Origin of the sequence: Methyloceanibacter sp., assembly GCF_050999895.1 — a bacterium.
In the GTDB taxonomy this organism is placed as follows: Bacteria; Pseudomonadota; Alphaproteobacteria; order Rhizobiales; family Methyloligellaceae; genus Methyloceanibacter.
Map to the genome: position 1 here is coordinate 1 of NZ_JBPCOU010000077.1, position 48,840 is coordinate 48,840.

The 48,840-nt window shown below is 64.3% G+C and carries 56 protein-coding genes; 26 read left to right on the forward strand and 30 right to left on the reverse strand.

Annotated features, from left to right (window positions below; translation table 11 throughout):
* The 3 genes from ACR2J1_RS08620 to ACR2J1_RS08630 all read left to right on the forward strand — a co-directional run.
* Positions 1 to 400: hypothetical protein (locus ACR2J1_RS08620; protein WP_434018919.1), on the forward strand; the 400-nt coding region annotated here is incomplete at its 5' end.
* Positions 401 to 902: 502 nt separating this feature from the next.
* Positions 903 to 2,120, forward strand: a complete 1,218-nt coding sequence (locus ACR2J1_RS08625) for an argininosuccinate synthase (protein ID WP_434018920.1) — start codon at positions 903 to 905, stop codon at positions 2,118 to 2,120.
* Positions 2,121 to 2,124: 4 nt separating this feature from the next.
* Positions 2,125 to 3,189 (forward strand): NAD(P)H-dependent flavin oxidoreductase, encoded by a 1,065-nt coding sequence (locus tag ACR2J1_RS08630; protein ID WP_434018921.1) that lies wholly within the window; start codon positions 2,125 to 2,127, stop codon positions 3,187 to 3,189.
* Positions 3,190 to 3,251: 62 nt separating this feature from the next.
* Here ACR2J1_RS08630 and ACR2J1_RS08635 read toward each other — a convergent pair whose 3' ends face one another.
* From ACR2J1_RS08635 to ACR2J1_RS08655, 5 genes are all read right to left on the reverse strand, one after another.
* Positions 3,252 to 4,418, reverse strand: coding sequence for an asparagine synthetase B family protein (locus tag ACR2J1_RS08635; protein ID WP_434018970.1), 1,167 nt, complete (start codon positions 4,416 to 4,418; stop codon positions 3,252 to 3,254).
* Positions 4,415 to 5,194 (reverse strand): asparagine synthetase B family protein, encoded by a 780-nt coding sequence (locus ACR2J1_RS08640; protein ID WP_434018922.1) that lies wholly within the window; start codon positions 5,192 to 5,194, stop codon positions 4,415 to 4,417. The genes ACR2J1_RS08635 and ACR2J1_RS08640 overlap by 4 nt, the downstream gene beginning before the upstream one ends.
* Positions 5,195 to 5,396: 202 nt before the next feature.
* Complete coding sequence (locus ACR2J1_RS08645) at positions 5,397 to 5,801, reverse strand: cupin domain-containing protein (protein WP_434018971.1); 405 nt, start codon at positions 5,799 to 5,801, stop codon at positions 5,397 to 5,399.
* Between the two features lie 167 nt (positions 5,802 to 5,968).
* Entirely contained in the window at positions 5,969 to 6,475 is a 507-nt protein-coding gene (locus tag ACR2J1_RS08650; protein ID WP_434018923.1) for a cupin domain-containing protein, read from the reverse strand.
* A gap of 256 nt (positions 6,476 to 6,731) precedes the next feature.
* Entirely contained in the window at positions 6,732 to 7,226 is a 495-nt protein-coding gene (locus tag ACR2J1_RS08655) for a pyridoxamine 5'-phosphate oxidase family protein (protein WP_434018924.1), read from the reverse strand.
* A gap of 160 nt (positions 7,227 to 7,386) precedes the next feature.
* Between ACR2J1_RS08655 and typA the strand changes: the two genes are divergently transcribed.
* From typA to ACR2J1_RS08690, 7 genes are all read left to right on the forward strand, one after another.
* Positions 7,387 to 9,216 carry a translational GTPase TypA gene (typA, locus tag ACR2J1_RS08660; protein ID WP_434018925.1) on the forward strand — a complete coding sequence of 610 codons (1,830 nt, stop codon included), beginning with the start codon at positions 7,387 to 7,389 and terminating at the stop codon, positions 9,214 to 9,216.
* A gap of 85 nt (positions 9,217 to 9,301) precedes the next feature.
* Complete coding sequence (locus ACR2J1_RS08665) at positions 9,302 to 9,808, forward strand: N-acetyltransferase family protein (protein WP_434018926.1); 507 nt, start codon at positions 9,302 to 9,304, stop codon at positions 9,806 to 9,808.
* 171 nt (positions 9,809 to 9,979) lie between these two features.
* Positions 9,980 to 10,126, forward strand: a complete 147-nt coding sequence (locus ACR2J1_RS08670; RefSeq protein ID WP_434018972.1) for a diguanylate cyclase domain-containing protein — start codon at positions 9,980 to 9,982, stop codon at positions 10,124 to 10,126.
* On the forward strand, positions 10,123 to 11,067 hold the full coding sequence (locus tag ACR2J1_RS08675) for a putative bifunctional diguanylate cyclase/phosphodiesterase (protein WP_434018973.1): 945 nt from the start codon (positions 10,123 to 10,125) through the stop codon (positions 11,065 to 11,067). The genes ACR2J1_RS08670 and ACR2J1_RS08675 overlap by 4 nt, the downstream gene beginning before the upstream one ends.
* 122 nt (positions 11,068 to 11,189) lie before the next feature.
* The gene (gene dapB, locus ACR2J1_RS08680) at positions 11,190 to 11,996 is read left to right on the forward strand and encodes a 4-hydroxy-tetrahydrodipicolinate reductase (RefSeq protein ID WP_434018974.1); all 807 of its coding nucleotides are present in this window, start codon (positions 11,190 to 11,192) and stop codon (positions 11,994 to 11,996) included.
* A gap of 229 nt (positions 11,997 to 12,225) precedes the next feature.
* Positions 12,226 to 12,846, forward strand: coding sequence for a 2,3-bisphosphoglycerate-dependent phosphoglycerate mutase (locus ACR2J1_RS08685; RefSeq protein ID WP_434018927.1), 621 nt, complete (start codon positions 12,226 to 12,228; stop codon positions 12,844 to 12,846).
* 311 nt (positions 12,847 to 13,157) lie between these two features.
* Entirely contained in the window at positions 13,158 to 13,559 is a 402-nt protein-coding gene (locus ACR2J1_RS08690) for a hypothetical protein (protein WP_434018928.1), read from the forward strand.
* A gap of 131 nt (positions 13,560 to 13,690) precedes the next feature.
* On the opposite strand, the gene ACR2J1_RS08695 is transcribed toward ACR2J1_RS08690, so the two are convergent.
* A complete protein-coding gene (locus ACR2J1_RS08695) occupies positions 13,691 to 14,188 on the reverse strand; it encodes a DUF2244 domain-containing protein (protein ID WP_434018929.1) in 498 nt (165 codons plus the stop codon).
* Positions 14,189 to 14,226: 38 nt separating this feature from the next.
* Between ACR2J1_RS08695 and nth the strand changes: the two genes are divergently transcribed.
* A complete protein-coding gene (nth, locus tag ACR2J1_RS08700) occupies positions 14,227 to 14,946 on the forward strand; it encodes an endonuclease III (protein WP_434018930.1) in 720 nt (239 codons plus the stop codon).
* On the opposite strand, the gene ACR2J1_RS08705 is transcribed toward nth, so the two are convergent.
* Positions 14,943 to 15,632, reverse strand: coding sequence for a sulfate transporter family protein (locus tag ACR2J1_RS08705; RefSeq protein WP_434018931.1), 690 nt, complete (start codon positions 15,630 to 15,632; stop codon positions 14,943 to 14,945). The genes nth and ACR2J1_RS08705 overlap by 4 nt on opposite strands.
* Before the next feature lie 86 nt (positions 15,633 to 15,718).
* Between ACR2J1_RS08705 and ACR2J1_RS08710 the strand changes: the two genes are divergently transcribed.
* The gene (locus tag ACR2J1_RS08710) at positions 15,719 to 16,717 is read left to right on the forward strand and encodes an adenosine kinase (RefSeq protein WP_434018932.1); all 999 of its coding nucleotides are present in this window, start codon (positions 15,719 to 15,721) and stop codon (positions 16,715 to 16,717) included.
* A 124-nt stretch (positions 16,718 to 16,841) separates the two neighbouring features.
* A complete protein-coding gene (locus ACR2J1_RS08715) occupies positions 16,842 to 17,885 on the forward strand; it encodes a hypothetical protein (protein WP_434018933.1) in 1,044 nt (347 codons plus the stop codon).
* A gap of 3 nt (positions 17,886 to 17,888) precedes the next feature.
* Here ACR2J1_RS08715 and coaA read toward each other — a convergent pair whose 3' ends face one another.
* The 3 genes from coaA to hisF form a co-directional block, all read right to left on the reverse strand.
* Complete coding sequence (gene coaA / locus ACR2J1_RS08720) at positions 17,889 to 18,842, reverse strand: type I pantothenate kinase (protein ID WP_434018934.1); 954 nt, start codon at positions 18,840 to 18,842, stop codon at positions 17,889 to 17,891.
* Between the two features lie 21 nt (positions 18,843 to 18,863).
* Complete coding sequence (locus ACR2J1_RS08725) at positions 18,864 to 19,190, reverse strand: phosphoribosyl-ATP diphosphatase (RefSeq protein WP_434018935.1); 327 nt, start codon at positions 19,188 to 19,190, stop codon at positions 18,864 to 18,866.
* 98 nt (positions 19,191 to 19,288) lie between these two features.
* Positions 19,289 to 20,065, reverse strand: coding sequence for an imidazole glycerol phosphate synthase subunit HisF (gene hisF, locus ACR2J1_RS08730; RefSeq protein ID WP_434018936.1), 777 nt, complete (start codon positions 20,063 to 20,065; stop codon positions 19,289 to 19,291).
* Between the two features lie 54 nt (positions 20,066 to 20,119).
* On the opposite strand from hisF, the gene ACR2J1_RS08735 reads away from it, so the two are divergent.
* The gene (locus ACR2J1_RS08735) at positions 20,120 to 20,467 is read left to right on the forward strand and encodes a hypothetical protein (protein WP_434018937.1); all 348 of its coding nucleotides are present in this window, start codon (positions 20,120 to 20,122) and stop codon (positions 20,465 to 20,467) included.
* Here ACR2J1_RS08735 and hisA read toward each other — a convergent pair.
* From hisA to hisB, 4 genes are read right to left on the reverse strand one after another with little or no spacing between them, the layout of a single operon-like run.
* A complete protein-coding gene (gene hisA, locus ACR2J1_RS08740) occupies positions 20,410 to 21,141 on the reverse strand; it encodes a 1-(5-phosphoribosyl)-5-[(5-phosphoribosylamino)methylideneamino]imidazole-4-carboxamide isomerase (RefSeq protein WP_434018938.1) in 732 nt (243 codons plus the stop codon). The two genes, ACR2J1_RS08735 and hisA, sit on opposite strands and share 58 nt — an antisense overlap.
* A gap of 16 nt (positions 21,142 to 21,157) precedes the next feature.
* On the reverse strand, positions 21,158 to 21,808 hold the full coding sequence (gene hisH / locus ACR2J1_RS08745) for an imidazole glycerol phosphate synthase subunit HisH (RefSeq protein ID WP_434018939.1): 651 nt from the start codon (positions 21,806 to 21,808) through the stop codon (positions 21,158 to 21,160).
* A gap of 5 nt (positions 21,809 to 21,813) precedes the next feature.
* Positions 21,814 to 22,314: a DUF2628 domain-containing protein gene (locus tag ACR2J1_RS08750; RefSeq protein ID WP_434018940.1), complete on the reverse strand. Its 501-nt coding sequence runs from the start codon at positions 22,312 to 22,314 to the stop codon at positions 21,814 to 21,816.
* Positions 22,315 to 22,352: 38 nt separating this feature from the next.
* Positions 22,353 to 22,961: an imidazoleglycerol-phosphate dehydratase HisB gene (gene hisB, locus ACR2J1_RS08755; RefSeq protein ID WP_434018941.1), complete on the reverse strand. Its 609-nt coding sequence runs from the start codon at positions 22,959 to 22,961 to the stop codon at positions 22,353 to 22,355.
* A gap of 139 nt (positions 22,962 to 23,100) precedes the next feature.
* On the opposite strand from hisB, the gene hslV reads away from it, so the two are divergent.
* Positions 23,101 to 23,664, forward strand: a complete 564-nt coding sequence (hslV, locus tag ACR2J1_RS08760) for an ATP-dependent protease subunit HslV (RefSeq protein ID WP_434018942.1) — start codon at positions 23,101 to 23,103, stop codon at positions 23,662 to 23,664.
* 20 nt (positions 23,665 to 23,684) lie between these two features.
* Here the strand turns inward: hslV and ACR2J1_RS08765 are convergent, their stop codons facing one another.
* On the reverse strand, positions 23,685 to 23,927 hold the full coding sequence (locus ACR2J1_RS08765) for a hypothetical protein (RefSeq protein ID WP_434018943.1): 243 nt from the start codon (positions 23,925 to 23,927) through the stop codon (positions 23,685 to 23,687).
* A 170-nt stretch (positions 23,928 to 24,097) separates the two neighbouring features.
* On the opposite strand from ACR2J1_RS08765, the gene hslU reads away from it, so the two are divergent.
* The gene (gene hslU, locus ACR2J1_RS08770) at positions 24,098 to 25,402 is read left to right on the forward strand and encodes an ATP-dependent protease ATPase subunit HslU (protein WP_434018944.1); all 1,305 of its coding nucleotides are present in this window, start codon (positions 24,098 to 24,100) and stop codon (positions 25,400 to 25,402) included.
* Between the two features lie 339 nt (positions 25,403 to 25,741).
* On the opposite strand, the gene ACR2J1_RS08775 is transcribed toward hslU, so the two are convergent.
* The 3 genes from ACR2J1_RS08775 to ACR2J1_RS08785 are packed head-to-tail and all read right to left on the reverse strand — an operon-like array spanning position 25,742 to position 28,201.
* A complete protein-coding gene (locus ACR2J1_RS08775; protein ID WP_434018945.1) occupies positions 25,742 to 26,320 on the reverse strand; it encodes a Smr/MutS family protein in 579 nt (192 codons plus the stop codon).
* Between the two features lie 25 nt (positions 26,321 to 26,345).
* Positions 26,346 to 27,476 carry a murein transglycosylase A gene (gene mltA, locus ACR2J1_RS08780; RefSeq protein ID WP_434018946.1) on the reverse strand — a complete coding sequence of 377 codons (1,131 nt, stop codon included), beginning with the start codon at positions 27,474 to 27,476 and terminating at the stop codon, positions 26,346 to 26,348.
* Positions 27,473 to 28,201 carry a Tim44/TimA family putative adaptor protein gene (locus ACR2J1_RS08785; RefSeq protein ID WP_434018947.1) on the reverse strand — a complete coding sequence of 243 codons (729 nt, stop codon included), beginning with the start codon at positions 28,199 to 28,201 and terminating at the stop codon, positions 27,473 to 27,475. The genes mltA and ACR2J1_RS08785 overlap by 4 nt, the downstream gene beginning before the upstream one ends.
* A 297-nt stretch (positions 28,202 to 28,498) precedes the next feature.
* Here ACR2J1_RS08785 and ACR2J1_RS08790 point away from each other — a divergent pair, with 297 nt between their 5' ends.
* Together ACR2J1_RS08790 and ACR2J1_RS08795 are read left to right on the forward strand one after the other, a co-directional pair.
* Entirely contained in the window at positions 28,499 to 28,738 is a 240-nt protein-coding gene (locus tag ACR2J1_RS08790; protein WP_434018948.1) for a protein-export chaperone SecB, read from the forward strand.
* Entirely contained in the window at positions 28,735 to 29,064 is a 330-nt protein-coding gene (locus ACR2J1_RS08795) for a protein-export chaperone SecB (protein WP_434018949.1), read from the forward strand. The genes ACR2J1_RS08790 and ACR2J1_RS08795 overlap by 4 nt, the downstream gene beginning before the upstream one ends.
* A gap of 23 nt (positions 29,065 to 29,087) precedes the next feature.
* Here the strand turns inward: ACR2J1_RS08795 and dnaQ are convergent, their stop codons facing one another.
* From dnaQ to ACR2J1_RS08820, 5 genes are read right to left on the reverse strand one after another with little or no spacing between them, the layout of a single operon-like run.
* On the reverse strand, positions 29,088 to 29,813 hold the full coding sequence (gene dnaQ, locus ACR2J1_RS08800) for a DNA polymerase III subunit epsilon (RefSeq protein WP_434018950.1): 726 nt from the start codon (positions 29,811 to 29,813) through the stop codon (positions 29,088 to 29,090).
* 18 nt (positions 29,814 to 29,831) lie between these two features.
* Positions 29,832 to 30,458, reverse strand: a complete 627-nt coding sequence (coaE, locus tag ACR2J1_RS08805; protein WP_434018951.1) for a dephospho-CoA kinase — start codon at positions 30,456 to 30,458, stop codon at positions 29,832 to 29,834.
* A complete protein-coding gene (locus ACR2J1_RS08810; protein ID WP_434018952.1) occupies positions 30,459 to 31,292 on the reverse strand; it encodes a shikimate dehydrogenase in 834 nt (277 codons plus the stop codon).
* Between the two features lie 12 nt (positions 31,293 to 31,304).
* Positions 31,305 to 31,928, reverse strand: coding sequence for a Maf family protein (locus ACR2J1_RS08815; protein WP_434018953.1), 624 nt, complete (start codon positions 31,926 to 31,928; stop codon positions 31,305 to 31,307).
* On the reverse strand, positions 31,925 to 32,758 hold the full coding sequence (locus ACR2J1_RS08820; protein WP_434018954.1) for a pyruvate, water dikinase regulatory protein: 834 nt from the start codon (positions 32,756 to 32,758) through the stop codon (positions 31,925 to 31,927). Before ACR2J1_RS08820 ends, ACR2J1_RS08815 begins: the two co-directional genes overlap by 4 nt.
* Positions 32,759 to 33,183: 425 nt before the next feature.
* Here ACR2J1_RS08820 and hemE point away from each other — a divergent pair, with 425 nt between their 5' ends.
* The 3 genes from hemE (at position 33,184) to rho (ending at position 36,232) form a co-directional block, all read left to right on the forward strand.
* On the forward strand, positions 33,184 to 34,227 hold the full coding sequence (gene hemE, locus ACR2J1_RS08825) for a uroporphyrinogen decarboxylase (RefSeq protein WP_434018955.1): 1,044 nt from the start codon (positions 33,184 to 33,186) through the stop codon (positions 34,225 to 34,227).
* 56 nt (positions 34,228 to 34,283) lie between these two features.
* Positions 34,284 to 34,715 (forward strand): protoporphyrinogen oxidase HemJ, encoded by a 432-nt coding sequence (gene hemJ, locus ACR2J1_RS08830; RefSeq protein WP_434018956.1) that lies wholly within the window; start codon positions 34,284 to 34,286, stop codon positions 34,713 to 34,715.
* A 251-nt stretch (positions 34,716 to 34,966) separates the two neighbouring features.
* Entirely contained in the window at positions 34,967 to 36,232 is a 1,266-nt protein-coding gene (gene rho, locus ACR2J1_RS08835) for a transcription termination factor Rho (RefSeq protein WP_434018957.1), read from the forward strand.
* A 560-nt stretch (positions 36,233 to 36,792) separates the two neighbouring features.
* Here the strand turns inward: rho and ACR2J1_RS08840 are convergent.
* The 3 genes from ACR2J1_RS08840 to ACR2J1_RS08850 all read right to left on the reverse strand — a co-directional run bounded on the left by ACR2J1_RS08840 (position 36,793) and on the right by ACR2J1_RS08850 (position 40,432).
* The gene (locus ACR2J1_RS08840; protein ID WP_434018958.1) at positions 36,793 to 37,017 is read right to left on the reverse strand and encodes a hypothetical protein; all 225 of its coding nucleotides are present in this window, start codon (positions 37,015 to 37,017) and stop codon (positions 36,793 to 36,795) included.
* Positions 37,007 to 37,864, reverse strand: a complete 858-nt coding sequence (locus ACR2J1_RS08845) for a hypothetical protein (protein WP_434018959.1) — start codon at positions 37,862 to 37,864, stop codon at positions 37,007 to 37,009. Before ACR2J1_RS08845 ends, ACR2J1_RS08840 begins: the two co-directional genes overlap by 11 nt.
* A gap of 522 nt (positions 37,865 to 38,386) precedes the next feature.
* Entirely contained in the window at positions 38,387 to 40,432 is a 2,046-nt protein-coding gene (locus ACR2J1_RS08850) for a thioredoxin domain-containing protein (protein WP_434018960.1), read from the reverse strand.
* Between the two features lie 145 nt (positions 40,433 to 40,577).
* On the opposite strand from ACR2J1_RS08850, the gene mnmE reads away from it, so the two are divergent.
* From mnmE to ACR2J1_RS08875, 5 genes are all read left to right on the forward strand, one after another.
* A complete protein-coding gene (gene mnmE, locus ACR2J1_RS08855; RefSeq protein ID WP_434018961.1) occupies positions 40,578 to 41,891 on the forward strand; it encodes a tRNA uridine-5-carboxymethylaminomethyl(34) synthesis GTPase MnmE in 1,314 nt (437 codons plus the stop codon).
* 174 nt (positions 41,892 to 42,065) lie between these two features.
* Positions 42,066 to 43,934, forward strand: coding sequence for a tRNA uridine-5-carboxymethylaminomethyl(34) synthesis enzyme MnmG (gene mnmG / locus ACR2J1_RS08860; RefSeq protein ID WP_434018962.1), 1,869 nt, complete (start codon positions 42,066 to 42,068; stop codon positions 43,932 to 43,934).
* Positions 43,935 to 43,948: 14 nt separating this feature from the next.
* Positions 43,949 to 44,620 (forward strand): 16S rRNA (guanine(527)-N(7))-methyltransferase RsmG, encoded by a 672-nt coding sequence (gene rsmG, locus ACR2J1_RS08865; RefSeq protein ID WP_434018963.1) that lies wholly within the window; start codon positions 43,949 to 43,951, stop codon positions 44,618 to 44,620.
* On the forward strand, positions 44,617 to 45,429 hold the full coding sequence (locus ACR2J1_RS08870) for a ParA family protein (protein ID WP_434018964.1): 813 nt from the start codon (positions 44,617 to 44,619) through the stop codon (positions 45,427 to 45,429). The genes rsmG and ACR2J1_RS08870 overlap by 4 nt, the downstream gene beginning before the upstream one ends.
* A 37-nt stretch (positions 45,430 to 45,466) precedes the next feature.
* Entirely contained in the window at positions 45,467 to 46,342 is an 876-nt protein-coding gene (locus tag ACR2J1_RS08875) for a ParB/RepB/Spo0J family partition protein (protein ID WP_434018965.1), read from the forward strand.
* On the opposite strand, the gene pyrE is transcribed toward ACR2J1_RS08875, so the two are convergent.
* The 4 genes from pyrE to ACR2J1_RS08895 form a co-directional block, all read right to left on the reverse strand.
* Entirely contained in the window at positions 46,339 to 46,893 is a 555-nt protein-coding gene (gene pyrE / locus ACR2J1_RS08880) for an orotate phosphoribosyltransferase (protein ID WP_434018966.1), read from the reverse strand. The two genes, ACR2J1_RS08875 and pyrE, sit on opposite strands and share 4 nt — an antisense overlap.
* A gap of 55 nt (positions 46,894 to 46,948) precedes the next feature.
* The gene (gene holA, locus ACR2J1_RS08885) at positions 46,949 to 47,959 is read right to left on the reverse strand and encodes a DNA polymerase III subunit delta (protein ID WP_434018967.1); all 1,011 of its coding nucleotides are present in this window, start codon (positions 47,957 to 47,959) and stop codon (positions 46,949 to 46,951) included.
* A 40-nt stretch (positions 47,960 to 47,999) separates the two neighbouring features.
* Entirely contained in the window at positions 48,000 to 48,524 is a 525-nt protein-coding gene (locus tag ACR2J1_RS08890) for a hypothetical protein (protein ID WP_434018968.1), read from the reverse strand.
* On the reverse strand, positions 48,511 to 48,840 hold a 330-nt coding region (locus ACR2J1_RS08895), incomplete at its 5' end, for a class I tRNA ligase family protein (RefSeq protein ID WP_434018969.1). The genes ACR2J1_RS08895 and ACR2J1_RS08890, both read right to left, overlap by 14 nt.

Here is a 48,840-nt window from a genome sequence, read left to right on the forward strand (position 1 = left end):
GGTGGCGCTCGCCTTCTGCATCGCCGTCGGCGTGGGCCTCGCAGTGCTGTTTGCCCTTGGCGCCTATTGGGTCGGCGATGAGCTCCGTGCGGCAGCGCCTAACGACCCGTTGCTGGAGCAAGGCGCGCCAGTTTTCGGCGTGATCCTCTTCACCACCGTCGCGCCCGCCCTCACGCTCTTGCCGGCTCTCCTCGCCGTGATCGTCGGCGAGGTGCTGCGGCTTCGCTCCTGGATTTATTATGTTGTGGCGGGCGGCGCGGCGGGCACCGCCATTCCGTTGCTTGCGATGCCGACAGGAGAGATTGCCTCGCTCCCGCAGGGGCAATGGCTTGGCATCTTCGCCGTTGCCGGTTTTGCCGGCGGTTTAATGTATTGGCTGCTTGCAGGCGCGCGGGCGTAACCCGCCATCACGATACGATGGGTTCTGAAAAGTCTTACGCGCCCGTGCGGGACAGCATGCGGCTCCCGGCCGGCATGCCGTAGCGATGCAGCGCCATTGACTGGCGCGCCGTTGGCCAGGGCTCGGGCCGGTAATGCGTCACTGTCTTCCACCAAGCGACATCGGACCGACCGTGCTGCCGCTTCGCAAAACCCCGGCTCAGCAACCCCGCGAGCCGCTGTTTCGCGCTACGCTCTGTTCCTTGGACTGCCATTCCTCGCCACCCTTATTGTATGTCTTGACCGACCTGAGCATTGAAACGTTGCAGCCGCATGTCGGTTCCGCGTCGGAGCCATGATCTCAAAGTCTATCGGTCGGCCTCTCTGCCTTGATCGGCATCAATGGAACGGACTGATAGCCAGGCAAGCGCCCGCCGGAAGCGCCGCGTCCGGCACTTGCACAAGCCCATCGCCTGCCTATAGTCGCGCCGATCTCATTCCCCACGGCCGGCAAGGCGCTTCCCATGGCAAAAGACGTGAAGAAGGTGGTGCTCGCTTATTCCGGCGGGCTCGACACCTCCATCATCCTGAAATGGCTTCAGGAGACCTACGACTGCGAGGTCGTGACCTTCACCGCCGATCTCGGCCAGGGCGAGGAGCTCGCGCCTGCTCGGCAGAAGGCGGAGCAGCTCGGCATCAAGGAGATCTTCGTCGAGGGTCTGCGCGAGGAGTTCGTGCGCGATTTCGTGTTCCCGATGTTCCGCGCCAACGCCCTTTATGAAGGCGTCTATCTCCTCGGCACCTCCATCGCCCGCCCCCTGATCGCCAAGCGCCAGATCGAGATCGCGCGCGAAACGGGCGCCGACGCCGTCTGTCATGGCGCGACCGGCAAGGGCAACGACCAGGTGCGCTTCGAGCTCACGTATTATGCGCTCAATCCCGACATCAAGGTGATCGCGCCTTGGCGCGAATGGGACTTCACCTCGCGTAGCGATCTCATCGCGTTCGCCGAGCAGCATCAGATCCCCGTCGCCAAGGACAAGCGCGGCGAGGCGCCGTTCTCCGTGGATGCGAACCTCCTGCACTCTTCGTCCGAAGGAAAGGTGCTGGAGGACCCTGCCGTCGAGCCGCCGCCTTACGTCTATCAGCGCACCGTGTCGCCGGAAGACGCGCCCGACAAAGCAACCATCGTCACCATCGGTTTTGAGAAAGGCGATCCGGTCTCCATCGACGGCAAGAAGCTCACGCCGGCAGCCCTTCTGACGCGGCTCAACGAGCTTGGCGGTGCGAACGGCATCGGCCGCGTCGATCTCGTCGAGAACCGCTATGTCGGCATGAAGTCGCGCGGCATCTACGAGACGCCGGGCGGGACGATCCTCCATGTCGCGCATCGCGCGATGGAGTCGCTCACGCTCGACCGCGAGGCGATGCATCTGAAGGACCAGCTGATGCCGCGCTACGCGGAGCTCGTCTATTACGGCTTCTGGTTCGCGCCGGAGCGCGAGATGCTGCAAGCTTTGATCGACAAGAGCCAGGAGCATGTCGAGGGTGAAGTCACGCTCAAGCTATACAAGGGCAACGTGATCGTCACCGGCCGTTCGAGCCCGAAATCGCTTTACTCCGACACGATCGTCACCTTCGAGGATGACGCCGGCGCCTACGACCAAAAGGACGCGGAAGGCTTCATTAAGCTCAATGCGCTCCGCCTGCGTCTCCTCGGCAGACGCCGCGACGATAACTAAGGCCATGCCCTGGCCTGACACACGGCTCCTCGACCTGTTCGGCATCGAGCTTCCCATCGTGCAGGCGCCGATGGCGAACTTCGCCGGCGTCGAGATGGGAATTGCCGTTGCGGAAGCGGGCGGGCTCGGCGCGCTGCCCTGTGCGGCGCTCGACCCGGATCACATCCGGAGCGGTGTCGCGGCGTTCAGGGCGCACACGCAGAAGCCCATCAACTGCAACTTCTTCTGCCACATTGAGACGCCGCCCGATCTCTCAAAGGACCGGGCGTGGCTTGAGCGCATCGCGCCTTATTTTGCCGAGCTTGGCGTCGAGGCCCCGCCCCTTCCGCTGCCCCAAGGCAACCCGCCCTTCGGCGAACGGGACTGCGCCGCCGTAGAGGCGCTTCGCCCTGAGATCGTGAGCTTTCATTTCGGCCTGCCGCCGGCACCGCTCCGTGCGCGGGTAAAAGCGACGGGGTGTAAAATCCTTAGCACGGCAACGTCTGTCCGGGAGGCGCGCGATCTCGCCGCGCGCGGAGTCGATGCTGTCATTGCTCAGGGCGCGGAAGCCGGCGGCCATCGCGGCATGTTTCTCGAAACGGATGTCGCCACGCAGACCGGCACCGTCGCGCTTGTGCGCGGTATTTGCGCGGCGGTGCGGATCCCTGTGATCGCCGCGGGCGGCATCGGGGACGGGCGCGCCATCGCCGCCGCGTTCGCGCTTGGGGCATCTGCGGTGCAGATCGGCACGGCCTATCTGCTCTGCCCCGAGGCCAAGGCTTCCGCCTTGCACAAGGAGGCTCTCGCCGCCCCGGGCCGCGAGACCGCCATCACCAATGTGCTGACCGGCCGCCCTGCGCGCGGGATCGTCAACCGTTTTATGCGCGAGCAAGGGCCCATCGATGCGGCAGCACCTGCCTTCCCGCTCGCAAGACCCGCGATTGCCCCATTGCGGACCAAGGCCGAGGCAGCAGGTTCGACGGATTTCTCGCCGCTCTGGTCCGGCCAGGGCCCCGCGCCGAGCGCGCGCGTAAGCGCCGGAGATCTCACGCACCGCCTCGCCGGAGACGCGCTGGCCCTGCTCGGCTGACCTCCGCCTTACGTCACAGCCGCTTACGCGACGGCCGGAACGGCCTGCGGCGCATGAGCGAGCTAGGGCAGTTCGCACAGGCCGCCGCCGAGATAAAGGTGATGCCAGAGCTGGGTGGCGACCACGCCGCCAAGCCCCAGATTGCCGAACGTACCGAGACTGTCGCCTTCACCGCGCGCCACCGCCGCGCAGTCCTGCTCGACGGCGGCGGCATCGAAATAGCCGGTCCGCGCCAAGCTCTCCTTGCTTATCAAATCGCGCACGAAGGCAGGCGGGTTGACTAGGAAGGTCTCGGCCGTCGGCGCCCGGAACATGGCCTTGGGCCGCCAAGCCACGTCGTGCGGCAGGCGGCGTTCCGCCGCGCGTCTCAGCAAATATTTGTCCTTGAGGAGGCGGCGCAGCTTCCAGCGCGGATGCAGGCGGGCGGCGAGCGCGATCACATTCTCGTCGAGAAAGGGGTAGCGCGTCTCCACGCTGTTGGCCATGGCGACGCGATCGCCTTTCTGGCTCAGCAGCAGAACCGGGAGATGCACCTTGTAGCCGAGATAGAGCGACCGGTTCAGAGGATGCCACCGCGCCATGCGCTCGGTGTCGAGGTCGAGGTCTTCATAGGCCACATGCGTCCCGAGCTCTTCCTTCAGTCCGGCGCTGTAATAGCGGCCGCGCGAGCGCGCCACGAGATTGTAAATCACGGACTGCGCGTGCGGCCCGCCGATCATGGTGTCGATCCGCGAGAACTCGGCGAAGGTCAGATCGCGCGCAGCCCATTTGCGCGCGGCACGGCTGATCGCCGTGCTGGGCCGGAAGACCTCGCCGATGTCGAGACCGCGCGCGATTTCCCGGATCTTGAACCACACATAGCCGGCGAAGCCCTCGTCGGCGCCCTCGCCGGTGAGCACCACCTTGAAGCCTTGTGCGTGGACCTCGCGAGATAGCGCCAACAGCGCCGCGCACGATGTGTCGAGCACCGGACATTCCGTTGCCGTGGTGAGCGTCGCATAGCGGTCGGTGATGATGTCCGCACCGGCATCGACCACGGTCGGATACGAGCCGATGGCGCGCGCGGCTTGCAGCGCGTTGTTGGTCTCGTCGAGGCGGGGATCCGGCACGCGCAAGGTGAAGCTCGGCAGCGCCTGTCCTGCCACGCGCGCGGCGGTCGCCATGACATAGGCCGAGTCCACCCCGCCGCTGAGATAGCCCACGACCGGCACGTCGGCGCGAAGTCTCACTTCGACGGCCCGGTCGAACGCCTCTTCGAACGCATCGAGCGCCGCCGCTTCGCTCGCCGGGTTCTCTTCGTCCCCCCAATCGGGAAAATCGAAGTCCCAGTATTTGCATTCGACCGGGCGACCACTCCGTCGTCGCCGCGCCACGCGACCTTCAAATAGTGTCCCGGCGCGACCGCTTGCACGCCTTGAAACATCGTGCGGCGCGACCCCAACGCGAAGAAGGTGAAGAGATGATCGAGCCCCCGCACATCTGCTTTCGGCGTTACCGAGCCCGAGGCGATCAGCGCCTTGATCTCGGAGCCGAAATACAGGAAATCGCCCTGCCGCGACCACAAAAGGGGGCAGATGCCGACGCGATCGCGCGCCAGCAGCACCATCCGCCGCTTGAAGTCGACCAGCACGAAGGCGAACTGACCGTTCAGATGCTGAAAGAGCTCCTCGAGGTGCTCCTCGTAGAGATGGACGATGATCTCGCTGTCGGTGTGGGTCCGGAACACATGACCCTTTGCCTCCAGCTCTTGCCGCCGCTCGGGGAAATCGAACAGTTCGCCGTTGCAGACCACGGCCACGCTTTCGTCCTCGTTGAAGATGGGCTGCCGCCCGTCGCTCAGACCGACAATGCTGAGCCGCCGGTTGGCAAGGCCTATGCCGGGCGCAACGAGAAATCCGTCATCGTCTGGCCCCCGATGCAGCAGCGCGTCCGCCATGCGTTGCAGCATGGCCGGATCGGGTCGTCGCCGTCCTTCGAGGTCGATTACACCCGCGATGCCGCACATGAGCCCTCCTTCGCGATAAATGCCAGTTTCGAGCTAGCAGTGGACGCCGCTTTTTGTGGCGACGGAATGATGGGCGCTTTGGGGGCAACCTGGGGAAAGCGCGAAACGCGGAAATCACGCTGGATCTGGCCGAGCACATGCCCGGATTGCGTTGAGCTTTATCAAGTCAACGCGTCAGGGTCAAAACGGCCCTATTTGGGGATTACCACAGCGTCTTTCGGGAATTTGGCGAACACGCTTTCCGGCACCTTGAAATTCGTGCCGAGCAGAAGGTCGGGATTGGCGGCAATCCAGGCGGTAATCGACACGGACTCGTAGGTGCCGTTGTTGAGCACGAGCACGACCTCCATGTCGTCGTCGCCGGTGTTCTCGATGTAATGCCCGTAGCCTGCGGCACGTAGCCGACATCGTGCGCGGCAAACTCGTCGGTGCGTGCGCGGCTGTGACTGCCGAACACCGTCATGCGCGCGCTGCCCTTCAGATAGAACTGCCACTCGGCGGCATGCGGATGCCAATGCAGCTCGCGCAAGGCCCCGGGCTTGATGGTGAGGAGCGCACCGCTCATCGTTGCCGAGATGGGAAACTCGCGCTCGGACACGGTACACATCGTGCCGCCTGCGAACGGGTCGGGCTTGTACGCGAGCAGCTGGTAACGATGGTTGAGCGGCGGCGCGTCGAGCGAGCCTTGCGCAGGGTCCGCCGGCAGCGGCGGAGGCACCGGCCCGATGGCGATATAGACTTCCTTCTTTGGAAAATCGGCGAAGGTGGATTCAGTCAGGCCAAATTCTTGGCGAGCATGTCCGGCGGCGTGTGGCCGAGCCAGTCGCTGATCGAGAAGGTGCCGAACTCCGAGAAATAGCCGTTGTCGAACACGAGCACGAAGGTGCAAGTGCCGGGCCCGATGCCCTGAATCGAATGGTCATGCCCGCGCGGGAAGTACCAGACATCGCCCGGACCGAAATCGACGATCTCGCACTGGTTGTTCGGGTCGATCGTGGTGACGCGGCAGCGTCCGGCGATGACATAGGCCCATTCCGCCGCATTGGCGTGCCAGTGCAACTCACGCAGAGCACCGGGTTCGAGGGTCATGTAGACGCCGGCGAGTTTTTCCGAGACCGGAAGAACTGCACGACGGTCCGCCTCTTTGGCGGTGCCGCCGTCGAACTGATACGTCGGCTGCGCGCCTAGCGGAAAACGGAAGGACGGCAGCTCCGGCCCGTCGAGCTTGGGGAGGCGCAGGGCCGAAAGGCGGCTGCATGGTCTCGGCCGCTCCGGCGGCATTCACGACAAGTCCGCTCATCGCCACCCCTCCGATCAGCTCACGGCGCGATAGTCCCGTCATCTCTTGGCCCTCCGTTTATCCGGAGAGGTTTCCGGATTCTTAGGGACGCGGCAACGATTACCTGGGCGCAGCACACACATCATTATCGTCCGCGCGAGCCCCGTCCACCACCGCTCATGGGCAGCCAGCGGGGAGGGGTGACGGAATCGTCCGGTCTAGCCAGGGCTCGAGAGGAAAGAACTGAGACAAGCGCACCTAGCCGAGGTGGACGGTGACTTTCCGCTTCTCGCCGAGATTGGGCTTCTTGCCCGTGACACGCGCCTTGGCGAATTCGAAGGCGGCGACGGCCGAACTCGCCGGGCCGTCCCACATCTCGGCGCGATGCGGCTCGACGCGCACCACCCGCACATTGGGGTCCTCGGGCCCTCCCGGCCACCAGGCCTGCTGGTGTTCGTTCCAGAGTTCGCGCGCCTTCTCGGTGTCGGTGGTGATGACCGCTTCGCCGCTGACGGAGAGATACACCTTCTCCTTTGCATAGGTGAAGGCGAGGCACACATCCGTGTCGGACTCGATCTCGTCGTCCTTGAGACCGCGTATGTCGGTGAGGAAGAAGATCGCGCCCCCGTCGTTATCGGGTCGCGCCTCCATCGGCCGCGCGCGCAAGCCGTCGGAGAAATGCGTGGTCATCATGCAGATGCCTGCTTTTGCGATGATCTCCCACACGCGCTCTTCGTGATTGTCCTGTTTCATACGCCTTCAACGTCCGAAGCGCTACGTGCGTTGCATTCGCCGACCCTTTTCGAGCCTTGGTTGGCGCCGCAGCTACCCATTGTGATCGCAAGATAAATCGCTATATTGCGCCGCACCATCACAAGCCGCCCCCCAGGGCGTCCAACAGAACCTTTCCCTCATGAAGCTTCGCAATATCGCAATCATTGCCCATGTCGATCATGGCAAGACGACCCTGGTCGATCGGCTGCTCCAGCAATCCGGCTCTTTCCGCGAGAATCAGCGGGTCGCCGAGCGCGCCATGGATTCCAACGATCTGGAGCGCGAGCGGGGCATTACGATCCTCGCCAAGGTGACGTCGATCACCTGGAACGACATCCGCATCAATATCGTCGACACGCCGGGCCATGCCGATTTCGGCGGTGAGGTCGAGCGCATCCTGCACATGGTGGATGGCGCCTTGGTGTTGGTCGATGCCGCCGAGGGCCCGCTGCCCCAGACCAAATTCGTCGTCTCCAAGGCCTTGAAGATGGGTCTCAAGCCCATCGTCGTCATCAACAAGGTCGACCGTCCCGATGCGCGGCCCACCGAGGTGGTCAACGAGGTGTTCGACCTTTTCGCCGCACTGGACGCGAACGACGCGCAGCTCGACTTCCCGATCCTCTATGGCTCCGCCAAGGAAGGCTGGATGGCGGCAAGCCCCGACGGCCCCAAGGACGCGGGCATGCAGCCTTTGTTCGACCTCGTCCTCAACCATGTGCCGGCGCCGACCATCGAGGAAGGTCCGTTCCGCCTGCTCGGCACGATCCTCGAAGCCAATGCCTATCTCGGCCGCATCGTCACCGGCCGCATCACCTCGGGCTCCGTCACGCCCAATCAGGGGGTGAAGGTGCTCGACCATGACGGCAAGCTCGTCGAGCAGGGCCGCGTCTCCAAGGTGCTCGCCTTCCGTGGCCTTGAGCGTGTCGCTCTCGACGAAGCAAGCGACGGCGACATCGTTTCGCTCGCCGGGCTCCCCAATGCCACGGTTGCGCAGACCATCTGCGCGCCGGAAGTGATGGTGCCGCTGCCCGCGCAGCCGATCGACCCGCCCACACTGTCGATGACCTTCCGCGTCAACGACTCGCCGCTTGCCGGCACCGAGGGCGACAAGGTCACGAGCCGCATGATCCGCGACCGCCTCTTGCGCGAGGGTGAAGGCAACGTGGCGTTGCGCGTCACCGAGTCGGAAGAAAAAGATTCCATGGAGGTTGCCGGGCGCGGCGAGTTGCAGCTCGGCATTCTTATCGAGACCATGCGCCGCGAAGGATTCGAGCTTAGCGTGTCGCGGCCCCGCGTCCTCTTGAAGCGCGAGCCGAACGGCGTCCTGCTGGAGCCGATCGAAGAGGTCGTCATCGATCTTGACGAGGAGCATTCCGGAGTCGTGGTGCAGAAGCTGTCGGAGCGCAAGGCGGAGCTCGTCGAGATGCGCCCCTCCGGCGGCGGCCGCCAGCGCCTCGTCTTCTACGCGCCGACGCGAGGGCTGATCGGCTATCAGGGGGAGCTTCTCACCGATACGCGCGGCACCGGCATCATGAACCGGCTCTTCCACGGCTACGCGCCGCATAAGGGCACGATTCAAGGCCGCCGCAACGGCGTCCTCATCTCGACCGATGCGGGCGAGGCGGTGGCCTATGCGCTTTGGAATCTGGAAGATCGCGGGCCGATGATGATCGACCCCGGCACCCGCGTCTATCGCGGCATGATCGTAGGCGAGCACACCCGCGACAACGATCTTGAGGTCAACGTGCTCAAGGGCAAGAAGCTGACCAATATCCGCACCACCTCGAAGGACGAGGCCGTGCGCCTCACCCCGCCGCTGCGCATGGTGCTGGAGCGCGCGCTCGCCTACATCCAAGATGACGAGCTCGTGGAGATCACGCCGAAATCGATCCGCCTGCGCAAGCGCCATCTCGATCCCAACGAGCGCAAGCGGGCCGATCGCCAGCGCGTCGAGGCGGAAGTCGCCTAGACCACGCCGGCAAACCCGCAACGACCGCTGAATAAAACCGAGACCCCTCTGGCCCTTCGCATTACCTCTGCGCTAGGCTGGTCTCATGACCGTCGACGTCGTTCAGATCAGACCGCCGCGGACGAAGGATGCGGAAGCTCTCGCCGCCGTCTACGAGGAGGCCTGGCAGGGCGTCTATCAGGGCATCATCCCGCATCTGTCATTGCAGCGTATGCTTGCCCGCCGCGGTCTCCGCTGGTGGGATGCGACCTTACGCAAACGCGGACCGCTGCTGGTGCTCGATTTCGACGGACAGGTCGCGGGCTACGTCACCTATGGCCGCAGCCGCTTCGGCCGTTCGCCGTTCCAGGGTGAAATTTTCGAGCTCTATCTGCACCCGATATACCAAGGCTTGGGGCTGGGCGAGATCCTGTTCAAGGCCGCACGCGGCCGCCTCGCAGATCTTAGGCTGAAAGGCCTGCTGGTCTGGGCTCTCATCGACAACGAAGCGGCCTGCAACTTCTATGCACGGCTCGGCGGCAAGCCCGTCGCGGAGGGCGCGGAGGCGTTCGGCGAGGTCACCTTGCGCAAGGTTGCCTTCGCTTGGTCCTAGCAGCTTAACAGGCTGTTTACCGCTTACGTTGGCGCTGCCTTAACGTCGCTTCCCTATAAAAAGCTCCCTCGATCTTCGGGCTACTGGAGCCATGCATGAGTGAAATCGGCGCGCGCGACCGGCTGGTGATGGCCGGTCTAATGGTCCTTGGGCTGCTCACCGTCGTTGCGGGTGTCGTCTCGGGCCGGTCGGCACGCCTCAAGGAGGAATGTCCGCGAAGCCGACGTGGTCGGCCGTCTCGGCGGTGACGAGTTCGCCGTCGTTGCCGAGGAACTCGATTCGCCTGAGGCCGCCATGCGCTTGGCGCGCCGACTCTGACCGCGCTCGCCGGCGGTTACCAGGTCAACGGCCACGAGGTGATTACGTCGGCGAGCATCGGCATCGCGCTCGGCCCCATCGACGGCGCGCCCGTCGAGACCTTGATGAAGAATGCCGATCTCGCGCTCTATCGGGCCAAGGAAGACGGCCGTAATACGTTCCGCTTCTTCGAACCCGCCATGGACGCCGCGTTGCAGAAGCGCCGCCGTCTGGAGGCGGATCTGCGCATCGACCAGCCTCAGTTCGGTCTCGAATCCGGCAAGCTCAGCGGCTACGAGGCGCTGGTGCGCTGGTGGCACCCGACCGAGGGCGAGATTCCGCCAACGACCTTTATCCCGATCGCCGAGGAGACCGGCCTCATCGCCGCGCTGGGGGAGTGGATCCTGCGCACCGCCTGCGCCTATGCCACCACGTGGCCGGAGGACACCTCGCTTGCGGTCAATCTCTCGCCGGCCCAGTTCAAGACGCAGGACGTCGTGGCGCTGGTGCGCAAGGTCCTGAACGAGACAGGCCTCGATGCAAGGCGGCTCGAGCTCGAACTCACCGAAGGCGTCCTCCTCCAGAACACCGACGCCGTCGTCGAGACCCTGACGCGGCTCGATCAGATGGGCGTCTCCATCGTCATGGACGATTTTGGCACCGGCTATTCGAGCTTGAGCTATCTCACCCGCTTCCCGGTCCGGAAGATCAAGATCGACCGCTCCTTCATCGATACGCTCGGAACGAGCCCGCAGACCAGCGGCATCGTCTCCAGCATTGTCGGCCTCGGCCAGTCCCTGAACGTGACCATCACCGCCGAGGGCGTGGAAACCGAAGGCCAGGCCGCCATGCTCAAAAAATGGGGATGCGACCAGGTCCAGGGCTTCTATTTCGGCAAGCCCTCGACGGAAATATCCGAGGACGAGGCGCGCAAGGCCATCGAGCGCCCGCTCGTGGCCTAGCCCTAAACCTGTCGCCGTTGACGCCGCGGCCCTTGTGACCGCGTCGGCCCCGTCTTAGAAGGGTCAGCTTGATCGTCGCGGATTTCAATCCGCCTGGATCGCATCGTGTCGTGGTTGCCAAGATGAGTGACATGAAGATCGCCGTGCTCGGTGCCGGAGGCCGCATGGGCCAGACCCTGACGCGCGTGCTCGCCGAGACTGAAGGCTGCAGCATCGCCGGCGCCCTCGAGGTCAAAGGCTCGCCGAGCGTCGGGCGCGATATCGGCGAGGCTGCGGGTTTCGCGCCGGTCGGCATAGCCATCACCGACGATCCCCTGCCGCTCTTCGCAGCGGTTGATGCCGTGCTCGATTTCACCACGCCGCAAGCGACGGTCGGCTACGCGGCTCTCTCGGCCCAGGCGCGCATCGTGCATATTATCGGCACGACGGGCTTTGCCGGCGACGATCTTGCCAAGATTGAGGCGGCCGCCCGGCATGCGACTATCGTCAAGGCTGGCAATATGAGTCTCGGCGTCAATTTGCTGGCGGCGCTCACCGCGCGCGTCGCCTCGATCCTCGGCTCCGAATTCGATATCGAGATTTTGGAGCTGCACCATCGTCACAAGCGCGATGCGCCGTCAGGCACGGCCCTCATGCTCGGCGAGGCGGCAGCCTCGGGCCGCGAGATCAATCTCAAGGAGCGCGGCGTTCACGTGCGTGACGGCGAGACCGGCCCACGGCGCGAAGGCGATATCGGCTTTGCCGCCTTGCGCGGCGGCGATGTCGTGGGCGAGCACCGCGTCATCTTCGCCGGCCCCGGCGAGCGCCTCGAGCTTGGCCACATCGCGACCGATCGCGGCATTTTCGCCCGGGGCGCCGTGGCCGCCGCTCTGTGGGCGCGCGGCCGCCAGCCGGGACTTTATTCCATGGCCGATGTGCTTGGATTTTGATAGGCTTGAATTCCTAGTGCAAAGCGCCCTTAGCCATATTTGCTCCACGCTTCAGGGGCTAAGCGCCGCCCTTGCCAGATCAGAGGACCTTGCGAAAAACCCCGGAAAATCGCTATTACGTAAACTAAACATCACTCTCATGCGTTATTCGTATCTCAGGTGGCCGGCTCCGCACCTGAAACCTGTCCCAACGCAATGACGCAACGCCCCGAGCGACGGCCGCAGTCCCATGAATAATGTTCTCGTTCTCGTGCGCCACGGCGAAAGCGAGTGGAACCGCCTCAACCGCTTCACCGGCTGGGAGGACGTCAATCTGAGCGAAGAGGGCATGGCCGAGGCGCATCGTGCCGGCGAGCGTCTTGCCGCCGAAGGGCGCACCTTCGACATCGCCTTCACGAGCAATCTGAAGCGCGCCCACAACACGCTCGACATCATTCTCGGCGAGCTCAATCAGCAAAATCTCAAAACGGTCAAGGACGCCGCGCTGAACGAGCGCGACTACGGCGATCTCGTCGGCATCAGCAAGGACGATGCGCGTAAGCGCTGGGGCGCGCACCAGGTCCATCTCTGGCAGCGCTCCTACGACATCGCGCCGCCGGGCGGCGAAAGCCTGAAGGACACCGCCTCCCGGGTGCTCCCTTGTTTCGAAAAATGCATCGCTCCGGAGCTTCGCGCGGCCAAGAACGTCATCGTCGTTGCCCACGGCAACTCGCTGCGCGCCCTCATCATGCAGCTTGATCGCCTCAGCCCCGAGGATGTGATCAATCTGGAGCTCGCCACCGGCGCGCCTCAGATCTACCGGCTAAACACCGATGGCAGCGTGGCGGAGAAACGCGACCTCGCCGCCTGAGTGCCATCCACTCCTATCCGCTGACGCGCAAATCCGGTTTTCTCAACGAGAACGGGCATGGATGATGATGAGCGCTGAAATGATTACGCAAATCACAGACCGTCGCGAGATTTGCCCGTTCAGCTTCAAGACAATATTGAATTAGGGGGTTTCTTCCCAGCCGCTCGCGTTCTATAGGGGCGGTCGCTTTCGCGTCTCTCAGCGCACGGCAACGACAAAAAAAGAGGCCCCGGGGGACCTGATCTGCGCGTGAGTGGCTACCCGATTGATGTCGATGACCATGTGCCCCGTCGCCTCGCTAACTTCGTGCGGTGGCTCTTTGCGAACTTGTGTTTCTGGGTCGGGCTCGGGTTCCGTGGTTTGTCAGCGCCGCCGTTGCTCTCATCGCCGTGCATCTGTGGCGCTTTCTTCCCAATATCCAGGCCGTCACGATGCTCGCCGCGCTGGTGGCGGCTTTCCTTCTCCTCAGGCTAAACCCGGCGCCAAGTACGGCTCGCATCGATCGCCGCCTCGGCGATCTGTCCTATGCCCTCTATCTCAACCAATATGCCGTTTTGGTGGTATTCTCTTCCCTGTCGATGGCCACAGGGGCGCCCGTGTTCGTGGCCTTGATCGTGCGCGGCCTCGCGGTGTCGCTTGCGATGGACGTTCTTATCGAGGCGCCGCTCGGGCAGATCCGCTCGAGGATCAGACTGGCGGCCCAGAGCCGGTAGGCGCCGCGACGGCAGAGCGCCAGTTTCGAAGGCCGGCATCTTGGGCACGACAATCCCTGATCTGCCGGTCGATCGCCGGCAGTCGCCGGTCAAGCCGGCAATGCAAGCAAAGGGTTGTTTTTCGGAGCGGCTCAAGCCGCGCTGGGGCTTCTTGCCTCCGACAGCGCCGCCTCCAGCGCCTGCGCAAATTCCTCACGCTCGCCGTCGGTGAGGAAACTTCCGAACACCAGCCGCTTGCCGTGTGAGTCGATCGCGAGTTCCGTGCTGCGTCCGACCCGGGGCTGAATGCTGAGCCGCACCCAATAGGGATTGAAGCTCCAGGAGCTGGGTTCGCCCGACGGCGGCACGCGCGTGACGGTGAGTTCCTCCGGCGTGAGGTCCACCGTCTCGTAAACTTTGAGCGCGCGGAAATTGAGCTGAAAGGCAACATAGATGAGGGCCACGTCAAGGCCCAGGAATCCCATCACCGGCCAAGCGCCGAGCACGTAGAACATGAGGCCCGTGCCGAAGCTGACGGCGCCCACAAGCGTCATCAGCACCGTGAACCCCTTGGGCCCGAGCGAGCGGTGGGGCGTCAGCACGGCGCTGAAGCGCGAGGGGTCTTGTTTGGTGGCGATCGGCTCTGTCATACAAGGGGCGGTCCCTAAATAGAGGTAGACAACCGGCCGTGGCGGTTCAACCGAAAAGGGCAAAAAAGCCCAAAAAGCTGCGCGGCACGGCCCCTGGATCGCTACTCACCGAGGCGCAGATTGCCGAGATTTTCCGACGCTTTCGCAAGGCCGATCCGGATCCCAAGACCGAGCTTCGCTACCTCGATCCTTTCACCCTTCTCGTCGCCGTCGTGCTCTCCGCGCAGGCGACCGACGCTTCCGTGAATCTTGCCACGCCTGAACTGTTCCGCGTCGCGGACACGCCGCAAAAGCTGCTCGCGCTTGGCGAGGCGGAAGTCATCGACAAGATCAAGACCATCGGCATCTATCGCAGCAAGGCGCGGAACCTGATCGCGCTCGCGCAGAAGCTCGTCGTGGAGCATGGCGGCGAAGTCCCGTCCACCCGCGAGGGGCTGGAGTCCCTGCCCGGCGTCGGCCGCAAGACCGCCAATGTCGTGCTCAACGTCGCCTTCGGTCAGCCCACCATCGGCGTCGACACGCATCTGTTTCGCGTCGCGAACCGTACCGGGCTCGCGCCCGGCAAGACGCCGCTCGATGTCGGGCTCACTCTCGATGCCGTCGTGCCGGACCGCTACAAGCACAACGCGCATCACTGGCTAATTCTGCATGGCCGCTATGTGTGCAAGGCGCGCAAGCCCGAATGCTGGCGCTGCATCATCGCCGACATCTGCCTCTACGAGCCGAAGACCCCACCGCCCGAGATCGCGAAGGCTTAAGCGAGGCGCGCGTCGCCGGCGCGATAGCCCGAGCGCGTGCTGAGCTGCTTATAGATCCGCACCATGAAGGACGTCGCGAACAGCGGCGTCAGCAGGTTGAGGATTGGCACCGAGGCGAGCACCGCGATCACGAACCCGCACATCAGGATATAGCCGCGATTGGCGACGCGAAGCTGCTTCGCTTCCGCTTGCGGCATGTGCCGCATCGCGGCGAGCTCGAAATATTCCCGCCCCAGCAGATAGCCGTTGCCGAGATAGAAAGCGACGAGATTGACGCCAGGAATGAGCAGCAGAAAAAGCGCGAGCAGGTTCACCGCGAGCACGACGAAGAAGAACTTCACCGCGAGAAAGATCGACTGCGCCGTCGGCAGCTCGCGGCCCGGCGGTTCGGACGGATAATGCGTTCGCTCCACGACTTCGGCGATGTCGTCGAGATAGAGACCCGCGATCAGCGACGTAACCGGCGGAATGAGGAAGATCGAGGCGGCCACGAGCGCGAGCCCGCCGAGCCAGGCGATCGTCGCCTCGATCCATCCCGGCCATTCCACGAAAGTTGTGAACACCCACTCGACCGCAACGACGAGCCCGACGAGGAGCGCGAGCGTAAAGCCCACGCATTTCCACAGCACCGAGCGAAAAGGCGGCGTGAAGAGATCCTGGAAGGCTTGACCCGCGGCGATCAGCATGACTGTGTCCGTTCCTTTGCGGGGCCGAATATAGTTGCGTCTGCGGCCCGCGCCAGGGCGAAGCGGTCTTTAGGAGAAGAGGCAGTATGGTTGAACGGACTTATGACGTGGTTGGGATTGGCAACGCCATTGTCGACATCATCGCGCGCTGCGACGACGCCTTCCTCTCCAAGCACGACCTCACCAAAGGCTTCATGCGCCTGATCGACGCGGGCGAAGCCGATCATCTCTATGCCGCCATGGGCCCCGCCGTGGAGCGCTCGGGAGGGTCCGCTGCCAATACCATCGCCGGCCTTGCGTCGTTCGGCGCGAAAGGCGGCTTTATCGGCCGCGTCGCCGCCGATCAGTTTGGCGGCATCTTCCGCCACGATATCCGCTCGCTCGGCGTGACCTACGAGACCGCGCCCGCCGATGACGGCGCGCCCACGGCCCGCTGCCTTGTCCTCGTCACCCCCGACGGCGAGCGCACCAGGAACGCGTTTCTCGGCGCGAGCGTGGGTTTCAAGCCCTCCGATCTTGACGCCTTCATGATCGAGAGCGCCAAGATCGTCTATCTCGAGGGTTATCTATTCGACCGCGACGAGGCGAAGGCCGCCTTCCGCGAGGCGGCGCGGCTCGCCAAATCCTCCGGCGCCAAGGTCGCCCTGAGCCTGTCGGACGCTTTTTGCGTCAATCGCCATCGCGAGGATTTCCGCAAGCTCGTGCGTGAGGACGCCCATATCGTCTTCGCCAACGAGAAGGAAATCACCGCCCTTTACGAGGTGAACAGCTTCGAGGAGGCCGTTTCAGAGGTGCACCGCGATTGCGAGCTTGCGGTGCTGACCCGCTCCGAACATGGCTCCGTCATCGTGGCGCCGAACGAGGTCATCGCGGTCGAGGCCGCACCCGTCGCCCGCGTGGTGGATGTGACGGGAGCCGGCGACCTTTATTCGTCAGGCTTCCTCTACGGGCTGACCCAAGGCCTCTGGCTGAATGCCTGCGGCATGCTCGGCAGTCTGGCGGCGTCCGAAATCATCGGCCATCTCGGCGCGCGTCCCGAGCGGTCGCTGCATGGCCTCGCCAAGGCGGCGGGACTGCTCGACTGAGCACACGCTTGTGGCATTTCCATCACGCCGAATCAAAATCGCGTTGCGCGCAAGAGAGTTAGCACCTGGCAAGCGCCTTCCCTGTTATCTTAGGCGGCGCGTGGAACGTACCGGGGGGCCTTCCGTGAATAGATCACTTTATCTCGTCGTTGCTGCCGGGCTTGGAGGCTTGCTCGCGAGCCAGCCCGCTCTGGCGCAAGACATGACCTCTATGACATTCAACGGCACCACGGTCACTCTCGGCGGCGGCTTTCAATATCTCAGTCTCCCGGACATTCGCTTCGTGGGCAGGGGCACGCCGGGCAGCTTTACCCGCCAGAACAACAGCGATTTTGGCGAATATGGCGGCGCTGCCGGCGGCGGCATCGAGACCGCACTCGGCTATATGGGCGGCTATCGCGTGAGCGGGCAGATCAAGGGTTTCTTCTCCAATGTCAGCAACGACGAGCGCTCCGCCTGCCGCGGCACGGCATGCACCGTCGTCGATCCGACCGGCGCGGATGTGATCTCCGGCCCCGCGCCTCTGCTGACCAAGACCGATCGGGACGCCGACTATTGGGGCGGCGCGGTCGAATTCAAATTCGCGGGCGGCGAGCCCGTGCAGGTCAAACCCAATCTTTACCGCAACGACTATTTCATCATCGGCGCCGATGTCCGCGGCATCGATCAGGACAACCGGCTTCGCGGCCGCTTCGATGGCGACCCCATTTACTTCTATAAAGAGACGCTCGATACCACCTATACCGGCGCCTATATCGGCCTTGGCGGCGAATACAGCTTGGGCTTCCTGCCGACCGGCGGCATGATGGACCGGCTTGGCCTCCGTACCTTTTTGTCCGCCCGCGCCGGCCTTTACAACGCCGACACCGACTATCGCGGCGCCTATAGCGACTTGACCGGCTTCAGCTCCCTGCTCTCGCAGTCAAACGACGATCTGGCCTTTATCGGCAGCGTGGCGCTAGAGACCCGCAAGCGGATCGGCACCCGCACGAGCCTCTCTCTCTGGACGGACTATGAATACATCTCGTCGGTCCCTGAGATGCGCTATGCGAACGGCACAGGCCGCCCCACCAGGATCGAAGACGATTCCGCGTTCCTGACGCGCACGATGCTGCGGCTGAATATCGGCCTCGGCTCTGCCGGCCTCTATCCCGACACGGTGAAATAGCTCTCAGAGCTTCCTGAGCGCCACCGTCTCCACCGCATGATCTGCGCCCTTCTTCAGGATCAGGTCCGCGCGCTGCCGCGTCGGCAGGATGTTCTTGCGCAAGTTCAGGAGATTGATCGAGCGCCAGATCGAGAGGCCCGTCGCATTGGCCTCCTCCTCCGATAGCGTCGCGAAGCGGTGGAAATAGGAGGCGGGGTCGCGGAACGCGGTCTGCCGCAAGCGCAGAAAGCGCTCCACATACCAGCTCTCGATCAGCTCCTCTGCCGCGTCGATATAGACGGAGAAATCGAAGAAGTCCGAGACGAACGGGATCACCGCGCCGTCCTTCGGCAGCTTCGCTGGCTGCAGCACGTTCAGGCCCTCGACGATGACGATGTCCGGCCGCTCGATCACGATCTCCTGGTCGGGCAGTACGTCATAGATGAGATGCGAATAGACCGGCGCCACGATACGCTCCTTGCCCGACTTCACCTCGGCAAGGAAAATCAGCAGCCGCGTCAGGTCGTAGCTTTCCGGAAAGCCCTTGCGGTTCATCAGCCCACGCTCTTCCAGGAGCGCGTTGGGAAACAGAAAGCCGTCGGTGGGCACGAGCTCGACATTGGGATGGCTCGGCCAGCGCGCGAGCAGGGCCTGCAGCACGCGGCCCGTAGTGCTCTTGCCGACCGCCACGCTTCCCGCAAGCCCGATGATGAACGGCATCTTGCCGTTGCCCTTGCGCAGGAAACCCTCGGTTGCGCCGTGCAGCCCTTGCGCCGCCTCGACATAGAGATTGAGCAGGCGGCTGAGCGGAAGATAGATCTCCACCACCTCTTGCGAGGAGACGCGCTCCGTCAAGCTGCTCAGATTGTCGAGCTCAGCCTCGCCCAGCGGCATGGGCGTGTCGGCGCGAAGCCCGGCCCACTCCTCGCGCGAGTACAGGGCATAGGGTGAGAACGCGACGGCAGGGCGCGGATTCATGGCAAGGACAACGCGTAGGCGCTAGCGCGACGCGGCTTTCCGCTTTTCCTGGTTGAGGGCCGTTACTTCCATGCGCCGCTGCAGCTCCGCGAACACGTCATCGAGGGGGACCTGGCGGGATTCCAGGAGGACGAGGAAATGATACAGCATGTCCGCGGCCTCGCCGATCAGCGCCTTGTCGTCCTGCACCAGCGCCGCGATCGCGACCTCCACCGCCTCCTCGCCCAGCTTCTTCGCCGGCTTCAGAGGACCGTCGTCGAGGAGCCGCCGCGTATGGGAATCTTCGGGCCTCGCGTTGCGGCGATCCTTGATCGTCGCGGCAAGCCTGAAAAGGACATCGTTGCTCATGTTTGGCTCATACACCGCCGCAAGCCGCATTGGAATAGGCGCGGGCGCGTAATCCTTACCAAAAGGCGGGACGCTCACCGTTTTGACCGCTCGAAGGCCTAGCGGTCCAGCCGGATCGGCAGCCCGGCGTCCGCCATGTAGCGCTTCGCCTCGCCGATGGAATATTCGCCATAGTGGAAGATCGAGGCCGCGAGCACGGCGGAGGCGTGGCCGTCGCGCACGCCCTCCACCAGATGGTCAAGGGTCCCCACCCCGCCGCTCGCGATCACCGGGACATGCACCGCGTCGGCGATGGCCCGGGTCAGCGCGAGGTCGAAGCCAGAGCGCGTGCCGTCACGATCCATCGAGGTGAGCAGGATCTCACCCGCGCCGAGCGACACCACCTCACGGGCGTAGTCGATCGCATCGATGTCGGTCTGCTCGCGCCCACCATGAGTAAAAATTTCCCAGCGCAGATCCTTGCCGTTCACCGCGACGCGTTTGGCGTCGATCGCAACGACAATGCATTGCGCGCCGAATTTCTCCGCCGCGTGGCGCACCAGATCGCGATCCTGCACCGCCGCGGTATTGATGGAGACCTTGTCGGCGCCGGCTTCTAGCAGCTTGCGCACGTCCTCGACGCTGCGCACGCCGCCGCCGACCGTGAGCGGCATGAGGCAGCGTTCCGCGGTGCGTTGCACCACATCGAGAATGGTGCCGCGCTTCTCGTGGCTTGCGGTGATGTCTAGAAAGCAAAGCTCGTCGGCGCCGGCCTCGTCATACGCGGACGCGGCCTCCACCGGATCGCCCGCGTCTTGCAGATCGAGGAAGCGCACGCCCTTGACGACGCGGCCTTCCTTCACGTCGAGGCAGGGGATGACGCGAACCTTCAGCATGGATGTCGCTTCTGCCATTTACAGTGTGGTTGCGCGCGCGCGGCGCCGGCGCAGATGCACGACGAGAACGATCAGCGCCGCCACGGCCCAGAGCGCAAACAGGGCAGCGCCTGCCGGCAGCGACAGATACGAATACCAGATCGCGAAGCCGAGATTGTAGAACGTCTCGCCATAGTCCTTGCCGTTGATGACACAGGGAATGACGCGGTTGAGATCGACCTGGCAGCCGAACCCTTCCGCGATGTGGACTGGCTGCTAAGTGCGATCAGGGCCGGACCGAACGCGATCAGCGCGATCAGGATCAGGAGAATGATGATGATGGAGCGCGCACGCATCGTGTTCTCCTACGCCCGGCCTGCCATCAGCGCCAGCGCCTCTGCCGCATCGAGCCTCCCGTCATAGAGCGCGCGGCCCGTGATGGCGCCTTCGAGCATGGCATAGCGCGGCTCGAGCAGCTTTCGCACGTCCTCGATGCCGGCGAGCCCTCCGCTCGCGATCACGGGAATCGCGACCGCCTTCGCGAGCTCCGCGGTCGTGTCCAGATTCAATCCCTCGAGCACGCCGTCGCGCGCGATATCGGTATAGATGATGGCTGCGACCCCGGCGTCTTCGAAGCGCCGCGCCATGTCGAGCGCGGTCACTTCGCTCGTCTGCGCCCAGCCTTCGACCGCGACCTTGCCCTCGCGCGCGTCGATGCCGACCGCGATGCAGCCGGGAAAATCGCGCGCCGCCTCGCGCACGAGCGCCGGATCGCGCAAGGCGACCGTGCCGAGGATCACGCGGTCGATGCCCTTGTTGAGCCAGGTGACGATGGTGTCGAGATCGCGGATGCCGCCGCCGAGCTGGATTGGAACGTGCACGGCGGCGAAGATCGCTTCCACCGCGGTCTCGTTCACCGGCTTGCCTTCAAACGCGCCGTTGAGATCGATGACATGCAGCCACTCGAAGCCTTGGCTCTCGAAGTCGCGCGCCTGTGCCGCGGGGTCGGTATTGAACACCGTCGCCGCCTCCATATCGCCCTGGCGCAGCCGCACGCACGCGCCGTCCTTGAGATCGATGGCGGGAAACAGAATCATAGCTGACGATAGAGCGTCACGGCCACCACCTTAGAAAATTGCCGAGCAGCGCGAGCCCGAGTTTCTGGCTCTTCTCTGGGTGGAACTGGCTGCCGGCCATGTTGTCCTTGGCGATGAAGGCTGTGATCTCGCCGCCATAGTCGGTGCCGGCGACAAGAGCGTCCCTGTCCTCCGGCACGAGATGATAGGAATGCACGAAATACGCATGCAGGCCATCGTCGCCAGTCGGGATCCCGGCGAAGAGCGCGTGCTCGTGCTGCAGGCGCAGCGTGTTCCACCCCATATGCGGGATCTTCAGCGCGGCGTCGCTGGGCTCGATCGGCCGTACCTCGCCCTTGATCCAGTCGAGCCCCGGCGTGTCACCGTGCTCCACTCCCCGGGTCGCCATGAGTTGCAACCCGACGCAGATGCCGAGAAACGGCTTGCCCTCGTCCCGCACCGCGCCCTCCAGCGCCTCGATCATGCCCGGAATATTGGCGAGGCCTTGGCGGCAATCGGCGAACGCACCGACGCCGGGCAGCACGATGCGCTCGGCGCTACGCACCTCCTCGGGCTCCACCGTCACCTTGATCTCGAGTTTGGAGCCCTGCTCGCGCGCGGCGCGCTCGAAGGCCTTGGCTGCCGAGTGCAGATTGCCGGAGCCGTAATCGATGATCGCGACGTGCATTGGCTTCAAGTATTCGGGAACAGCCCGATGACCTCATCGCCCTGATTGCGCAGGAGCGGCCTCGGCGTCTCGCTGACGGGCGGCTGGTGTTGGGCGCGGTCCGTCTCCACTGAACGCTCTTGTTTTGGCAGCCAAGAGCGGAAGAAGGACAGCTCCGCCGACCCGCGATCGGGGCCGATGGCGACCCCGGCAAGCCGATAGCCGCGTCGCTTCAAAGCGGCGCCGCGCAGATCGTTGGCCTCGAGCGCGAACAGCACCGTCAATCCGAGCATGGCCAGGCTGGTGAGACTTTGGGCCTGCTTGTTTGTGGCCAAAAGCCACTCCAGTCCGCCGAACACCGCGATGTAGAGGATGAGCTCGATCCACATGCGGTGATAGAGCAGCCAAAACGCGCCGAAGATCAGCGCCGCCCAGGCAAAGCCTTCCTTCACGAAGGCGAGCCTGTCGGCGCGCACGGCGAGGTCGGTCGCCTCGTCCTCTGGCTCATAAACGGAATAATACTGCACTGCAGCTCACGCTGGTTCAAAAGGCCGAAAGCGCTGGCTTAGAGCTGGCCTTTGGTGGAGGGCACGCGCCCGCACTGCCGCTCGTCGATGGCGATCGCCTGTCTGAGCGCGCGGGCCAGCGCCTTATAGCAGGTCTCCGCAATATGGTGGCTGTTTTCGCCGTAAAACGTCTCCACATGCAGCGTCAGCCCGGCATGCTGGGCAAACGCCTGGAACCACTCGCGGAACAGCTCGGTATCCATCTCGCCGATCTTGGTGCGGGTGAAATCGACATTCCACACGAGGAAGGGCCGGCCCGAAACGTCCAGCGCGACACGGGTCAGGGTCTCGTCCATGGGGAGATAGCTAAAGCCGTAGCGCGCGATGCCCTGCTTTTCGCCGAGCGCGCATGCGAGCGCCTGGCCGAGCACGATGCCTGAATCCTCGGTCGTGTGGTGCTGATCGATATGCAGATCGCCCTCGGCCTTCAGCGTGATGTCGATCAGGGAGTGCCGCGCCAGCTGCTCGATCATGTGGTCGAGGAAGCCGACCCCGGTCGACACGTCATAGGCCCCCGTCCCGTCGAGATCGACGGTCGCTACGATGGCGGTTTCCTTGGTCTTGCGCTCGACCGTTGCTGACCGGGCGCTTCTGTTGGGTTTCTGCATGGCGTGAAATTAACGCAAGGGCCTTAGCAATTCGCTTCTTTATGCCGCTCTCTATAGTCCCGGCAGGCCGCAAACGCTATCGATCGGTTAACGCCGCGGCTTGACGAAGGGAGCCGCCGCCCCGATATCGCGGTCCATCATGGGTTCTCCCGCGTCCTCCCCCGATACCTGGCATGGCACGACGATCCTGACCGTCCGCAAGGGCGGCAAGGTCGTGATCGCCGGCGACGGCCAAGTCACACTCGGCCAGACCATCATCAAGGGCACCGCGAAAAAGGTGCGCCGCGTCGGCTCCGGCAACGTCATCGCGGGCTTTGCCGGCTCGACCGCCGATGCCTTTACCCTGTTCGAGCGCTTGGAATCGAAGCTCGAGCGCTTTCCCGATCAGCTCAAGCGCGCCTGTGTCGAGCTTGCCAAGGATTGGCGCACCGACCGCTATCTCCGCCGGCTCGAGGCCATGATGATCGTCGCAGATGCCGATGAGAGCCTGGTCTTGACCGGAACCGGCGACGTGCTTGAGCCCGATGATGCCGTGATGGGCATCGGCTCCGGCGGCTCCTATGCGCTTGCGGCCGCGCGTGCGCTGCTGGACACCGATCTCGACGCCGAGACCATCGCGCGCAAGGCCATGAACATCGCAGCCAAGATCTGCGTTTACACCAACGACCAGATTGTCGTCGAAAGCCTCGACGCGATCAAATGAGGCCTGCCCCGCGCGCTAAGCTAGTGTCTCACGCAGCTGATATATTTTTTCTTCGTCTTGTCTTTGATCTTCTGATCCGTGGTCGCGTTGTGTTGATCGAGAAATGGTTGGCATTTCGCCTCTTTCTGCGGGCTGACCGGCGCGCCGTCGTTGTGCGACGGCACCCCGTCATAATCGCCGCAAGGCAGCTTCTTGTTTCCGGCATCCGCGGCGCCGACGACAAGACACATTGCACTGGCGAGAACCGTGATTGATCTCCACATAGCAGGGCTGCCTTTTGGCTGGCTTCGGCGCCTGTTATGGCAAGCGCTGGCGGGGCGTGTTGACTCTTCAGAAGGACTGAAAGTAGCAGCAAAGCTTCGCCCAAGGCAGCAAGAGGGCGGTTGCCAAAGAATGCAGGCTGCAACTGTGGGCCCGGCCCGATTGGTGTGACATGACAGATTTCTCCCCCCGCGAGATCGTATCCGAGCTCGACCGCTACATCATCGGTCAGCGCGACGCGAAGCGCGCCGTCGCCATTGCCTTGCGCAACCGCTGGCGCCGGCAGCAGCTCGAAGGCGAGATGCGCGAGGAGGTTCTGCCCAAGAACATCCTGATGATCGGCCCGACCGGCGTCGGCAAGACCGAGATTTCGCGCCGCCTCGCCAAGCTCGCCAATGCGCCCTTCCTCAAGGTCGAGGCCACCAAATTCACCGAGGTCGGCTATGTCGGCCGCGACGTCGACCAGATCATCCGCGATCTGCTCGAGGTCAGCATCGGGCTCGTGCGTGACCTGAAGCGCAAGGAGGTCGAGGCCAAGGCCCATCTCAACGCCGAGGAGCGCGTCATCGATGCGCTGGTCGGAGCCAACGCCGCGGTTTCCACGCGCGACGCGTTCCGCAAGCGTTTGCGCACGGGCGAGCTCGACGACAAGGAGATCGAGATTCAAGTCGCCGACACGCCGTCGATGCCGTCCTTCGAGATTCCCGGCATGCCCGGCAGCCAAGTCGGCATGATCAATCTCTCCGACATGCTCGGCAAGGCGCTCGGGAGCCGCACCAAGCCACGCCGCTTCAATGTGCGCGAAAGCTTCGACATCCTGATGGGCGACGAGTCCGACAAGCTGATCGACAACGACACCATCGTTCAGGAAGCGATCCGCACGGTGGAGAATAACGGCATCGTCTTTCTCGACGAGATCGATAAGATTTGCGCGCGCTCGGAGCGTGTCGGCGCCGATGTCAGCCGCGAAGGCGTGCAGCGCGACCTCTTGCCGCTGATCGAAGGCACCACCGTCGGCACCAAGCACGGGCCGGTGAAGACCGACCACATCCTCTTCATCGCCTCAGGCGCGTTTCATATCGCCAAGCCCTCGGACCTGTTGCCGGAGCTGCAAGGCCGCCTCCCCATCCGCGTCGAGTTGCGCGCGCTGACCCGCGACGATTTCGTGCGCATCCTAACCGAGCCGAAATCGAGCCTCATCAAGCAATATATCGCGCTGCTGAAAACCGAAGGCGTCACGCTCGAATATACCGAAGACGCCATCGACGCGATCGCCGACATTGCGGTGGAGGTGAACACATCGGTCGAGAATATCGGCGCCCGCCGCCTCTCGACGGTGATGGAGCGCGTTCTCGATGAGCTGTCCTTCGAGGCCTCCGACAAGCCCGGCGAGACATACGTCATCGACGCGGCCTATGTCCGCGAACATATCGGCGACCTCGCAAAGAACGCCGACCTGTCGAAGTTTATTTTGTAGGAGCTAAAGTCGGCGTGCGGCTTTGACTCTAGCAAGCGCTTATCTTATAGAGACGACCGAAAGAATCGTTGAGCACAAATTCGGGGCGCCCGGCGTGATCGGTAGGCTAAGGGACTTCGGGTTCGAACCTGGATTCCATAGTAAGGTCGTCGTGAGTTGGGGCTGGACAGACGAGGCGAAGTCGGCCGCTGACGCCGCGAACATCCACCTGTGGGACTTTCGGCAAATCATGCGAGACATTTCGGATTCAATTCGCGGCCAGCGCAGCTATTTCTCGGACGATGCGCCACGCACGATAAACCTCTTCGTTCGTGCCCTGGAGGACGACAAACGAGGCGTCTAAGTCCGCCCCCGCCGCACGCGCACATAGAGCGCGCCTTCGCCGCCGAGCCGGCGCGGCGCTTGCGCATAACTGATGACGAGATCGGCGAACTCCGCGCCCGAGAGCCATTGCGGCACCGCCTGCCGCAACACGCCGCGCTCGTCCTCTTCGTAGAAGCTCTTGGCTTCCTCCCGCGTCCCCTTGCCGGTGATGACGAGCACGTTGCGATAGCCTTGGGCTTGCGCGGATTTGAGGAAGCGCCGCAGCGCCGCATGCGCCTCGCGCTGCCGCATGCCGTGCAGGTCGAGCCGCGCCTCCACCGCCACGCGTCCCGTCTCCAGCTTTCGCGCGGTGATGCGGTCGAGGCTTGTGCCGCGTGGGATCGGCGCGGGCTTCGGCCGCACGGGGATCTGCTGTGTCTTGCGGACGGCTTTCTCGCCCGCTGCCTCTTTATGGCTCGGCGCGTCCGCCACGGGCTTGGGCTTGACGTGCGGGGGCTTCGCCACGGCGCGGCCCTTATGCAGCGGGCGCGCGGTCTCTGCCACCCGCGCCCAAAGCTCGGCGTCGTGATCCTTATCGTCGCCGCGTTTGCCCATTGCTTTGAGCCTAGCGCAACCCGCCTTAATTCTTCGGCTTGAGGATAAAAAATTGCGCGTCATGGCGGGTGGAGCCGGCGATCGCGCCCGCCGCCTCGCCCGTGCCCCAGAAAATATCGCCGCGCTCGGGCCCTCTGATCGCCGAGCCCACGTCCTGCGCGATCATCAGCCGCCGGAACGGCGCGGCGTCGGCGTCGTCAAGCTCCGGCGCGGCCACGAAGATTGGCAGACCGAGGGAGTGATAGGACGCGTCCACCGCGAGGCTTCGCCCCGGCGTCAGCGCCACCCCCTGCGCGCCGACGGGTCCGTCCTTGCCCTCCTCGCCGTCGAGTTCGCGAAAGAAGACATAGGACTTATTCTCGTTCATCAGCGCACGGCCCCGTGCGGGGTCGGCGCGGAGCCACGCCTTGAGTCCGTCCATGCCAAGACTCTTAGGGCTCCCCTCGCCGCGCGCGACCAGCAGCTTGCCGATGGACGTATAAGGATGCCCGTTCTTGCCCCCATATCCGAGGCGAAGGCTGGTGCCGTCAGTGAGGCGCACCCGGCCCGATCCCTGCACCTGTAAAAAGAACAGCTCGACCGGGTCTTCGAGATGGAGCAGCTCGAGCCCGCGCCCTTTGAGTGCGCCGTCCGCGATCTCCGCCCGCGTGTAATAGGGCACGAGCGCATCGCCGTCGCGCCGCGCGCCGGTGATTTGATCGTTGAAGCGGGCGCGCTCGATTTCGGACGCTGACGTGACGAGATCGTCGGGGCGCCGATAGACCGGGACCTTGAAGCGTGCGTCGGGCAGGCGCGAGCCCTCGATCTCCGGCTCGTAATAACCGGTGACGAAGCCCGGCTGTGACCCGCCTTCGATACGTTGCGGCTGAAAATGCGTCTCGAAGAACACCCGCGCCGCCGCGCGGTCGATGCCCTCGCCATGCGCTTGCGCGGCGGTGCAAGCAAGGGTCGAATCTGAGATCTTGCGGCAGGATCTGAGCAGCACCGCGAAGGCGGCGGCGTGATCGTCGTCGCCCCAGCCCGGAAGCGCGGCGAAACCGACCGGAACGAACTTGATCGCCTCGTTATCCACCGCTCCCCGCCCCATCCACCAAGCGGCCACTGCGAGCGCCGGTACGCATAGCAGCGCCGCGGCGATGCGCGTCCCGCGCGTCAATTCGCGGCTTCGGTCGCCACCAGCTTCCAGTTCGGGTTCTTGGAATTGATCTCGCGGGCGAAGGTCCAGATGTCGGTGACTTCGCGCACCTTCTTCGGATCGCCCTCGACAACTTCGCCTTCGGCGTCGCGCGTGACCGAGATCAGCTCGCTCACGAACTTCACGGTGATATAGGCGGTGCGGTTCTTCACCTCGGCCTCGATGATGTCGGCCTTGTCGATGCCGACCAGGCTCGATTCGACCTTCTCGCCGCGGGTCTCGCGCTCGCGGATCGCGCGCTCGAACCCGTCATAGACATCCTTGCCGAGCAGGTTCTGCAGCATGGTCTCGTCGCCGTCGGCATAGGCGGCCACGATCGTCTCGTAGGCGCCCTTGGCGCCGTCGAGGAACGGCCCCGGATCGAAGCTCGGCTCGGCGCGCATCAGCTCGGTGAGCGACTTGCCGAGCGGGCTGTCCTTGGGCGCATGGCGTCCAAGCCGCGCCTCGATGTCTTCATTGGAGGGCATTTGCGCCTCGCTGATCGTGCGCCCGGGCCGCGCGCGCGGCAGGGCCACCACCGGCTCATTGGCGTCGGCCCCAGGCCGCTTCGCGCCTTGGGCGGTGTAGGGGTCGTAAGGCGGGCGCTCATTGCCCGTGCGCCGTCCCAGCACATTGCGCAGACGGATAAAGATCACGACCGCCAGCACCAGGAACAGAAGCGTATAGATATCGAAAGCTTCACTCATTTTCAGCTGCCACCCGCGCCAGGAGATTAGCCCGCCTTCGAGGCGGACTCTCTAGGGAGGATATTGGATCGCGCCCAGAGATTTGCCAGCGGGAGCCTTCAGTGGACAGGAGTCTCGCTCCTGTCGGGTCACAAGACCGCAACTTACGGCATTCATGCCCCTCAAGCCAACCCTAAACGGGCGTATCGCTTAACCTCTCCTTGCGGGCAGGATCGGGCCTGGGGTGCTGACGATTGCGAGCAGCCCCGCGCCGTGGTAGCCACCTCTCCTCGTCAATCCTCGAATAAAACGGTCCCCATGGCGAAGAAGCAGGACAAGGAACCCGATCGCAAGCCCAACGGCGACGGACCGCACAACGGCGATGGCAAGCCCCACGCCGTGGAGGCTTCGCCCCTGACGACGGGCGGCGCCGTGACCCAGGCCCAGCTCAATGTCATCGGCCAATATGTGCGCGACATCTCATTCGAGAGCCCGAACGCGCCGCAAACCCTGCAAGGCCCCGGCGAAAACCGCAGCTCCAGGTCTCTGTCAACGTGAACGCCCAGACGCGCGCCGAGGAGACCTACGAGGTCGCGCTCAATGTCGAGGTCCACGCCAAGAACGACGCCGGCGTGATCTACAATGTCGAGCTCGTCTATGCGGGGCTGTTCCGCCTGCGCAACATTCCGCAGAATCTGCTGCAACGGGTGCTGTTCGTGGATTGCCCCGCGATCCTGTTCCCGTTCCTGCGCCGGGTGCTGTCCGACATCGTCCGCGACGGCGGCTTCCCGCCACTGATGCTGGACCCGATCGATTTCGGCAAGCTTTATGCGCAGAACCTGGCCCGCGCCCAGGCGCAGCCGGAGACAAAGACCAAGAATTAGCGGACGCGGTTTCGCCGCCTGCTTTAGCCGGCCAACGCGTCGGGCTGTTTTTCTTGCGCGCCGCCATGTTGCAGCCAAAGCGCCTTCGGCCCCAGCGTCTCGACAAAAGCGTGATGCGCGGACAGCTCGGCGTCGGTGAGACGGGAGGGTAGCGCACGCTCGCGTTGCCGCACGCCCTCGCCGCTCATCTCCATGAGGCCGCCTTGGCCGCCATTGACGACGAAGTCGAGCCGTGCCTGATGGCCGCCGACAAGTTCCACATAGACGCCCGCGAGCAGCCGGCAGTCGAGCAGCGCCCCATGCTTGTCGCGCTCGCTGATGTCGATGCTGTAGCGCTTGCAGAGCGCATCGAGGCTGCACGGCGCCCCGGGATGCCGGCGGCGTGCGAGCGCCAGCGTATCCACCACGCGGTCCCAGCGCAGCAGCGGCCGCGAGACGCGCTCCAGCTCCGAATTCAGAAAGCCGAAATCGAAGGCTGCGTTATGCATGACGAGCATCGCGCCCTCGACGAAACCGAGCACGTCGTCGACGATCTCGCCGAAGCGCGGCTTGTCGCGCAGGAAGTCGGTGGAGAGCCCGTGCACCTCGAAGGCGCCATACGGCACCTCGCGCTCGGGATTGACATAAGCATGCCAGACCCGGCCCGTCGGAATGCAGTTGATGAGCTCGACACAGCCGATCTCGAGCACGCGATGGCCGTCGAAAGGGTCGAGACCCGTCGTTTCCGTATCGAGAATGATCTCGCGCAAACGCCGCTCCTATGCGGTTTAGCCGGGTTTCCAGTGGCGGAGGCGCTGCATGACCGTGCCTTCGCGATCTAGCAGCGATTCGATCAGTTTATCGATCTCTGCCTGCATGTCCTCAAGGCCGGTGCCGCTGTCCACAATGAAGGCCGCCCGCGCACGCTTCTCCGCGTCGGGCATCTGCCGCGCTTGTAAGCCGGCGAATTTCTCTTTCGTCATGCCCGGCCGGGCCAGCACGCGTTCCCGCTGCATGGCTTCCGGCGCGCTTACGACGATGCTCACATCCACGCGCTCCTGCGCGTCCGTCTCGAACAAGAGGGGGATTTCGAGGACCGCGAGCTTCGCCCCCTTCGCCTCCTCCGCGCGCAGAAAGTCGATCTCGGCCTTCACCACCAAAGGATGGATGATCTGCTCCAATTGCCTCAAGCGCGCTGGCGAACCCGCCACTTGCTCGGCAAGAAGCCTGCGGTCGACATGGCCCTGAGGCGCGACGCCTGGAAACGCCGCCTCGATCGCCGCCACGGCCTCGCCTGCGTAGAGGCGGTGGACGCACGCATCGGCATCGAACACCTTCACGCCTCGGGCGGCGAAATGCGCGGCAGCCGCCGACTTGCCCATGCCCATGGAGCCTGTGAGACCGATCACCAGCATCTAGGGCCCATGCAAACTTGCGACGAGTTCGGCTCGGAGCTCGGGCGTCACCTCCGGGCGGATGCCGAACCAGCATTCGAACCCCGGAACGGCCTGGTAGAGCAGCATGCCGAGACCGTCGACCGCCCGGCTTCCGCGTGCCCGTGCCGCCGCGAGGAGCTGCGTTTCCAGGGGATGATAAACGAGGTCGGCGACCACCGCGTCGACTGGCAACTCCGTAAGATCGAGATCGAGCGCCGGCCTTCCCGTCATGCCAAGGCTCGTCGCATTGACGATCAGACCACAGCCGGCGAGCGCCACATGGCGAAGCTCCCAATCCACCACATCGACGCGAGATCCGAACTCCTGCGCGAGCTGTTCCGCGCGGTCGCGCGTGCGGTTGGCGAGGCGGATTTCGGTCAAGCCCTCGCCGAGCAGCCCATAGAGGATCGCGCGCGCCGCGCCGCCGCCGCCCAGCACCGTCACGGGGCGGCCGCCGCGCTTCCAGTCGGGCGCCTCGGTGATGAGATTGGTGATGAAGCCGAAGGCGTCGCTGTTGCTCGCGCACAACCTGCCGTCGCGATCGAGCCACAGCGCGTTCGCCGCGCCGATCGCGTTTGCCGCCTCGTCGGCAAACTCGGCGGCCCGCAACGCTTCTTCCTTGTGCGGCAGGGTGACGTTTGCGCCGGCAAAGCCGCGCGCGTGGAGCGAACCGAGAAATTTCGGTAGATCCACGGGCCGCACCGCGATCTTCTCGTAGCTGCCGTCGATCTCGTAAAGGCGCAGCCAATACGTGTGAATCAGCGGCGAGCGCGAATGCTCGATGGGCCAGCCGATGACGCAGGCGCGGATCACGGCAGCAATCCTTTAGCCCTCGATAACGCCCTCGCGCCGCAAAGCGTCAAGGAGCGGAAGGAGCGGCAACCCGAGCACGGTGAAGAAATCGCCCTCGATCTTCTCGAAGAGTTGGATGCCCAGCGCTTCAACCTGATAGGCGCCGACGCAACCTAGCACCTCTTCTCCCGCCGCGGCGAGGTAGCGGCCGATATATTGCGGCGTGAGCTTGCGCATCGTCAGGTGGGCCGTCTCGATATGCGCCCAGCTCGCCTCGCCCTTGCTCGCAAGCGCCACGGCACTGTGCAAAATATGCGTCTTGCCGCTCAAATCGAGCAGCTGCACGCGCGCCTCTTCCATGCTGTCCGGCTTCGACAGGATCGCGCCGTCGAGCGTGAGCACCTGGTCGGCCCCGATGACCCAAGCGGCCGACGCAATATCGCTGACGGCTTCCGCCTTGGCGCGCGCCAGCACCTCGGCCACGTCCTGCGGATCGAGTCCGTCCTCGCTGCTGATCGCGAGCCGCATCGTGGCCTCATCGAGGCCGGCGGGCTCCACGATAAAGACTAGGCCTGCCGCTTCGAGGAGACGCACGCGCGCGGTGCTCTCCGAGGCGAGGATGAGAGGCGGTTTTCCAGATTGCAGGAACGCGCTCATGCTTCCAGCGCCGGCGCTTCTCGGTCCTGATGCAGGCGAATGATGGCTGCCGCCGTCTCTTCGATGGACCGCCGCGTCACGTCGATCACCGGCCAGCCGCGAATGGCGCACAGCTGGCGCGTATGCGCGATCTCGGCCGCAATCGACTCGCGGTCGACATAGTCTTGGAGATGACCGTGCGCCTGCTCAATGACGCGGTTCTGGCGCACTTGGGCGATGCGGTCCGCGCTTGCGACCAGCGCCACGACAAGCGCATTGGTGCGCGCTTCGAGCTGCGGCGGCAGCGGGATGCCCGGCACGAGCGGCACGTTCGCCGTTTTGAACCCGCGATTGGCGAGATAGATGCTGGTCGGGGTTTTTGAGGTCCGGCTGATGCCGAGCAGAATGATGTCGGCATCGTTCAGATTCTCGGGCAAATGCCCGTCGTCATGCATCATGGAGAAATTGAGTGCCTCGATGCGGCGGAAATAGTCGGCATCGAGCACGTGCTGCCCGGCCACGGTTGGCGTAGACGGCGTGCCGAGATAGGATTCGAAGACCTGGAGGATGGTCTTCAGCGCCGGCACGCAAGGCAGGTTCAGGCGCTTGCAGGACTGTTCGAGGTCTTCGGCGAGCTGGCGATTGAAAATCGTGTAGAGGACGATCCCCGGCGTCGCTTCCACGTCCTTGAGCACGCGCTCCATCTCGCGCTTGTTGCGGACGAGCGGATGCAGATGCTCGATAGGGCGAATCTGCGCGTATTGCACGCGCGCGGCCTTCGCGATGGCGACCAGCGTCTCGCCCGTCGCATCGGAAATCATATGCAGGTGAAAAGTCCGCGGACTATCCATGGCTTCCTCTGGATAACCGGGGATAAGTTAATGGGCAACTGCCCGATGCGGGGTGACATCCCGTCCTCTCCCGCTCGAGCCGCTTTTTTCTTCACAGATTCGCCGATGTCGAGAAGATGACGCCTCGGTGGCGCCCCCGGACAATACCCTCCTCCGTCCCCAACGCCATCCGGCCGATACGCCGCGTCTCCTCTGCCCTCCATCAACAGGCGGCGAGTCTGGCAGACTCCGTTCGCAGCCAAGAGCCTAGGCCGGACAGCGGCCTGATTCGCACCCAGCGCGGCCGCCAATGCAGGGGCCGGCGCCGAGCTTCGCTCGGATTCCTGTCGACAAGCTGTTTATGGATTTGAATGTCCGATTCACACCACATAAAAGTAACAATAGAAAACCTTTGAGAATCTCTATTTTTAATGTTTTAGAGCGCGATGCTTTTCGCGTCCGGACCCCGTAAAACTCTGCTTGCCGCCCTGAGCGGTGCGCCCTGCTCCCCGCCTCCGATCTGGCTGATGCGTCAAGCCGGGCGCTATCTCCCGGAATATCGGGAGGTTCGAAAGTCCGTTCCGACTTTCCTCGACCTCTGCTGCACCCCTGAGCTTGCCGCCGAAGTAACGCTGCAACCATTGCGGCGGTTCGACTTCGACGCCTCGATTGTGTTTTCCGATATCCTCATGGTGCCGTTCGCCTTGGGCCAGAAGGTTTGGTTCGTCGAAGGCGAAGGGCCGCGCCTCGAGCCGGTAAAGGATGCCAAATCCATCGCCGCCCTCGATCCCTCGAAAGCGCCTGCCGGCTTCGCACCTGTCTACGAGACCGTGAAGCTTGTGCGCGCGGGGCTCCCGGACCATGTCACCCTGATCGGCTTCTGCGGTGCGCCTTGGACCGTGGCGACCTACATGGTGGGCGGTGGCTTGAGCAAAGAGCAGGCCGAGGCGCGGCTTCTTGCCTATCGGGACCCCGCCACCTTCCAGGCCCTGATGGACCTGCTGGTCGGCGTCTCCGCCGATTATCTCCTCGGCCAGGTTCAGGCCGGCGCGGAGGTTTTGCAGATTTTCGACAGCTGGTCCGGCAGTCTGCCTGAGGATGAGTTTGCGCGCTGGTGCATCGCCCCTGCCCGGGCCATCGTCGAGCGCGTCAAGTCGGTCGCCCCAGAGATCCCCATCATCGGTTTTCCCCGCGGCTGCGGGCCGCTCGCGGAACGCTACGCTCAAGAGACCGGCGTCGACGCCATCAGCTGCGACACCGCTCAGCCTCTCGGTTGGATCAAGGAAGAATTGCAAACGAAGCTTCCGGTGCAGGGCAATCTCGATCCGTTGCTGCTGCTCGCGGGTGGGCCGCATTTGGACGCCCGGGTGCGCGATATCCTGGCCGAGCTTGGCCCCGGCCCGTTCATTTTCAATCTCGGGCACGGGATCGACAAGGAAACGCCCATCGAGCACGTGACAAGGCTTGTGCAGCTCGTCAAGACGGGCTAGCTAGGTCTGATCACGCGGGGCTTCCGCCTCGCGACCTGTCATCCCACCCATCGCCAATGCTCATCGCCTACCTCAAGGCCTTTCACGTCATCGCCATCATCGCGTGGATGGCAGGCCTCCTCTATCTGCCGCGGCTTTTCGTCTATCACGCCGCAGTGCCCGTGGGCTCTCCGCAGTCGGAGACCTTCAAGGTGATGGAGCGGCGTTTGCTTCGGTTCATCACCACGCCGGCGATGCTCGTAAGCTGGGCGCTCGGACTGTGGCTTGCCTTCTCGGGGGTGATCGACTGGTTGCAGGACGGCTGGTTTCACGCCAAGCTCACCCTTGTCGTTCTCTTGTCCGCCTTCCATGGCGCGGCCGCGAAATGGACCAAGGATTTTGCGCGGGATCGAAATCCCCACTCGTCGCGTTTCTATAGGATCGCCAACGAGATCCCGACGCTGCTGATGATCGGCATCGTCATTCTCGTGTTTGTCCGCCCGTTTTAAGGGCCCCGAAGCCTGTTTCGATCCCCGTCAGGGTCTGCTATAAGATGTCTAGCCATCCGTTCCAGGACGCTGTCGCGACCCTTCCTTTCGCGAAGGAGACCGCACCCGGATCGGGACCCGGTTCTTTCCCTACCGCGCCAAGGCGCACCCCTTTCCCTTCCTTTGAAACCTCGCGCGGAACGTGCGCGGACGGTGAAATCCCAATCCCTGAAATCCCAAATTCGGCCAATGCCCGCCTGGAGTAGCAGCGCATGCAGGAAATGAAGCTGCAAGATCTGAAGATCAAATCGCCGACCGAGCTCCTCACTTTTGCTGAGGAAGTCGAGGTCGAGAACGCGAGCGCCATGCGCAAGCAGGAGCTCATGTTCGCCATTCTCAAACAGCTCGCCGCCCGCGATGTGGACATCATGGGCTCCGGCGTCGTGGAGGTGCTGCAGGACGGCTTCGGCTTCCTGCGCTCGCCCGATTCGAATTATCTGCCGGGCCCCGACGACATCTACGTCTCACCGAGCCAAATCCGCCGCTTCGGCTTGCGGACCGGCGATACCGTCGAGGGCCAGATCCGAAGCCCCAAGGACGGCGAGCGCTATTTCGCGCTGCTCAAGGTCAACACTATCAATTTCGAGGACCCCGAGAAGCAGCGCCACAAGATCCATTTCGACAATCTGACGCCGCTTTATCCCGACGAGTGGCTCGAGATGGAGACCAGCGACCCGACCCGCAAGGACAATACCGGGCGCGTGATCGACATCGTGGCGCCGATCGGCAAAGGCCAGCGCGGGCTGATCGTAGCGCAGCCGCGCACCGGCAAGACCGTGATCCTGCAGAACATCGCCCACGCCGTCACGGCCAATCACCCGGAATGCTATCTGATCGTGCTCCTGATCGACGAGCGCCCCGAGGAAGTCACCGACATGCAGCGTTCCGTGCATGGCGAAGTGATCTCGTCGACCTTCGACGAGCCCGCCGCGCGCCATGTGCAGGTCGCCGAGATGGTGATCGAGAAGGCGAAGCGCCTCGTCGAGCACAAGCGCGACGTGGTGATCCTGCTCGATTCCATCACCCGGCTCGGCCGCGCCTACAACACCGTCGTGCCGTCGTCGGGCAAGGTTCTGACGGGCGGCGTCGACGCCAATGCGTTGCAGCGGCCGAAGCGCTTCTTCGGCGCTGCGCGCAATATCGAGGAGGGCGGCTCGCTCACCATCATCGCGACCGCCTTGATCGACACCGGCAGTCGCATGGACGAGGTGATTTTCGAGGAGTTCAAGGGCACCGGTAACGCGGAAATCGTGCTCGACCGCAAGGTCGCCGACAAGCGCATCTTCCCGGCCATCGACATCGCCCGCTCCGGCACGCGGAAAGAAGAGCTTCTGGTTCCCGCCGATCAGCTTAAGAAGATGTACGTGCTCCGCCGTATCCTGAACCCGATGGGCACCCAGGATGGGATCGAGTTCCTCATCGATAAGCTGCGCCAGACCAAGAACAACTCCGAGTTCTTCGACTCGATGAACACCTAGGCGAGAGACTTGGCTGCCCTAGGGTAGGCAGACCCAATCTTCCAGCGGGCGCGTGGGCACAGCCTCTATCGCCGCCCGCAAGGCAACCTAAGGGCTTGCGCTCGCGCGCGAGACTTGAGCTTCCGCTGTCATCGTTCTGTCTTGTGAACGCGGCATGACATTGGCGAGCTTTGCCCGCCTAAGCTTTGGTCGATACCTTCCGTTTCGTCTGACCCACAAGGAGTGCAAGCCATGGCGCAACCAGGCATGGACGACCAGGAACCGGGGGCGCGACCTGGACCCTACTGACCCACCTTCTCGACCTCCTCGCCGACAAGGGCGTCCTCACCAACCAGGATCTCATCGCGCTGGCCGAAGCCGCGCATCAGGAGTTGTCGGGCGGCAAGGAATCGCGCAAGAAGGCCGTCACGCGCCTGAAAAAGCTCCGCGAGCGCCTCACCGAGCGCTAGGCTCCACAGTCTCCTGACCCGGCGTTAGGCTCCGTAGCCTCCAACCTCTCAACGCATCGTCATGGCCGGGCTTGTCCCGGCCATCCACGTCGTCACTGGCGTCATTCCCCCTCAGTGGAGACAGCCGGGGCATGTCGCGGGATTGATCAGGATCGCTTGCGACATCGCCGGCAGTGTCACCGTGCCGCCCGCCAGATCCTCCGCCCCAAAGGTGCCGGTGAGCGGGCGCTCGTCGAGCGGCGCAAAGCGCGTGGCTTCGTTCGGCAGGACGCGCTTCAGGCCTGCGGCGTCGGGCACCTCGATGCTGCGCTCCTCGGCGCTCGCGTTACGAGCCACTTGCCCCACGGGAACTCCCAGACCTGCACCCGGTCGGGCGCGTTCGTGAGCGTCTCGCCGTAGACGCCGTCGCTCTCCTCGGCCGGCAGCTTCGGGCGCGAGCTGTCTGGGTCGGATCGGCGAGGTTGACGCAGCGGTTGCCTGCGAACTGGAACGTCTCGGGCGCGGTGTCGTCGCCGACATTGACGGCGCTGTTGAATTCGCCGCCGGTCGCGAACGCGATCTCGTTGTCGCGGAACTGGCCGTTCTTCGTGACGACGATCGCCGTGCCCGGGTTCTCGTTCAGGATGCGCATCACCCAGGGCGCCTGCCCCTGCGCCAGATTGTGATGCACGCCGCCGCCGCCGCCGATATTGACCCGCGAGAACGCAGCGCCGCCGCCGATCACGACGTTGCCCTCGATCGTGATGCCGGCCACCTCGTAATCCTTGTCGCCCTCGGCGAAGCGGAAGAACTCCGCGTCCGTCGAGCCGCCGGCCTGGATCGCGCGGCCCGTCGCGACCGGCAGCTCGATGCGGTTGGCGCGGATCACGATGTCCTTGCTGCCGCCCTTTGGCCGGATACCGGAGCCACCGACCTTGAGCGCGGTGTGGATCAGGAGCGAGTTCTGCACGAGGCCGTTGCGGCAGCCGACGAAGTCGATGGCGCTGCCGTCGTCGCCCCAGTTCTCGATGCGCGCGCCGTCGATGATAAAGTTCTCCACGCCCGCCATCTTGATCGCGTCGTGGTTGCCGGAGTTGACGATGTCCTTCACCGTGATGTTGATGAGGCTGATGTCTCGCGCCGGGGTCTCGTACGAGTCCGCGTCGTCGACATTGATGCCGTTCTCGGCCTGGCCCTGGAACACGAGGTCGGAGCGTCACCTGCACCGGGTCGGCGAGGTGCAGGCCGTAATCGCCGCTCGGCGCTGCGGATCGTCACCTGGCGCAACTTCTCGCGGTAGAGCTGGCCGGCATAGGTGCCGGCTTGAGCACGATCTCGTCGCCCTCCCGCGCCGCTTCGAGCGCGGCGGAAGCTCTTCGGCATTCGTGACGCGGCGCTCGTCCGCTTGCGCCACAGCACCGAGCGCGATGCAGCCAGCGACCACTGCGACGACGGAAAGCCCGAACCGATACATGCTGATTTCTTTCCTCACTTTACCCAACTATCGCCAGGGGGATTCGACGCTAGTTATCGATAGCGCGCGCAAAATAGTTGAATTTGCAAAATGCTGAATAGAAACTTTCACATACGCGACAGGCAAAAATCCGGAACCGGGCTTTTCGCCGGTATGACACTGCTGCGCAGGCATGGCAGAACAGACCGACTCGTCGTTTGGCGTAAGCGCGCTGCCACACACGCGTCATTCCGGGAATCCAGTCCAAGCACCTCAACCCCGCGTCATATGGCGCGCACTCCGCACCGCCTCGACCAGTGCCGCCGCGTCTGTGACCGGCGCGGAGCATTGCGGCCCGATACAGACATAGGCGGTCGGCTTGCCTTCAATGACGGTCTTTCCGTGCGCCGGTGAACTCTCGGCGAGCGTCTCGCCTCCGCGGATCTCCTGCACCACCGCGCCAGGCAGCGACACATCCTTCAGCGCACGCCGCATCTCACGCGCATCGCCCTCCTTGGGCAGCATCAGCACGATATGAGCGGGCGCGAGCAGATCGAGCGCGCCCATCAACAGCCCCGTATGAGCGACGATATTCTCGATCAGCGCGCCGTGAAAAGCGCGCAGCACCTCTTCGGCGCGCGCGCGATAGCGATCCTCGCCCGCCCAGAGCGATAAAGCGGCGAGGTTCGCCACCATCACCCCGTTCGCGTTCGGCGTCGCGTCGTCGAGCGCGCTCAAGGGGCGCACGATGAGATCCGTCGTGTCGTCCGCGGCGAGATAATAGCCGCCGAGATCGGCGGCCCAATAATGTTCGTCGAGAATCGCAAGCCACGCTTTCGCGTGCTCGACATAAGACATGTCGCCCGTGACATACGCGAGCGCGAGCGCTGCCTTGATCATGTTGGCGTAGTCGGATGATGTCGCCGGCGCCTTCGCCGTGCCGCGATGCGAATGCATCAGCCGGTCATTCTGTGTCATCCGTATACGGACAAACTCATACGCGTTCTCAGCGGCTTGCAGCCATTCCGGTCGGTCGAACGCATCGGCGGCGTTCGCAAGCGCCGCGATCATCAGCCCGTTCCAGTCCGCCAGCACCTTGTCGTCGAAGCCCGGACGGATGCGCCCGTCACGCCTCTTGAGCAGCCTGCCGCGCATCTCGTCGAGACGACGCTCGGTCTCGTCGTCGCGCAGCTCAACCGAACCGAGGCGATTGAGAATATTGTGCCCTTCGAAATTTCCCGACGCCGTCACGTCGTAGATCTCGGCGAAGAGTTTCGCGTCGTCCGCGCCGAGAACATCCTCGATCTCTGCAAGAGACCAGATATAGAACTTGCCTTCCTCGCCTTCGCTGTCGGCGTCGAGCGACGCGGCGAAGCCGCGGCCCTCGACGACCATCTCGCGCACGAGCCATTCGATCGTCTCCGCGATCCGCTTGGCGTAAAGCGGCGACTTCTTTTCCCGCCACGCTTCCGTCATCAGCTCGACGAGCAGCGCGTTGTCGTAGAGCATCTTCTCGAAATGCGGGACAAGCCAGCGCTCGTCGACGCTGTAGCGCGAGAAGCCGCCGCCGAGATGATCGTAGATGCCGCCTTGCGCGATCTGGGTGAGGGTGAGGTCGACCGCGTCCAGCGGGTTGGGCAAGCCGTAACGCAGGCCCGCGCGCCACATGAAGCCGAAGAACTGCGCTTGCGGAAATTTCGGCGCGCCTCTGATGCCGCCATGCGTCGGGTCGATCGCCCGCACCATGCGGCTGCCGAGCTCGGAGAGAACGGCGTCGTCGGGAAGCGCGCCCGAGCCCGGCTTCTGCGACGGCTTGAGCTTGTCCTTCAGGAACGTCGTGTTCAGCCTGACCTTGTCCGGCTCCTCTCGATAGATTCGCGCCACTTCGTTCAGTACACGGACGAATGCTGGCCGCCCGAAGCGGTCGTCCTTCGGGAAATAGGTGCCGCCCCAGAACGGCTCGGCGTCGGGCGTCAGGAACATGGTGAGCGGCCAGCCGCCTTGCTCGCCGAGCGCATGCAGCGCGCCCATATAGATCGCGTCCACGTCGGGGCGCTCTTCGCGGTCGACCTTGATGTTGATGAAGAGGTTGTTCATGACCGACGCGGTCGCTTCGTCCTCGAAGCTTTCATGCGCCATGACATGGCACCAATGGCAGGCCGCGTAGCCGACCGAGAGCAGGATGGGCTTGCCGGTCGCCCGCGCCTCGGCCAGCGCCGCGTCGCCCCAGGCGCGCCAATGCACCGGATTGTCCTGGTGCTGGAGAAGATAGGGACTCGTTTCGCGGGAAAGCAGGTTTCCCGGTGCTTGTTCCTGCATTGGGCCTTCCGGTTTGCTCTAGCGGCGTCCTAACGTAACGCATGAACCGCAAAATCGCCGACCTGATGACCAGAGAGTGGCACCTTTCCCTCGTCCCTAGGGAGAGAGGGTGGCGCGCCTTCGGCAAGCCGGGTGAGGGGGAGCTGTGACCCCTGATACCATCGTCGCGCATGCGAGTGGCGTGGGCGCGGCGGCGGTCGCCGTCATTCGCGTCTCGGGCCTTCAAGCGAGTGTCATCCTCGAAGCCCTATGCGGTGGCCTGCCCGGACCGCGCGTCGCCACGCTCCGTGCCGTCGGCCCGCCGCATTGGACCCTGATCGACCGGGGGCTCGTGCTTTGGTTCCCGGCGCCGGCGAGCTTCACCGGCGAGGACATGGCCGAGCTTCAGGTGCATGGCAGCCGCGCCGTGGTGAGTGAGGTGATCGAGGCGGCGCTGTCTCTTGAGGGCGTGCGGCTGGCGGAGCCTGGCGAGTTCGTGAGGCGCGCCTTGGCCAACGCCAAGATCGATCTTCGTCAGGTCGAAGGCTTGGCCGATCTCGTCAATGCGGAGACGAAGCTCCAGCGCGAGCAAGCGCTGGCGCAGGCCGAAGGCATCCCGAGCGCGCGCTATGAGGCGTGGCGGCAGTCGCTGCTCAAGGCGCAAGGCTTGGTCGAAGCGGAGCTCGACTTTGCCGATGAGGCCGCTGTCGGCGCGGGCATCGCGGAGCAAGCCACCGCCATCGTGGCCGCGTTGATCGCCGAGCTTGGTCAAGCGCTACAGGGCAGGGGCGAGCGGCTGCGCTCCGGCGTTCGCATCGTCATCGCCGGGCCGCCCAATGCCGGCAAGTCGAGCCTGATGAATGCGCTCGCGCGCCGCGACGTGGCCATCGTCTCGCATGAGGCCGGCACCACCCGCGACGTCATCGAGGTGCATCTCGATCTCGGCGGTCTGCCGGTGACCCTCATCGACACCGCCGGGTTGCGCGAGGCCGCGAGCAGCATCGAGGCCGAGGGCATCGCGCGTGCGCTGTCGCGCGCCGAGGATGCCGACCTTCTCTTGTGGATCGTCGACGCCACATCGCCGGTCTGGCAGCCGCCGGAGGCGCTGGCGGCGAAGCAGCGAATTGTCGTCCTGAACAAGATCGACCTCGCGCCGGACGGCAAGGGAGAGGGTGATGTCATTGCCGTCTCGGCCAAGACCGGGCAGGGGCTCGAGCAGTTGCTCGCGCGGCTGCAGCAGGAAGGGTCATCGGCGACGGAAGAGGGTGCCGGCGGCGCGCTGATGACCCGCGCCCGCCACCGCGTCGAACTGGAGGGGGCACGGCATGCGCTAGTCCGCTTCCGCGATGACCAAGCCGCACCCGAGTTGAAGGCGGAGGAGCTGCGCGTCGCCGCGCGCCATCTCGGACGCCTCACCGGCCGCATCGATGTGGAGGACGTGCTCGGCGAGATCTTCTCTGAATTCTGCATCGGCAAGTGACCGAACGCCCTTGGATCGGCACTAACCGCTATACATCCCCCCAATATCCCCGCAAATGCCCCTAATGGATCTGCATTGATCCGCAATGGTGCGGCGTTGCCCGATGATTCACGTGAAACAATCGGAAAGCGGGAATTTTTGACGGGAAGCCGCCGAACGGATTAGGTACGGCGCATGGGCGAGAGCTTCGATGTCATTGTGATTGGCGGCGGGCATGCCGGCTGCGAGGCGGCTGCCGGCTCCGCGCGCCTCGGCGCCAAGACCGCGCTCGTCACCCATCGCTTCGCCACCATCGGCGAAATGTCCTGCAATCCAGCCATTGGCGGCCTCGGCAAGGGCCATCTCGTGCGCGAGATCGATGCGCTCGACGACCTCATGGCGAGGGTCGCCGACGCCGCCGGCATCCAGTTCCGCGTGCTCAACCGCAGCAAAGGCCCGGCAGTTCAAGGCCCCCGCGCCCAGGCCGACCGCAAGCTCTACCGTGAGGCCATGCAGGCCGCGATCACCGAGACCCCCAACCTCAGCGTCATCGAGGCAGCGGTCGAGGATCTGATCGTTGAGAACGGCATCGTCGCCGGCGTGGTGCCCGCAGACGGCGGGGAGCTGCGCAGTGGCACCGTCGTTCTGACCACCGGCACCTTCCTGCGCGGCCTCATCCATATCGGCGAGCGCAAGATCCCCGCGGGCCGCATCGACGAGGCCCCCGCCATCGGCCTCTCCGACCGGCTCTACGGCCTCGGTCTGCGCATGGGCCGCCTCAAGACCGGCACGCCGCCGCGCCTCGATGGCGGCACCATTGCCTGGGATGTGCTCGAGGTGCAGCACGGCGACGACCCGCCCCACCCCTTCTCCTTCCTGAACGACAGGATCGCCACGCCGCAGATCGCCTGCCACATCACGCACACGACCGCGGCGACACACGCCATCATCGCGGCCAACCTCGCCCGCGCGCCGATGTATTCCGGCGACATCACGAGCGTTGGCCCGCGCTATTGCCCGTCCATCGAGGACAAGGTCGTGCGTTTCAAGGAGCGCGGCCGCCACCAGATCTTCCTGGAGCCGGAAGGCCTCGACGACGACACGGTCTATCCCAACGGCATCTCCACCTCGCTCCCGGAGGACGTGCAGCACGCGTTCCTGAAGACCATTCCCGGGCTCGAGAATGCGGTAGTGAAGCGGCTGGGCTACGCGATCGAATACGACTATGTCGATCCGCGCGAGCTGAAGCCGAGCCTGGAGACGAAGGCCGTTCCAGGGCTGTTCCTGGCCGGCCAGATCAACGGGACCACGGGTTACGAGGAAGCGGCGGGGCAGGGACTCGTCGCCGGCATTAACGCCGCCCTGGCAGCCGGCGGCAGCGGCAAGACATTCGCCGTCACCCGGGCCGACGGCTATCTCGGCGTGATGATCGACGATCTGGTCACCCGCGGCGTCACCGAGCCCTATCGCATGTTCACCTCGCGCGCCGAGTACCGCCTCACCCTTCGTGCCGACAACGCGGACCAGCGCTTGACGCCGCTCGGCATTGCCATTGGCTGCGTCGGCGCGACACGCGCCAGGGCTTTCGCGACTAAGTCGCACTCGCTCGCCGACGGCGAGGCCCTACTCAAGGCGCTGGGGCTCACTCCCGATCAGGCTGGCAAGGTTGGTCTTGCCATTAACCGCGACGGTATCAAGCGGACCGCGTTCGAGCTTCTAAGTTATCCCGGCATCGACATTGCGCGGCTCGGGACCATTTGGCCGGAGGTCGCAAACCTCGACACGAAAATCGCCGACCAGCTAGCAGTGGACGCGCGCTATGCCGTTTATCTGTCCCGCCAGGAGGACGACATTGCTGCCTTCCGGAAGGAAGAGGCCGTCGCAATCCCCGCGTGCTTCGCCTTCGGCTCCATCGCCGGCCTCTCCAACGAACTGCGTCACAAGCTGGAACGCGATCGCCCGGCGAGCCTCGGCCAGGCCGCTCGGCTCGACGGCATGACGCCTGCGGCCTTAATGCTGCTTCTCGCGCATTTGAAAAAGGGCGCCCGCGCCAAGAGCGCCTGACAGGGGGGCGAGGGGTGCCCAACGTCGCAACAAGCATCGAAGGCCCCGAGACGTTTGCGGAAGCCTTTAAAGTTCCACGTGAAACAATCCACAGGCTGTACCGCTATGCCGAGCTTCTGACCCATTGGCAGAAATCGACCAATCTAGTGGCGCCCTCGACCCTCGCCGCGCTCTGGTCCCGCCACTTTGCCGACTCTGCTCAGCTACTAGACCTTGCGCTGGAGGCGAGACTCTGGCTGGATCTCGGCTCGGGGGCAGGATTTCCGGGAATGGTCGTCGCGATCCTCGCGTCCACTCAGCCGGATTTCCGCATGCATCTCATCGAATCGAACGCCAAGAAATGCGCCTTCCTTGCCGAAGTGGCCCGCGCCACCAAGGCCCATGTGGACATTTATGCCATGCGCATTGAAGACTTCGCACGCAGAACCGACACCGTAGTGCCCGACATCCTCAGCGCGCGGGCACTTGCGCCGCTGCCGCGATTGCTGGGGTTTGCCGCGCCGTTCTTCGGCGCCGACACACGGGGACTGTTCTTGAAAGGCCGCGAAGCGGAAGAAGAGGTCGAGGCCGCACGCGCCGATTGGGACGCGACCTATCGGCTGCATCCGAGCCTCACCTCCAAGGAGGGACATATCGTGGAGGTCATTAATCTGCACAAGCGTGAAAACGCCGGAGCACAATCATGAACGCCCCCGGCCCCCGCCGCACCCGCATTCTGGCTCTCGCCAACCAGAAGGGCGGCGTCGGCAAGACCACGACCGCCATCAATCTGGGCACAGCGCTCGCGGCCGTTGGCGAACGCGTCCTCATCCTCGATCTCGATCCGCAGGGCAATGCCAGTACCGGCCTCGGGGTCGACGACCGCCCCTATTCGACCTTCGACGTCCTGAGCGGCAGAGCCTCTTTGGCGCAGGCCAAGATCGCAACACATGTACCGCGGCTCTCTATCGTGCCGGCCACGATCGACCTGATGTCGTTCGAGCGGGAAACCCCGAGCTCGGGCGCGCGCCATTATCGGCTGCGCGACTGCCTCGCGGCCCTGACGGCGGCGGAGACCGAGGACAGCCGCACCACCTATGTGCTGATCGACTGCCCGCCCTCGCTTAATCTCCTCACCGTCAATGCGCTTGCGGCCGCCGATGCCGTCCTCGTGCCGCTGCAATGCGAGTTCTTCGCGCTGGAAGGCCTGGCGCAACTCCTAAGCACGGTGGAAGAGATCAGAGTTCGGCTCAACCCGAAGCTTCAGATCCACGGTGTCGTGCTCACGATGTACGATCAGCGCACCAGCTTGTCGGACCAGGTGGTCGACGATGTGCGCCGCGTCCTTGGCGACAAGGTCTATGCCACCGTGATCCCGCGCAATGTTCGCGTGGCCGAATCGCCGTCTCACGGCAAGCCTGTCCTGCTCTACGACTATCGCTGCTCCGGCAGCCAAGCCTACATCCAGCTTGCCTCGGAGGTGATCGAGCGCGAGCGGCGGATGCGTGCGGCATAAATTCTAAGACGCGTTATTGGGTGATGGGGAGGCTTCCATGGCGGCGGCGGCGCAAAAGAAAAGACTCGGCAGAGGCTTGGCCTCGCTCATCGGCGAGCGATACGAGGAGGAGGGCGCCGGCCGCGTAGACGACCAGCGCACCGTGCCGCTCGCGTCGTTGCGCGCGGGCCGCTTCAATCCCAGGCGCGATTTCTCGCAGGCGCATCTCGATGAACTCGCCGCCTCGATTCGCGAGCGCGGGCTGGTGCAGCCGCTCGTGGTGCGGCCGGTGAAGGGCGAGGCCGACACCTTCGAGATTGTCGCCGGTGAACGGCGTTGGCGCGCGGCGCAGCTTGCGCATCTCCATGAAGTCCCCGTCGTCGTTCGCGCGCTGAGCGACCAGGAGACGCTTGAGATCGCCATTATCGAGAACGTTCAGCGCGAAGATTTGAACGCGATCGAGGAGGGCGAGGGCTACCGCCAACTCATGAGCAATCACGGCTACACGCAAGACGATCTCGCCAAGGTCATCGGCAAGAGCCGCAGCCACCTTGCCAATACGCTACGTTTGCTGAAGCTGCCGGAAAGTGTGCAAGTCCTTGTTCGGGAAGGGAAATTAAGCGCAGGCCATGCCCGCGCGCTCATCGGGCGTCCCGATGCCGAGGCGCTTGCGGTTCGCATCGTGAGCGAGGGGTTAACGGTGCGCCAGGTCGAGGCGCTCACTCAGGAGCCGGCGAAGGCGGACAAACGGCCAAAGCGCGCAGGCGAGGATGCCGACACCCGCGCCGCGGAGACCGAGCTCGCCGAGGCGTTGGGTTTGAAGGTTGAGATCAAGCCTGGCCGTGGCGAGAAGGGCGAGCTTCGCATCCGCTACGGCTCTTACGACCAGCTTGAAGATGTCCGCCGCCGGCTTCTGAAACATCGCGATACCTAGTCCGCCGCGAGAAACTCCTGCGCCTTGAACAGTGACCTGAATTCAATCCCCACATCGGCGAACACTGCGTCAGCGCCCTCTTCACGATCGAGGATGGTGAGCACGAGCGCCACCGTTCCTCGTGCCGCCCGCACCGCCTGAACGGCGTCCAAGGCCGAGCCTCCCGTGGTCGTCACGTCTTCTAGGATGACCACGGTCTTGCCCGCGACGTCGTTGCCGTCGACGCGCTTCTTGGTGCCGTGATCCTTGACCGCCTTGCGCACGAAGAAACCCGGAAGGCTGCGCCCGAAGTCGCGGCTCTTCATGGCGACCGGTGCGATCAGGGGTACAGCGCCCATTTCCAGTCCACCGACCAGATCGGCCTCGACGCCCTCAAGCTCCTGCATGATCAGCTCTGCCATGAGCGCGGCGCCTTCGGGGTCGAGCATCGCCGGCTTCATGTCGAAGTAGAAATCGCTCTCGCGTCCCGAGGCGAGCACGATGCGGCCGCGCCGGAACGCGCGCGTCTTGAGCAGGTCGAAAAGCTTATCGCGTCGCGTGTCGTTGCTCATGCGCCGGTGGTCCCCGTTGGTTCGCAGAACTTGCATACAACGATGCTGTCGCGCGTCAAATCTTCGCGGTCAATTCCAGCACAAGCCGTTCGGCGAAAGCGTCTTCGAGGTCGGGCGAAAGCCGCGTCCTGCGCACGGTCTCCTGGATCGCCGGCAAGACCTGGAGCAACCGCCCAGCACCCCAGCGCCGCGCTTGTGCGGTAAAGGCATCGGCGCGCTTGAAATTTGGTGGCGGGCGGAGCGAGCGCATGGCCTGCTGCACATTGCCGCCCTGGGCATGCACCGCGGCAATCTTATGCAGCTGCGTGAAGTGCCGGCCAAGTGCAGCGAGCGCCGACGCGGCCCCTGTGCCCGCCGCGCCGAGCCGGCCAAGCTCGCGCAGCGCGCTTTTTGCGTCGCCGCCGCTCACGTCGTAAACAAAATTCTCAAGCGCGATTTCCGCCGCATCGCCGACAATGGCGTCGATATCCTCTTCCGTCACGCGGCCGCGGCTTGCGGCATACAGCGCAAGCTTGGCGACCTCGGAGCGTGACAGTGCCTGGTCCGCACCAAGCCGCGCGGCGAGATACGCTTTCGTGTCGGGGTCGATGCTCAAGCCCGCGTCCTTGAGCTCCTCGTCGATAAGGCTCGTGGTGTTCTGGGCTTCGCTGTAACACGGCAGCGCCGCAGCCTCGCGGTGGCCTTCGAACAGTTTGCGCAGAGCCGAATCGGGACGCAGATTTCCGGCTTCGATGACGAGGCCGCCGTGGGACGCCGTCGCCAAAAGCTCCCTCAGCATCGGCACGTCGAGCCGCGCGCCGGCGCCGACCCGGACCACCTTGCGCTCCGCGAACATCGGCACGGTGCGAAACTCGACCTCGATCCGCGAGGCGTCCTCGGCAAGATCGCGCTCGTCGAGCCGCACGATCTCCGCGTCGCCCTTCCCGCGCGCGCCGAAGACACGCGCAAGCATCTCCGCACGCTCGGTCACGAGGCCTGCGTCGGGCCCGTAGACGAGCGCGAAGCGGCAGGCGGGGTCGGGCGATTTGAGAAAGCGAGGAACGCTGGCGGACTTGTAGGCGACCATGTCTGTGCTGGCGGTCGGACGCTTGACCCCTCACGCGAGCCTAGGCTGCGTTTGCGAGGAAGGCCGCGATCTGGGTTTTGATGTTTTCGGCGATGGTGCGCGCCGCGCGATTCTCCGCGTCGTAGCGTGCGCGGACATTAGCGAAGATCTGCTCGTAGCGATCATACGGCGCGCGTGAGATCGCGTTGCCTTGCATGATGATCTTGCCGTCCGCAACGTTGACGAGCTTGAAGCTGGCGTTGAGCTGATAGACTTGACCCGTGGCGTCGCCGGTAATGAGCACCATCTGATTGGCCACGCTCTCCTTGATGGCGATGTCGAGCCTGAACCGCGACGGCGGTGCCTCGCTCCCACCCGTATTGGCGAAGATCAGCTCGTTGCGCACCTTCTGCCCGACGCGGCCCGGGATAGGCTCGATCTTCACGGCGGCCATGGCCTCGCGCATGTCGGAGCCGTTGGCGGTCGTGCCGTAGAGCGGGCGAAAGCCGCCGCCGCACCCCGTCAGGGTGAGCGCGAGCGCGCAAGCCAAGGCCGCGCGGGCGAGGCTCTGCCTACGCCACGACATTGACGATTCTCTGCGGCACGATAACGACTTTCTTGATCTGACGTCCCCCGACGGCGCGCACGACATTCTTGAGCTTTAGCGCCGCTGCTTCAATATCCTCCTTCGCCGCGTCCCGCGCAATCGTCAACTCGTCCCGCCTTTTGCCATTGACCTGGACGGCAATGGTGACGGTGTCGTCGACAAGGAGGGCAGGATCGGCCAAAGGCCAAGGCTCTTCGGCCACAAGGCCCCGGTGCCCAAGCAGAGCCCAGCATTCCTCGGCAAGATGGGGCACCATTGGGGCGGCAATACGGGCAAGGATTTCCGCCGATTCGCG

Bases quoted from the DNA above. Each gene is read 5' to 3' on its own strand.
- ACR2J1_RS08625 (WP_434018920.1), top strand. From the start codon at position 903: ATGGCAAAAGACGTGAAGAAGGTGGTGCTCGCTTATTCCGGCGGGCTC.
- ACR2J1_RS08630 (WP_434018921.1), top strand. From the start codon at position 2,125: ATGCCCTGGCCTGACACACGGCTCCTCGACCTGTTCGGCATCGAGCTT.
- ACR2J1_RS08640 (WP_434018922.1), bottom strand. From the start codon at position 5,194: ATGTGCGGCATCGCGGGTGTAATCGACCTCGAAGGACGGCGACGACCC.
- ACR2J1_RS08645 (WP_434018971.1), bottom strand. From the start codon at position 5,801: ATGTGTACCGTGTCCGAGCGCGAGTTTCCCATCTCGGCAACGATGAGC.
- ACR2J1_RS08650 (WP_434018923.1), bottom strand. From the start codon at position 6,475: ATGCCGCCGGAGCGGCCGAGACCATGCAGCCGCCTTTCGGCCCTGCGC.
- ACR2J1_RS08655 (WP_434018924.1), bottom strand. From the start codon at position 7,226: ATGAAACAGGACAATCACGAAGAGCGCGTGTGGGAGATCATCGCAAAA.
- typA (WP_434018925.1), top strand. From the start codon at position 7,387: ATGAAGCTTCGCAATATCGCAATCATTGCCCATGTCGATCATGGCAAG.
- ACR2J1_RS08665 (WP_434018926.1), top strand. From the start codon at position 9,302: ATGACCGTCGACGTCGTTCAGATCAGACCGCCGCGGACGAAGGATGCG.
- dapB (WP_434018974.1), top strand. From the start codon at position 11,190: ATGAGTGACATGAAGATCGCCGTGCTCGGTGCCGGAGGCCGCATGGGC.
- ACR2J1_RS08685 (WP_434018927.1), top strand. From the start codon at position 12,226: ATGAATAATGTTCTCGTTCTCGTGCGCCACGGCGAAAGCGAGTGGAAC.
- ACR2J1_RS08695 (WP_434018929.1), bottom strand. From the start codon at position 14,188: ATGACAGAGCCGATCGCCACCAAACAAGACCCCTCGCGCTTCAGCGCC.
- ACR2J1_RS08705 (WP_434018931.1), bottom strand. From the start codon at position 15,632: ATGCTGATCGCCGCGGGTCAAGCCTTCCAGGATCTCTTCACGCCGCCT.
- ACR2J1_RS08710 (WP_434018932.1), top strand. From the start codon at position 15,719: ATGGTTGAACGGACTTATGACGTGGTTGGGATTGGCAACGCCATTGTC.
- coaA (WP_434018934.1), bottom strand. From the start codon at position 18,842: ATGAATCCGCGCCCTGCCGTCGCGTTCTCACCCTATGCCCTGTACTCG.
- ACR2J1_RS08725 (WP_434018935.1), bottom strand. From the start codon at position 19,190: ATGAGCAACGATGTCCTTTTCAGGCTTGCCGCGACGATCAAGGATCGC.
- hisF (WP_434018936.1), bottom strand. From the start codon at position 20,065: ATGCTGAAGGTTCGCGTCATCCCCTGCCTCGACGTGAAGGAAGGCCGC.
- ACR2J1_RS08735 (WP_434018937.1), top strand. From the start codon at position 20,120: ATGCACGACGAGAACGATCAGCGCCGCCACGGCCCAGAGCGCAAACAG.
- hisA (WP_434018938.1), bottom strand. From the start codon at position 21,141: ATGATTCTGTTTCCCGCCATCGATCTCAAGGACGGCGCGTGCGTGCGG.
- hisH (WP_434018939.1), bottom strand. From the start codon at position 21,808: ATGCACGTCGCGATCATCGATTACGGCTCCGGCAATCTGCACTCGGCA.
- hisB (WP_434018941.1), bottom strand. From the start codon at position 22,961: ATGCAGAAACCCAACAGAAGCGCCCGGTCAGCAACGGTCGAGCGCAAG.
- hslV (WP_434018942.1), top strand. From the start codon at position 23,101: ATGGGTTCTCCCGCGTCCTCCCCCGATACCTGGCATGGCACGACGATC.
- ACR2J1_RS08765 (WP_434018943.1), bottom strand. From the start codon at position 23,927: ATGTGGAGATCAATCACGGTTCTCGCCAGTGCAATGTGTCTTGTCGTC.
- hslU (WP_434018944.1), top strand. From the start codon at position 24,098: ATGACAGATTTCTCCCCCCGCGAGATCGTATCCGAGCTCGACCGCTAC.
- ACR2J1_RS08775 (WP_434018945.1), bottom strand. From the start codon at position 26,320: ATGGGCAAACGCGGCGACGATAAGGATCACGACGCCGAGCTTTGGGCG.
- ACR2J1_RS08785 (WP_434018947.1), bottom strand. From the start codon at position 28,201: ATGAGTGAAGCTTTCGATATCTATACGCTTCTGTTCCTGGTGCTGGCG.
- ACR2J1_RS08790 (WP_434018948.1), top strand. From the start codon at position 28,499: ATGGCGAAGAAGCAGGACAAGGAACCCGATCGCAAGCCCAACGGCGAC.
- coaE (WP_434018951.1), bottom strand. From the start codon at position 30,458: ATGCTGGTGATCGGTCTCACAGGCTCCATGGGCATGGGCAAGTCGGCG.
- ACR2J1_RS08815 (WP_434018953.1), bottom strand. From the start codon at position 31,928: ATGAGCGCGTTCCTGCAATCTGGAAAACCGCCTCTCATCCTCGCCTCG.
- ACR2J1_RS08820 (WP_434018954.1), bottom strand. From the start codon at position 32,758: ATGGATAGTCCGCGGACTTTTCACCTGCATATGATTTCCGATGCGACG.
- hemE (WP_434018955.1), top strand. From the start codon at position 33,184: ATGCTTTTCGCGTCCGGACCCCGTAAAACTCTGCTTGCCGCCCTGAGC.
- hemJ (WP_434018956.1), top strand. From the start codon at position 34,284: ATGCTCATCGCCTACCTCAAGGCCTTTCACGTCATCGCCATCATCGCG.
- rho (WP_434018957.1), top strand. From the start codon at position 34,967: ATGCAGGAAATGAAGCTGCAAGATCTGAAGATCAAATCGCCGACCGAG.
- ACR2J1_RS08850 (WP_434018960.1), bottom strand. From the start codon at position 40,432: ATGCAGGAACAAGCACCGGGAAACCTGCTTTCCCGCGAAACGAGTCCC.
- mnmG (WP_434018962.1), top strand. From the start codon at position 42,066: ATGGGCGAGAGCTTCGATGTCATTGTGATTGGCGGCGGGCATGCCGGC.
- ACR2J1_RS08870 (WP_434018964.1), top strand. From the start codon at position 44,617: ATGAACGCCCCCGGCCCCCGCCGCACCCGCATTCTGGCTCTCGCCAAC.
- ACR2J1_RS08875 (WP_434018965.1), top strand. From the start codon at position 45,467: ATGGCGGCGGCGGCGCAAAAGAAAAGACTCGGCAGAGGCTTGGCCTCG.
- pyrE (WP_434018966.1), bottom strand. From the start codon at position 46,893: ATGAGCAACGACACGCGACGCGATAAGCTTTTCGACCTGCTCAAGACG.
- holA (WP_434018967.1), bottom strand. From the start codon at position 47,959: ATGGTCGCCTACAAGTCCGCCAGCGTTCCTCGCTTTCTCAAATCGCCC.
- ACR2J1_RS08890 (WP_434018968.1), bottom strand. From the start codon at position 48,524: ATGTCGTGGCGTAGGCAGAGCCTCGCCCGCGCGGCCTTGGCTTGCGCG.